This window comes from Pseudomonas putida (assembly GCF_028682455.1).
Taxonomy (GTDB): domain Bacteria; phylum Pseudomonadota; class Gammaproteobacteria; order Pseudomonadales; family Pseudomonadaceae; genus Aquipseudomonas; species Aquipseudomonas putida_AA.
In genome coordinates, this window is the sequence record NZ_JANHLD010000003.1 from 1 (window position 1) to 57,671 (window position 57,671).

48 protein-coding genes, 2 tRNA genes and 1 pseudogene (1 of these 51 running past the window's edge) are annotated in these 57,671 nt (G+C 58.5%); 30 read left to right on the forward strand and 21 right to left on the reverse strand.

Annotation, left to right across the window (positions count from 1 at the left end):
- Both NPS58_RS17105 and NPS58_RS17110 read left to right on the forward strand, forming a co-directional pair.
- A pseudogene (locus NPS58_RS17105) lies at positions 1-722 on the forward strand (thymidine phosphorylase); the annotation flags it as partial.
- A gap of 187 nt (positions 723-909) precedes the next feature.
- On the forward strand, positions 910-1,800 hold the full coding sequence (locus NPS58_RS17110) for a LysR family transcriptional regulator (protein WP_003050005.1): 891 nt from the start codon (positions 910-912) through the stop codon (positions 1,798-1,800).
- 18 nt (positions 1,801-1,818) lie between these two features.
- Here NPS58_RS17110 and NPS58_RS17115 read toward each other — a convergent pair whose 3' ends face one another.
- Positions 1,819-2,112 (reverse strand): helix-turn-helix domain-containing protein, encoded by a 294-nt coding sequence (locus NPS58_RS17115; RefSeq protein WP_003050003.1) that lies wholly within the window; start codon positions 2,110-2,112, stop codon positions 1,819-1,821.
- Positions 2,113-2,218: 106 nt separating this feature from the next.
- Between NPS58_RS17115 and NPS58_RS17120 the strand changes: the two genes are divergently transcribed.
- Positions 2,219-2,866: a substrate-binding domain-containing protein gene (locus tag NPS58_RS17120; RefSeq protein WP_020307796.1), complete on the forward strand. Its 648-nt coding sequence runs from the start codon at positions 2,219-2,221 to the stop codon at positions 2,864-2,866.
- Positions 2,867-2,949: 83 nt separating this feature from the next.
- Here the strand turns inward: NPS58_RS17120 and NPS58_RS17125 are convergent, their stop codons facing one another.
- The 10 genes from NPS58_RS17125 to NPS58_RS17170 form a co-directional block, all read right to left on the reverse strand.
- Positions 2,950-4,230, reverse strand: a complete 1,281-nt coding sequence (locus tag NPS58_RS17125; RefSeq protein ID WP_003060765.1) for a tyrosine-type recombinase/integrase — start codon at positions 4,228-4,230, stop codon at positions 2,950-2,952.
- Positions 4,231-4,487: 257 nt separating this feature from the next.
- Positions 4,488-5,969, reverse strand: coding sequence for an anthranilate synthase component I (gene trpE / locus NPS58_RS17130; protein ID WP_274116557.1), 1,482 nt, complete (start codon positions 5,967-5,969; stop codon positions 4,488-4,490).
- 69 nt (positions 5,970-6,038) lie between these two features.
- Positions 6,039-6,857 (reverse strand): phosphoglycolate phosphatase, encoded by an 819-nt coding sequence (locus NPS58_RS17135; protein WP_274116558.1) that lies wholly within the window; start codon positions 6,855-6,857, stop codon positions 6,039-6,041.
- A complete protein-coding gene (rpe, locus tag NPS58_RS17140; protein WP_274116559.1) occupies positions 6,854-7,528 on the reverse strand; it encodes a ribulose-phosphate 3-epimerase in 675 nt (224 codons plus the stop codon). Before rpe ends, NPS58_RS17135 begins: the two co-directional genes overlap by 4 nt.
- Before the next feature lie 147 nt (positions 7,529-7,675).
- The gene (locus NPS58_RS17145; protein ID WP_274116560.1) at positions 7,676-8,503 is read right to left on the reverse strand and encodes an ABC transporter permease; all 828 of its coding nucleotides are present in this window, start codon (positions 8,501-8,503) and stop codon (positions 7,676-7,678) included.
- An 11-nt stretch (positions 8,504-8,514) separates the two neighbouring features.
- The gene (locus NPS58_RS17150) at positions 8,515-9,762 is read right to left on the reverse strand and encodes an ABC transporter permease (protein WP_274116561.1); all 1,248 of its coding nucleotides are present in this window, start codon (positions 9,760-9,762) and stop codon (positions 8,515-8,517) included.
- Between the two features lie 64 nt (positions 9,763-9,826).
- Positions 9,827-10,858, reverse strand: a complete 1,032-nt coding sequence (locus NPS58_RS17155; protein WP_274116562.1) for an ABC transporter substrate-binding protein — start codon at positions 10,856-10,858, stop codon at positions 9,827-9,829.
- A 40-nt stretch (positions 10,859-10,898) separates the two neighbouring features.
- Positions 10,899-12,023 (reverse strand): ABC transporter ATP-binding protein, encoded by a 1,125-nt coding sequence (locus NPS58_RS17160; RefSeq protein ID WP_274116563.1) that lies wholly within the window; start codon positions 12,021-12,023, stop codon positions 10,899-10,901.
- A gap of 213 nt (positions 12,024-12,236) precedes the next feature.
- The gene (locus NPS58_RS17165; protein ID WP_274116564.1) at positions 12,237-12,866 is read right to left on the reverse strand and encodes a response regulator; all 630 of its coding nucleotides are present in this window, start codon (positions 12,864-12,866) and stop codon (positions 12,237-12,239) included.
- Positions 12,867-12,876: 10 nt separating this feature from the next.
- On the reverse strand, positions 12,877-15,267 hold the full coding sequence (locus NPS58_RS17170) for a PAS domain-containing sensor histidine kinase (protein WP_274116565.1): 2,391 nt from the start codon (positions 15,265-15,267) through the stop codon (positions 12,877-12,879).
- Positions 15,268-15,361: 94 nt separating this feature from the next.
- On the opposite strand from NPS58_RS17170, the gene NPS58_RS17175 reads away from it, so the two are divergent.
- The gene (locus tag NPS58_RS17175) at positions 15,362-16,354 is read left to right on the forward strand and encodes an alpha/beta hydrolase family protein (RefSeq protein WP_274116566.1); all 993 of its coding nucleotides are present in this window, start codon (positions 15,362-15,364) and stop codon (positions 16,352-16,354) included.
- Positions 16,355-16,359: 5 nt separating this feature from the next.
- Here NPS58_RS17175 and NPS58_RS17180 read toward each other — a convergent pair whose 3' ends face one another.
- From NPS58_RS17180 to NPS58_RS17190, 3 genes are read right to left on the reverse strand one after another with little or no spacing between them, the layout of a single operon-like run.
- The gene (locus NPS58_RS17180) at positions 16,360-17,124 is read right to left on the reverse strand and encodes a DnaJ domain-containing protein (RefSeq protein ID WP_274116567.1); all 765 of its coding nucleotides are present in this window, start codon (positions 17,122-17,124) and stop codon (positions 16,360-16,362) included.
- Between the two features lies 1 nt (position 17,125).
- Positions 17,126-17,797: an N-acetylmuramate alpha-1-phosphate uridylyltransferase MurU gene (murU, locus tag NPS58_RS17185; protein ID WP_274116568.1), complete on the reverse strand. Its 672-nt coding sequence runs from the start codon at positions 17,795-17,797 to the stop codon at positions 17,126-17,128.
- Positions 17,794-18,819: an aminoglycoside phosphotransferase family protein gene (locus NPS58_RS17190; protein WP_274116569.1), complete on the reverse strand. Its 1,026-nt coding sequence runs from the start codon at positions 18,817-18,819 to the stop codon at positions 17,794-17,796. The genes murU and NPS58_RS17190 overlap by 4 nt, the downstream gene beginning before the upstream one ends.
- A gap of 130 nt (positions 18,820-18,949) precedes the next feature.
- On the opposite strand from NPS58_RS17190, the gene NPS58_RS17195 reads away from it, so the two are divergent.
- The 11 genes from NPS58_RS17195 (at position 18,950) to NPS58_RS17245 (ending at position 32,930) form a co-directional block, all read left to right on the forward strand.
- Complete coding sequence (locus NPS58_RS17195) at positions 18,950-21,727, forward strand: LPS-assembly protein LptD (RefSeq protein WP_274116570.1); 2,778 nt, start codon at positions 18,950-18,952, stop codon at positions 21,725-21,727.
- Complete coding sequence (locus NPS58_RS17200; RefSeq protein WP_274116571.1) at positions 21,708-23,024, forward strand: peptidylprolyl isomerase; 1,317 nt, start codon at positions 21,708-21,710, stop codon at positions 23,022-23,024. Before NPS58_RS17195 ends, NPS58_RS17200 begins: the two co-directional genes overlap by 20 nt.
- A complete protein-coding gene (gene pdxA, locus NPS58_RS17205) occupies positions 23,021-24,010 on the forward strand; it encodes a 4-hydroxythreonine-4-phosphate dehydrogenase PdxA (RefSeq protein ID WP_274116572.1) in 990 nt (329 codons plus the stop codon). Before NPS58_RS17200 ends, pdxA begins: the two co-directional genes overlap by 4 nt.
- Complete coding sequence (gene rsmA, locus NPS58_RS17210; RefSeq protein ID WP_274116573.1) at positions 24,007-24,813, forward strand: 16S rRNA (adenine(1518)-N(6)/adenine(1519)-N(6))-dimethyltransferase RsmA; 807 nt, start codon at positions 24,007-24,009, stop codon at positions 24,811-24,813. Before pdxA ends, rsmA begins: the two co-directional genes overlap by 4 nt.
- A gap of 102 nt (positions 24,814-24,915) precedes the next feature.
- Positions 24,916-25,296: a Co2+/Mg2+ efflux protein ApaG gene (gene apaG, locus NPS58_RS17215; protein ID WP_274116574.1), complete on the forward strand. Its 381-nt coding sequence runs from the start codon at positions 24,916-24,918 to the stop codon at positions 25,294-25,296.
- Positions 25,296-26,171 (forward strand): symmetrical bis(5'-nucleosyl)-tetraphosphatase, encoded by an 876-nt coding sequence (locus tag NPS58_RS17220; RefSeq protein ID WP_274116575.1) that lies wholly within the window; start codon positions 25,296-25,298, stop codon positions 26,169-26,171. Before apaG ends, NPS58_RS17220 begins: the two co-directional genes overlap by 1 nt.
- A gap of 13 nt (positions 26,172-26,184) precedes the next feature.
- Positions 26,185-26,514, forward strand: a complete 330-nt coding sequence (gene glpE / locus NPS58_RS17225; RefSeq protein WP_274116576.1) for a thiosulfate sulfurtransferase GlpE — start codon at positions 26,185-26,187, stop codon at positions 26,512-26,514.
- Between the two features lie 282 nt (positions 26,515-26,796).
- Complete coding sequence (locus NPS58_RS17230) at positions 26,797-28,719, forward strand: PrkA family serine protein kinase (protein ID WP_010221441.1); 1,923 nt, start codon at positions 26,797-26,799, stop codon at positions 28,717-28,719.
- A gap of 103 nt (positions 28,720-28,822) precedes the next feature.
- Complete coding sequence (locus NPS58_RS17235; protein ID WP_274116577.1) at positions 28,823-30,094, forward strand: YeaH/YhbH family protein; 1,272 nt, start codon at positions 28,823-28,825, stop codon at positions 30,092-30,094.
- The gene (locus NPS58_RS17240; RefSeq protein WP_274116578.1) at positions 30,091-31,653 is read left to right on the forward strand and encodes a SpoVR family protein; all 1,563 of its coding nucleotides are present in this window, start codon (positions 30,091-30,093) and stop codon (positions 31,651-31,653) included. The genes NPS58_RS17235 and NPS58_RS17240 overlap by 4 nt, the downstream gene beginning before the upstream one ends.
- Before the next feature lie 59 nt (positions 31,654-31,712).
- The gene (locus NPS58_RS17245) at positions 31,713-32,930 is read left to right on the forward strand and encodes a multifunctional CCA addition/repair protein (RefSeq protein WP_274116579.1); all 1,218 of its coding nucleotides are present in this window, start codon (positions 31,713-31,715) and stop codon (positions 32,928-32,930) included.
- 53 nt (positions 32,931-32,983) lie between these two features.
- On the opposite strand, the gene folK is transcribed toward NPS58_RS17245, so the two are convergent.
- Both folK and folB read right to left on the reverse strand, forming a co-directional pair.
- Positions 32,984-33,493: a 2-amino-4-hydroxy-6-hydroxymethyldihydropteridine diphosphokinase gene (gene folK, locus NPS58_RS17250; RefSeq protein ID WP_274116580.1), complete on the reverse strand. Its 510-nt coding sequence runs from the start codon at positions 33,491-33,493 to the stop codon at positions 32,984-32,986.
- Positions 33,484-33,837, reverse strand: coding sequence for a dihydroneopterin aldolase (gene folB, locus NPS58_RS17255; RefSeq protein WP_274116581.1), 354 nt, complete (start codon positions 33,835-33,837; stop codon positions 33,484-33,486). Before folB ends, folK begins: the two co-directional genes overlap by 10 nt.
- Positions 33,838-33,911: 74 nt before the next feature.
- On the opposite strand from folB, the gene plsY reads away from it, so the two are divergent.
- Positions 33,912-34,481: a glycerol-3-phosphate 1-O-acyltransferase PlsY gene (gene plsY, locus NPS58_RS17260; RefSeq protein WP_274116582.1), complete on the forward strand. Its 570-nt coding sequence runs from the start codon at positions 33,912-33,914 to the stop codon at positions 34,479-34,481.
- A gap of 23 nt (positions 34,482-34,504) precedes the next feature.
- Here plsY and tsaD read toward each other — a convergent pair whose 3' ends face one another.
- Complete coding sequence (gene tsaD / locus NPS58_RS17265) at positions 34,505-35,530, reverse strand: tRNA (adenosine(37)-N6)-threonylcarbamoyltransferase complex transferase subunit TsaD (RefSeq protein WP_274116583.1); 1,026 nt, start codon at positions 35,528-35,530, stop codon at positions 34,505-34,507.
- Positions 35,531-35,732: 202 nt separating this feature from the next.
- Between tsaD and rpsU the strand changes: the two genes are divergently transcribed.
- The 12 genes from rpsU (at position 35,733) to NPS58_RS17325 (ending at position 52,986) form a co-directional block, all read left to right on the forward strand.
- Positions 35,733-35,948, forward strand: coding sequence for a 30S ribosomal protein S21 (gene rpsU / locus NPS58_RS17270; protein WP_002551877.1), 216 nt, complete (start codon positions 35,733-35,735; stop codon positions 35,946-35,948).
- A gap of 305 nt (positions 35,949-36,253) precedes the next feature.
- Complete coding sequence (gene dnaG / locus NPS58_RS17275; protein ID WP_274116584.1) at positions 36,254-38,224, forward strand: DNA primase; 1,971 nt, start codon at positions 36,254-36,256, stop codon at positions 38,222-38,224.
- A 67-nt stretch (positions 38,225-38,291) separates the two neighbouring features.
- Positions 38,292-40,142, forward strand: coding sequence for an RNA polymerase sigma factor RpoD (rpoD, locus tag NPS58_RS17280; protein WP_274116585.1), 1,851 nt, complete (start codon positions 38,292-38,294; stop codon positions 40,140-40,142).
- 129 nt (positions 40,143-40,271) lie between these two features.
- Positions 40,272-44,015: an EAL domain-containing protein gene (locus tag NPS58_RS17285; protein WP_274116586.1), complete on the forward strand. Its 3,744-nt coding sequence runs from the start codon at positions 40,272-40,274 to the stop codon at positions 44,013-44,015.
- A gap of 14 nt (positions 44,016-44,029) precedes the next feature.
- A tRNA-Ile gene (locus tag NPS58_RS17290) sits at positions 44,030-44,122 on the forward strand.
- A gap of 27 nt (positions 44,123-44,149) precedes the next feature.
- A tRNA-Ile gene (locus tag NPS58_RS17295) sits at positions 44,150-44,226 on the forward strand.
- A gap of 162 nt (positions 44,227-44,388) precedes the next feature.
- Complete coding sequence (locus NPS58_RS17300) at positions 44,389-45,804, forward strand: tyrosine-type recombinase/integrase (RefSeq protein ID WP_274116587.1); 1,416 nt, start codon at positions 44,389-44,391, stop codon at positions 45,802-45,804.
- A complete protein-coding gene (locus NPS58_RS17305) occupies positions 45,797-49,033 on the forward strand; it encodes a hypothetical protein (protein WP_274116588.1) in 3,237 nt (1,078 codons plus the stop codon). Before NPS58_RS17300 ends, NPS58_RS17305 begins: the two co-directional genes overlap by 8 nt.
- Positions 49,030-49,698: a hypothetical protein gene (locus NPS58_RS17310; protein WP_274116589.1), complete on the forward strand. Its 669-nt coding sequence runs from the start codon at positions 49,030-49,032 to the stop codon at positions 49,696-49,698. The genes NPS58_RS17305 and NPS58_RS17310 overlap by 4 nt, the downstream gene beginning before the upstream one ends.
- A complete protein-coding gene (locus NPS58_RS17315) occupies positions 49,685-50,158 on the forward strand; it encodes a hypothetical protein (protein WP_265536847.1) in 474 nt (157 codons plus the stop codon). Before NPS58_RS17310 ends, NPS58_RS17315 begins: the two co-directional genes overlap by 14 nt.
- On the forward strand, positions 50,155-52,320 hold the full coding sequence (locus tag NPS58_RS17320) for an AAA family ATPase (RefSeq protein WP_274116590.1): 2,166 nt from the start codon (positions 50,155-50,157) through the stop codon (positions 52,318-52,320). Before NPS58_RS17315 ends, NPS58_RS17320 begins: the two co-directional genes overlap by 4 nt.
- A gap of 108 nt (positions 52,321-52,428) precedes the next feature.
- Positions 52,429-52,986 carry a hypothetical protein gene (locus NPS58_RS17325; RefSeq protein WP_274116591.1) on the forward strand — a complete coding sequence of 186 codons (558 nt, stop codon included), beginning with the start codon at positions 52,429-52,431 and terminating at the stop codon, positions 52,984-52,986.
- 14 nt (positions 52,987-53,000) lie between these two features.
- On the opposite strand, the gene NPS58_RS17330 is transcribed toward NPS58_RS17325, so the two are convergent.
- The 3 genes from NPS58_RS17330 to NPS58_RS17340 all read right to left on the reverse strand — a co-directional run bounded on the left by NPS58_RS17330 (position 53,001) and on the right by NPS58_RS17340 (position 54,480).
- Entirely contained in the window at positions 53,001-53,207 is a 207-nt protein-coding gene (locus tag NPS58_RS17330) for a hypothetical protein (protein WP_274116592.1), read from the reverse strand.
- Positions 53,208-53,220: 13 nt separating this feature from the next.
- The gene (locus tag NPS58_RS17335; protein WP_274116593.1) at positions 53,221-53,628 is read right to left on the reverse strand and encodes a hypothetical protein; all 408 of its coding nucleotides are present in this window, start codon (positions 53,626-53,628) and stop codon (positions 53,221-53,223) included.
- Positions 53,629-53,871: 243 nt separating this feature from the next.
- On the reverse strand, positions 53,872-54,480 hold the full coding sequence (locus tag NPS58_RS17340; protein WP_274116594.1) for a hypothetical protein: 609 nt from the start codon (positions 54,478-54,480) through the stop codon (positions 53,872-53,874).
- A 330-nt stretch (positions 54,481-54,810) separates the two neighbouring features.
- Here NPS58_RS17340 and NPS58_RS17345 point away from each other — a divergent pair, with 330 nt between their 5' ends.
- Positions 54,811-55,278: a helix-turn-helix domain-containing protein gene (locus NPS58_RS17345; protein ID WP_046815808.1), complete on the forward strand. Its 468-nt coding sequence runs from the start codon at positions 54,811-54,813 to the stop codon at positions 55,276-55,278.
- A 423-nt stretch (positions 55,279-55,701) separates the two neighbouring features.
- Here NPS58_RS17345 and NPS58_RS17350 read toward each other — a convergent pair whose 3' ends face one another.
- The gene (locus tag NPS58_RS17350) at positions 55,702-56,616 is read right to left on the reverse strand and encodes a LysR family transcriptional regulator (RefSeq protein ID WP_046815807.1); all 915 of its coding nucleotides are present in this window, start codon (positions 56,614-56,616) and stop codon (positions 55,702-55,704) included.
- A gap of 188 nt (positions 56,617-56,804) precedes the next feature.
- Here NPS58_RS17350 and NPS58_RS17355 point away from each other — a divergent pair, with 188 nt between their 5' ends.
- Positions 56,805-57,671: the 5' portion of a dicarboxylate/amino acid:cation symporter gene (locus NPS58_RS17355; RefSeq protein WP_046815806.1), read on the forward strand. 462 nt of this gene lie beyond the right edge of the window; 867 of the gene's 1,329 nt are visible here — the first part of the coding sequence; it begins with the start codon at positions 56,805-56,807; its stop codon lies beyond the right edge, outside the window.

Genomic DNA, 57,671 nt, shown 5'->3' on the forward strand with positions numbered 1-57,671 from the left:
AACTGGATATTGACACCCAAGGACAACTGATTGCCTCGGTGTTATCCAAGAAGATTGCGGCAGGGGCGACCCACATCGTGATCGATATTCCGGTTGGGCCAACCGCAAAAGTCCGCAGCCGGGAAACTGCCGAGCACCTTGCGCATCACCTTTCAGAAGTCGCCGCGTCATTTGGCCTTGTATTGCGTTGCCTGTTTACAGACGGGAATCAACCTGTCGGAAGAGGTATCGGCCCGGCGTTGGAGGCGCGCGACGTGTTGGCCGTGTTGCGCAACGAGGCGGATGCGCCGCAAGACCTATGTGACCGCGTGGCGTTGGTGGCGGGTGCGGTGCTTGAGCTTGGCGGCGTCGCCAAAGAAGGGGAGGGATTTCGGTTGGCTCATGAGACGATCAGCAGTGGCCGCGCGTGGGAAAAATTTCAGAGAATCTGCGCGGCACAGGGGGGATTTCGTGAGCCGCCCCAAGCTCTCTATGTCGAACCGCTTCTGGCAACCACTTCAGGCCGAGCAGTACACATCGACAACCGTAAGCTTTCTCGTTTAGCCAAATTGGCCGGTGCGCCTGAGAGTCCAGCCGCAGGGATTCAATTGCAGGTGCACTTAGGTGACGAGATAACACGAGGACAGCCATTGATGTTTTTGCATACGCAAACCTCTGGAGAGATGGCCTATGCACTTGCATACGTACAAGACATTGGGGACATTGTAAAGATTGACCCTTAGCGCCGTAGATAAACAGGGCTCTTGAATGCTCGGTCAAACACAGCCCGATCTCTCGTTTGGAAAAGTTGAACGCCTACATCTCATGCTCAAGAACACATGAAAAAACATCGCTTAAAAGAGGTTTTCAACGCGCATAGCGTGGAGCAAACAGAAGGAGGTCGTCAGCGCCTGTATAGGAACATTGCTCATGGAACTGCGGCATCTGCGTTGCTTTATCGTTTTGGCCGAAGAGCTTCATTTCACACGGGCGGCTGAGCGTCTTCACATTGAGCAACCTCCTCTGTCCCGCGCCATCAAGGAGCTTGAGGACGAGTTAGGCGCTGTGCTCTTCGACCGGGACCGCCGGGGCACCCGACTGACCGCTGCGGGTGCCGTGTTCCTGCAGGACACTCGCCGGCTATTCACCGTCCTGGAGCAGGCCCGCGAGAACGTCAAGGCTGTCGCGGCGGGCTTGCGAGGCAGCCTGCGCATCGCCGTATCCGACGGCGCGCTCGATCCCCGGCTGTCGGCGTTTCTAGCCCGTTGCCGTGCCGAAGAACCCGAGATCGAGATACGGATGTCCGAAGTGCCTTTGGCCGAGCAGTTGCGCGGCCTGCGCTCGGGCGACTTCTGCATCGGATTCGCTCATACCGCCGACGTCGGTGATGGCATCGTCGCCGAACCTATCTGGCAGGACCCGCTGGTGGTCGCCTTGCCAGCCCGGCACGCACTGCTCGTCCACAAGGAGGTTCCACTCCATGAACTCCGGGGGCATCCTCTTGTCCTGTGCGATCCCCAGGTGTGCGAAGGCTACTGCCGCGAGTTGGCGCGCCTCCTGCAGACCCAGGAACACAAACTGAATGTCGTTGAGGAGGTTTCCTCGCTGGACATGATGCTCACCTTGGTCGGTGCCGGCTACGGCGTGGGCTTCATGACGGCGACCAAGATTCCGGTCAGCCAGCGACCGGACGTGGTGATCCGTCCATTGGCGCTGGATACAGCCGTGATCACCACCTACCTGCTTCGACTCGAAAGCAGCAACTCATCGGCTTCGCTGGTGCGATTTATCGACCGCCTCCGGGACCCTTCGAGCGACTGACGCAACGGACCGCACCACTTAAGATTGGGCATCGGCACGAAGATTGCGTTCCGTTGCACTCATCAGCTCTGCCGCACTTATGCTGAGGGCAGCGGAGATTTTCAGTATCAATGCGAGCGTGGGCATGTGCTCCCCACGCTCGATCTTGCCCATATGCGAGCGAGCTATACCAGCCATGGACGCGAATTCATCCTGAGCGACTCCCTGCGCCAAGCGGGCAGCACGCACCGCTTGGCCGAAGGCCAGTGCCGGCTCGGCTTCATAGGTGGTTGTGCCAGGGGGGCGGCCCGGTTGAACGCTGCGCTTCTGCATCACCAGAAGCGTCGATCAATCGACCGAATTTAACCACGTTAAAGATATCTCTTTTGGCTATCATGGTGGCTCGCCTTTTTGATCCGATCGCTTTGTGGGGGCTCTCATGCACGACGCCACCAGCCAGTTTTCCTTTTCCAATTTCAGGCTTGCCATAGCGCCTGGCGTACCGTCATCGCATCTTTCGGCATTGCTTGCGTTGCAGCGTGCGGAAGAGCCGGAAGTCACCATTTCGTTTCATGAGGTCACAGCCGATGATTTGATTGCGGGACTTCGGGAAGGCCGCTACGACGCGGGCATGACGCTTGAAGGATCGAGCGATCCGTCGCTGAAAAGCCAACCTCTATGGACCGAGAACATGGCCGTCGCCATGCCGTTGCGCTTTCCCTTACTTGACCAGGCGAAGCTCACGATCGCCGAACTGTTGGACTACTCCGTCTTTCGCTGGCCTGCAGAGAATTGCCCTTTGCTGGATCAGCGGCTGCCTTCTCTTCCCGCGGTGAGTCAACAGAACATTCAGCGTGTCTCTTCCTTCGAGATGATCGCGCTATGGGTCGCTGCCGGCTACGGCGTCGGGGTATCCGCGCAATCGCGCATTGAGCATGCGCAGGGATGGGGCATTCACACACGGCCGCTGTCTGACGGACCCTACGAGATCGTGACCCACCTGCAGCGGCCCTGCGGACAAGCCGACGTTGTTTCAGAGCGGTTCGAGCGCAGAGCACTGCAGGTCGCCAAGAATGCTCCAACCTAGTCGAGTGCCAATGTCCTCGTTCTGCGTCTTCAGTTCAAGGTGCTACACGTGCATTAGGCATTCCACTCGCCAAGCAGCAGACATCACTCGCGCTCTATGACACGGAGCAGCGCCGTTCTACGCTTCGACATGGGGCCAAACGCCTTCGTGACCCCTTCAACGGGTTTCCCTGCCTGCAATGAGTCAAGGATGTCAGCCCAGTCCTGCATGATTACCTTGCGGGACTCCACAAACTTCGTGTGATCGTAGGGCGCGCGCGATGAGTCCTTGCTCTTTTTGGAATGAGCGAGTTGAAGATCGACCCGCTTCTCCGGATATCCCAACAGTCCAAGGATCGTCGTTGCGGTCGAGCGGAAGCCATGGGACGAAAACCGTCCGCCATAACCCATGCGCTTGAGTGCTTGATTGAGCGTCGTTGCCGACATCACTTGTCCCGGCTTTCTGTAGCTCGGGAACAATACTTTGCCGCCGCCAGTTAGAGCATGTAGTTCCCTAAGAGCGGCCACCGCCTGCCGTGACAGGGGAACCAGATGGGGGCGTCGCATCTTCATGCGCTCGGACGGAATCGACCACATGGCGTTGTCCAGGTCGAACTCTTCCCAGGAGGCCTTGCGCAGTTCTACGGTGCGCACGTAGGTCAAAGCCATCAGCTTGAGGGCGAGGACTGTCGTCTGGTAACCCCCTTCGTTGTCCACACGATTGAGAAAGTCCGGGATCTCTGCCCATGTCAACGGAGGGTTGTGGCGGACCTGAGGGCGCTTGACCAGTCCCTTGAGCAAGGCGGCAGGATCGTATTCGCAGAGACCTTGGGCAGCCGCATAACTGAAGATTTGCCCACACCACTGGCGGATGAGGATCGCCACAGTCTTCGCGCCACGAGCCGCCACATCCTTGATGATGGGGCGCAGATGTGGAGCCCTGATGCTGCTGATCGGCAACTTGCCAATCCGGGGGAAAACATCCTTCTCAAGGTAGCTGGTGACCTGGTTGGTGTAGTACTCGCTCCAGTGAGCATTGCTGACGATCCACTCCCGAGCAACGGTCTCGAACGTGCGTTCGTATGTGTCGGCCTGGAGGGCGATCGCCGCCTTTTTCTCCACGATGGGGTCGAGGCCCTTCTTGACCAACGCCTTTGCCCGGTCCCGTTCCGCACGGGCTGCCTCCAGCGTGACCTTTGGGTACACCCCGATTGAGTACACCTGTTCAGCGCCGCCCAGCCGGTAGCGGTACCACCAGAGCTTGGAGCCGTTGGGCTGAACGCGCAAAAAGAGGCTGCCTCCGTCCCGGAGTTGGTACACCTTGGGCCTGGGCTGCGCCGTTTCCACTTTGCGCGCCGAGAGAAGATTGAGTGCTGTGAGTGCCATGTGTATAACGCCTCCAGTTTGGCCCGTTACACACTCCATTACACACATGAGCACTGGATTTGTCCAGCTTTCAGAATCGCTCGATGGACGATCAACCCTTTAAAAACATAGACTTAGAGTTGTTCCATGGAGGTTGATAGACGCCAGTAGACCTCAATCGTAGTTATCGATCATCAGTAGCATCTGGGTTCAACCTCTAGAATCAATTTCGCCGGGTGGACAGGCGCAAGCGGCGCGCTCTGGCGCCGCGGTTTCGATCAGCTGCGTGGCGTCTGTTCAGCCAGCGCTACCGCCCGGAACATCGCCCGGCGTTTGTTGATGGTTTCTTCCCATTCCAGTGCAGGTACCGAGTCGGCGACGATGCCGCCACCTGCCTGTACGTGCAGCTCGCCATCCTTGATGACCGCCGTGCGAATCGCGATGGCGGTGTCCATGTTGCCGTTCCAGGCAAAATAGCCGACGGCACCACCGTAGACACCGCGCTTGACGGGCTCCAGCTCGTCGATGATTTCCATCGCGCGGATCTTCGGCGCCCCGGACAAGGTCCCGGCCGGGAGGATTGCGCGCAGCGCATCCATGGCGCTGAGGCCTTCCTTCAATTCACCGGTAACGTTGGAAACGATGTGCATGACGTTGGAATAGCGCTCGATCACCATCTTCTCGGTGACCTTGACGCTACCGGTCGCCGACACACGACCGGCATCGTTGCGCCCCAGGTCGATCAGCATCAGGTGCTCGGCGATTTCCTTGTCGTCCGACAGCAGGTCTTCTTCCAGCGCCCGATCGGCCTCTTCAGTGGCCCCCCGTGGCCGGGTGCCGGCGATTGGCCGAACGGTGACCAGGTTGTCTTCGACCCGTACCAGCACCTCTGGCGAGCTGCCGACCACATGGAAGTCGCCGAAGTTGAAAAAGTACATGTAGGGCGTCGGGTTGAAGCACCGCAGCGCCCGGTACAGGTCGATGGGCGCGGCCTTGAAGTCGATGGACATACGCTGGGACGGCACCACCTGCATGCAGTCACCGGCCAGGATGTACTCCTTGATGGTATCGACCGCACGCTCGTAGTCGCTCTGGGTAAAGCTCGAGCGGAAGGCCGGCTCGGCGGCCGGCGGGCCACCCAGTTCCAGGCCGCGACGCGGCGTGATTGGTTGGCGCAGCTGCTCCAGCAAGCCCTCAAGGCGCGCCAGGCCGTTCTCGTAGGCCTGCTCCTGTGCCGGGTCGACCAGCACGATGGCGTGCATCTTGCCCGCCAGGTTGTCGAACACCACCACCGCATCGGACACCATCAGCAGGATATCCGGAACGCCCAGCGGATCCGGGTTCGGGCACTTGCCCAGACGCCGCTCGACATAACGTACGCAGTCATAGCCAAAGTAGCCGACCAGGCCACCGTTGAAGCGTGGCAGACCGGAAATGGTCGGCACCTTGTAGCGTTCCTTGAAGCTTTCGACGAACGCCAGCGGGTCTTCCACTTCGTGCTGTTCGATCAACTCACCGTCGTGGGTGATCCGTACCTGGTGATCATGCACGCGCATTACCGTGCGGCACGGCAGGCCGATGATCGAGTAACGTCCCCACTTCTCGCCGCCCTGCACCGATTCGAGCAGGTAGGAGTTGGGTTGGTCAGCCAGTTTCAGGTAGATCGACAGCGGCGTGTCGAAGTCGGCCAGGGTCTCGCAGGCCAGGGGAATGCGGTTGTAGCCTTCAGCGGCCAGGCGCAGGAATTCTTCGCGGGTCATGATAGCCTCGTGGCAAGCAGCAATTGGGTCGAACAGGCAAACGGGCCGGCAACGGCCGGCAGATAACAGTCAGGCGCGCCAACGCCAACGGGCCAGGGCCTTGATGACTTTCATCCAGAGTTTGCCGGTAACCGCCACGATGGAATCTCGATCTGAGGGGGATTGAACGTCAGCCAACGTTATCCCAGTGGCCGGATCTAAGCAACCAGGCAACAGCGCGCGCAAGTCGTCGATGACCAGGCACGGTGCTTCTTCACTGATGGGACGACCGTGGTTGTAACCATAGGTCAGGCCTACGCACTTGACGCCAGCCGCCTTGGCCGCCAGCACGTCACTGCGTGAGTCGCCAACGAACAGCGCCTGTTGGGCCGGCACACCGGCCATTTTCATCACGAACAACAGCGCGGCCGGATCGGGCTTTTTCTGTGGCAGGGTATCGCCACCGATGATCCAGCGAAAATATCGACCGATCTTCATCTGGTCGAGCAAGGGGCCCACAAATCGCTCCGGCTTGTTGGTGATCAGGGCCATTTCCACACCCTGCTTGTGCAGCCACTTGAGGGTATCGCGTACCCCGGGGTAGACCACGGTCAGCTCATGGTTGCTGGCATATGCCTGCATGAACAGCTCGAGGGCTTTTTCAGCTTCGTCGTCGTCGACATCGGCATGGTCCAGGCCACCCGCCAGCGCCCGGCGCACCAGCACAGGAGCACCGTTGCCGACCCAGTGGCGCACCGCCTCAAGGCCAGCGGGCTGGCGACCCAACTCGAGCAGCATGTGGTCCACCGCTGCGGCCAGGTCTGGTACCGAATCGATCAGGGTACCGTCCAGATCGAACATCACCAGCCTGGGCAGAGCACCGGGGAACAGCTGCTCGAAGCCACTCATGCGCGGGCCAGGGCCAGTTCGGCACGCATCTTGGCAATCACTTCCTCGTAGTCCGGCGTATTGAAGATCGCCGAGCCTGCAACGAAGGTATCGGCGCCAGCCGCAGCGATCTCACGAATGTTGTTCACGTTCACACCGCCGTCGATTTCCAGGCGGATATCGCGGCCGCTGGCATCGATCAGCGCGCGCGCTTCACGCAGCTTGTCGAGGGTGCCAGGGATGAACTTCTGGCCACCAAAGCCCGGGTTGACGCTCATCAACAGGATCATGTCGACCTTGTCCATCACGTACTTGAGGGTGTCGAGCGGGGTTGCCGGGTTGAACACCAGGCCGGCTTTGCAACCACCGTCGCGAATCAACTGTAGCGAACGATCGATGTGCAGGCTGGCTTCCGGATGGAAGGTAATGTAGCTGGCACCTGCTTCGATGAAGTCGCCAATGATGCGATCGACCGGGCTGACCATCAGGTGTACGTCGATGGGAGCGGTGATGCCGTATTTACGCAGCGCGGTACAGACCATCGGACCGATGGTCAGGTTGGGTACGTAGTGGTTGTCCATCACGTCGAAGTGAACGATGTCGGCACCAGCGGCCAGCACGTTGTCGACTTCCTCGCCCAGGCGAGCGAAATCGGCAGAGAGGATGGAGGGGGCAATAGCGTAGGGCTGCATGGCGCACCTGTAGGGCAGAATCACGGTGGCGCGCATTGTACCTCAGTGAATCGGTCATCGGCTGACCGGTATCAAACAGGCCGACTATCGCGGGGCAAGTCGCACGGCCGCTCCTACCAGTAGGAGCGGGCTTGCCCCGCGATACATTCAGGCTGGCTGCTGGGTGCGCAACTTCTCGCTGCGCCCACGCAACCATTCCAGCGTCAGCAACAGCACCACCGAGAACGCGATCAGCAAAGTCGCCGCCGCCGCAATGGTCGGGCTGAGGTTCTCGCGGATACCGCTGAACATCTGCCGTGGCAGGGTGGCCTGCTCAGGCCCTGCCAGGAACAGGGTCACTACCACTTCGTCGAACGAGGTGGCAAAGGCAAACAAAGCCCCGGAGATCACCCCGGGAGCAATCAGCGGCAGCGTCACCCGACGGAAGGTCGTCAGCGGAGAGGCTCCCAGGCTTGCCGCTGCACGCACCAGGTTGTGGTTGAAGCCTTGCAGGGTCGCCGACACGGTGATGATGACGAACGGCACGCCCAGCACCGCATGGACCAGAATCAGCGAAATGAAGCTGTTACCCATGCCCAACGGGGCGAAGAACAGGTAACTGGCCACACCGATGATCACCACCGGTACGACCATCGGCGAAATCACCAGCGCCATGATCAGTGACTTGCCGGGGAAGTCGCCGCGGGTCAGGCCGATCGAGGCCAGGGTACCGAAGATCATCGCCAGCACCGTTGCCGCCGGGGCGACGATGATGCTGTTCTTCAAGGCCCGCATCCATTCGGCCGAGGCGAAGAAGTCCTGGTACCACTGCAGCGAGAAGCCCTGCAGCGGGTAGACCAGGAAACTGCCCGAGTTGAACGACAACGGAATGATCACCAGCACCGGCAATACCAGGAACAACAGGATCAGCCCGCAAAGGATGCGCAAGCTGTAGAACCAGACCCGCTCAACGGGCGACATGTAGGGGCTCAGCATGACAACACTCCTCAGCTCAGACGCAGGCGGCTGGCGCCGACCAGCCAGCTATAGATCAGGTACAACAGCACGGTCGCCAGCAGCAGCAAGCCGCCCAGCGCGGTGGCCATGCCCCAGTTGATGCTGGTGTTGGTGTAGAACGCCACGAAGTAGCTGACCATCTGATCGTTCGGGCTGCCCAGCAACGCCGGGGTGATGTAGTAGCCGATGGCCAGGATGAACACCAGCAGGCAACCTGCGCCCACACCGGCATAGGTCTGCGGGAAGTACACCCGCCAGAAACTGGCGAACGGATGGCAGCCCAGGGAAATGGCCGCACGCATGTAGGTCGGCGATATGCCCTTCATCACGCTGTAGATCGGCAGGATCATGAACGGCAGCAGGATGTGGACCATAGAGATGTACACGCCGGTGCGGTTGAACACCAGCTCCAGCGGCTTGTCGATGATACCCACCGCCATCAGTGCACTGTTGATCAGGCCACCCGACTGCAGCAGCACGATCCAGGCGGCGACCCGCACCAGGATCGACGTCCAGAAGGGCAGCAGCACCAGGATCATCAGCAGGTTGCTCTGCCGGGTCGGCAGATTGGCCAGCAGGTACGCCAGTGGATAGGCCAGCACCAGGCAGATGGCGGTGATGACAAAGCCCATCCATAGGGTGCGGGTGAAGATATCCAGGTAGATCGCCTGGTCCGGGGTAGCCTTGGCCAGTTCGCCCAGGTCATCGATACGGTGATCCAGGGCGGCCAGCAGGTAGAACGGGGTGACGCTACTGGTGTTACGGCGAATGGCCTGCCAGTACGCCGGATCGCCCCAGCGCTCGTCCAGTTCCTGCAGCGCTTCTTTATAGGAAGCCGGCTCGGTCTTGAACGGCAGGGCACGGGCGGTCTTGGCCAACAGGCTACGGTAGCCTGCCAGCTCCATGTTCAAACGCTTGGAGGTGTCGCCCAGGGTCTGGTTCTTGCGCGCCTGGCCCAGGTCTTCACTCAGTGCCTTGTACACCGATTCGCCTGGCAGGCCCTTGCCATCCCAGGCGGCCACGGCCGTCACGGTCTGCGGCAGGCCGGTCACGACCTCCGGGTTGCCGACGCTCTTGTACAGCAGCGCAGCAATGGGCACGAGAAAGACCAGCAGCAGGAACAGCGCCAGCGGCGCGATCAGGGCCTGCGCTTTCCAGCGGTTGACCCGCTCGGCACGCGCAAGACGCTGCTTGAGGTTGGAACCGGCGCCTTCTTTGAGGGGCACTGCGATGGCCATAGCGAACTCCGAAATCTTGAGAACAGGAAGCGTCGGCCAGGCGCCGACGCTCCATCAGCCGACCTTACTTGGCAGCCCAGGCGTTGAAGCGTTGCTCCAGCTGTTCGCTGTTGTCAGCCCAGAAGGCGACGTCGATCTGCACCTGGTTGGCAATGTTTTCCGGGGTGGTCGGCATGTCTTTCTTGACCTCGGGCGAGAGCAAGTTCACCGCAGTCGCGTTGGCCGGCCCGTAGGCGATGTTTTCCGAGTAGATCTTCTGCTGCTCGGGCTTGACCGAGTAGGCGATGAACTTCTTGGCCTCTTCGGCATTCTTGGCGCCCTTCGGAATGGCCCAGGCGTCGAAGTCGTAGATGCCGCCGTTCCACACCACCTTCAGGTTGCTTTCTTTCTGCACCGCGGCGATCCGGCCGTTGTAGGCCGAGCTCATGACCACGTCACCCGAGGCCAGGTACTGCGGAGGCTGGGCGCCGGCTTCCCACCACTGGATGCTCGGCTTGAGTTCGTCGAGTTTCTTGAAGGCACGATCCTGGCCTTCCTTGGTGCCCAGCACCTTGTATACATCCTTGGGTGCAACACCGTCGGCCATCAGTGCGAATTCGAGGGTGTACTTGGCACCCTTGCGCAGGCCACGTTTGCCAGGGAACTGCTTGGTGTCCCAGAAATCAGCCCAGCTGGTCGGGGCGGTCTTCAATTTGTCAGCGTTGTAGGCCATGACCGTGGACCAGACGAAGAAGCCAACGCCACAAGGCTGGATAGCACCCGGAACGTAATCGGCCTCGTTACCGAACAGCGCAGGATCGAGTTCCTCGAACATGCCTTCGTCGCAACCACGTGCCAGCTCCGGCGACTCGACTTCAACCAGGTTCCACGACACGCTCTTGGTGTCGACCATGGCCTTGACCTTGGCCATTTCACCGTTGTACTCGCCGGCGACGATCTTGCCGTTGCCTGCCTTTTCCCATGGCTCGTAGAACGCTTTGACCTGTGCAGCCTTGTTGGCACCGCCGAAGGAAATCACGGTGAGGTCGGCGGCCATGGCCTGGGCCGCTGCAAACATACCCACTGTCAGGGCGGTCAACTTCAAGTGTTTGAGCATTATTATTCTCTCCACAATGCAGGGTTGGTGAAGCAAACCTTCAATTGGCTTCCAGGATCGGGTCGAGCGCGCGAGCGTGCTCGACCTCCCAGCCAAGCGGTACCACATCGCCCACGGCCAGGGCCGAGTCGAGTTCGGCAATCGGCTGCTTCACGAAGAAATCGGCCTTGCCGCACACTTCCAGGCGGACCCGAACGTGGTCGCCCAGATAGATGAATTCGGCCACCCGGCCAGAGAAGCGGTTGACGCAGCTTTCGCTATGGCCGTTGAGACGCACGCGTTCAGGGCGGATCGACAACGTCACGGGGTCACCGGTCTGGCCAACATTCACCGCCAGCGCCTCGACCTTCTCGCCCCGCGCCAGCTGGACCTGGCAGCGCTCGCCGTCCTGACTGATCAGGCGACCATTGATACGGTTGTTTTCACCAATGAAGTTGGCGACGAAGGTGTTTTTCGGCTCTTCATAAAGGGTGCGAGGGTCGGCGATCTGCTGGATCTCGCCCTGGTGGAACACCGCCACCCGGTCGGACATGGTCAGTGCTTCGCCCTGGTCGTGGGTCACATACACCACGGTGACGCCCAGGCGCTGGTGCAGGTGCTTGATCTCCATCTGCATGTGTTCGCGCAGCTGCTTGTCGAGGGCACCGAGCGGTTCGTCCATCAGCACCAACTGCGGCTCGAACACCAACGCCCGGGCCAGCGCAACCCGCTGCTGCTGGCCGCCGGAGAGTTGGCCGGGATAGCGCTGGGCGAAGGCATCGAGTTGGACCATGTTCAGCACGCGCTTTACCCGCTCGCTGATATCGGTCTTGCTCAGGTTGCGCACGCTGAGGGGGAAGGCCAGGTTCTCGGCCACGGTCATGTGCGGGAACAGTGCGTAGTTCTGAAACACCATGCCGATGTCGCGCTTGTGCGGCGGCACGTTGTTGATGGAGCGGCCTGCGAGCTGGATCTCGCCGGCGGTTGGCGTCTCGAACCCGGCCAGCATCATGAGGCTGGTGGTCTTGCCGGATCCGGACGGGCCGAGCAAGGTCAGGAACTCGCCTTTGCGAATATCCAGGTTGAGGTCTTTGACGATCAGCGATTCGCCGTCGTAGCTCTTCTGCACACCACGGAAGCTGACCAGCACGTCGCTGGCGGCAGCGCTCGAATTCACCTCACTCATACCCATACCTTCTTGTTGGATGACTGCGTGTTTACAGCCTAGTGAAGGTGCAAGCCGGCGCAAATCGGGGGTAGAGAGAGATTGGTATCAGCCACATGGAAGGGTTGGGGTAGGGATTGCCCTACAAAGATGTCGGTTCTGGACATGCAGGGATCAGTCGCGGGGTCAGTCTCGGGGCAAGCCCGCGCCCACTGCATGTCGCAAACAGAACACTCAGAGCAACTTGTGCTCCATGGCGTACTTCACCAGCTCTGCCAGTGAGTTCACATTGAGCTTTTGCATCAGCCGCGCCTTGTGGGTACTGATGGTCTTGTTGCTCAACGCCAACTGCTGGGCGATGTCATTGACATTGGCCCCCTGGGCCAGGCGCTCGAACACCGAGAACTCGCGCTCCGAGAGCAGCGAATGCAAGGGTCTCGCGTCGGTCAGGCCAACCTCGAAAACCATCCGGTCGGCAAGGTCCGGGTCAATATAGCGCCCGCCACCCGCCACCCGCCGGATGGCCGTCAGCAACAGGGCCGGGTCGCTGTCCTTGGTCGCATAGCCCGCCGCACCGACCTTCAGCGCCCGCGCGGCCATCTGCGCCTCGTCATGCATCGACAGCACCAGGATCGCCGGTGGATGGCTCAACGCGCGAATCCGTGGAATGGCCTCCAGGCCATTGACGCCAGGCATGGAGATGTCCAGCAACACCACCTCGCACTCGGTGTGACGCAAGGTGTCCAGCAATTGCTCGCCATTGCCCGCCTCCCCCGCTACCTGCATGTCCTTGGCCAGGCCGATCAACTGCTTGATCCCTTCCCGGACGATGGTGTGGTCTTCGGCCACCAGAACTCGAATCACGCTGCCGCTCCTATTTCAGGGGAATTCCGACGCTCAGGCTGGTGCCCTCGCCCGGTTCGCTCTCCAGGGTCATTTGCCCACCAAGCATTAGCACCCGCTCGCGCATGCCGACCAGGCCAAACGAAGCCGGTCGGTTCTCTTCCAGCGCAAAGCCGATGCCATCGTCGATTACCGTCAGGCGCAATGTCCGGCCATCCAGGCTCAGGCTGATCTGCACAGTATGCGCCTTGGCGTGTCGCATGACGTTGGTCAGCGCCTCTTGCAGGATGCGGAACAGGCCAATGGCCTTGGCATCGCTCAAGGGCGGTAGATTTTCCGGTACCTGCACCAGGCAGGGAATCTGCGTGCGAGCCTCGAATCGACGTGCCTGCCACTCGATCGCCGAGGCAATGCCGGCATCCAGAATCGGCGGACGCAAGGCCGTGGCCACATCGCGCACCAGCTGGAACAGTTGGGCAATCAAGCGCTTCATGCTGGCCAGGCGCTCGTTCAGGCCGGGGTCGAGGTCGGCGTAGGCCAGCTCGCACATGGAAGTTTCCAGCTTGAGCACAGTGAGCATCTGCCCAAGCTCGTCATGCACCTCTCGGGCAATGCGGGCTTTTTCTTCTTCCCGCACGCTTTCCAGGTGCGCCGACAACTCCCGCAACTGCTCCTGGGAACGCTCCAGGGCAAGCTCTGCCCGCTTGCTCTGGGTGATGTCCCAGACCACCCCGTCCCAGACCACGCGGCCATTGCCCAGCATACGGGTACTGGCCTTGATGTCGGCCCAGCGCTGCTCGCCCTCGCGGGTCAGGATCCGTCCCTGCCACGACCAGTCCTGATCAGTGGCCAGGGCCAGGTCCTGGACCTTGTGATAGTCGGCGCGGTCATCTGGGTGGACCAGGTTGCGCAGGCCCATGTCCGGGCGCTGCAATGCCGCGGGCGAATAGCCGACCAGGGCTTCGCTGCCCTCGCTGATGTACGGAAACTCCAACTCGCCTTCAGCCGGGTCGCGCTCAAGCCTGAACACCAACCCCGGTACGTTGCCGGCGATCCCCTTGAGCCTGGCCTCGCTCTCGCGCAAGGCTGCCAGGGCACGGCGGCGTTCCGTGACGTCGGTGAGGAACACCACCAGGTATTCGGCATCGCGAAAGCGCAGGAAGCTCAGCGACACATCCACCGGTAGCAGGCTGCCGTCGGCGCGCAGGCACTGGGTTTCGAAATGCTGGGCGCCCTCGTTGCTGGCCCGGGCGCGCTTCCACAGTTCCAGCCAACGGTCCATGTGCAGGGTGGGCTCGAAATCGATCAACGGCCGGTCGACCACAGCCCCTTCGACATAGCCCAGCATGCTCTCGGCCGCCCGGTTGGCATAACGCACGTGACTGTCCCAGTTGACCCAGAGAATGCCCACCGTGCTCTGGTCGATGGAGAACTGACTCAGGCGCAGCGCTTCCTCCCGTGCCTGGCGCTGGTTGATAGCTTCCCGGGCCACCAGCAGGTTGTGCTCGAGCTGATGCAGGTGCCTGCGCTGCCAGACCACAATGACCATGCTGCTCAACAGCAAGGCGGCGAGTAGCAGCCCCAGGTTTTGCCAGAAGCCCGGCGACTCGCTCAGGCGTGGGTACTTGGGCTCCAGCCAGCGTTGGTGAAGTTGCTCCAGGTCCTTGGCCGGGATGGCCTGCAGGCCCCGCTCGATAATGTCCGCCAACTGCGGCCAGTCACGCCGCGAAGCAACACGCAACAACTGGGGCAAGCCGATATCGCCAACCACCGCCAGGTCGCTGAATTCATTCTCCCGGGACAGCCGGCTCAGTTGCGCTTCGTCCACCACCGCGTAACGCGCCTGCTCGCTGAGCACCAGCTGCAGCGCCTGGCGCTCCTGGGGAACGCCCTGCAGATTGAGGTTCGAGTAAGTCGCGCGCAGATAGTCGGCCACCGCGCTGGGCATGCGCACCGCAACCCGCTCTTTGCTGGTGAGCTTCTCCAGGTCTACCGCCACCGCGCCGGTACGTGGCCCGACGATCAACTGGGGCACACGCATGTACGGGTCACTGAACAACCACAGGCGCAGCCCCGCAGGTGTCTGGGTCAACCCTGGGGCCAGGTCGACCTCACCCGCCACCAGTGCCCGCTCCAGCGAGGCCTGGTCAGGAAAATTACGCCAAGTGAGGTCCAGCCCCAGTGAACGGGCCAGCCAATTCATCAGCTCGACATTGACACCGTAAAGCTGCTGCAGGCGTCGGTCGAATTGCGCAAAGGGCGCCTGCAGCACCAATCCGACCCGCAGGCTGCGGTGCTGTTCAAGCCATCGCTGCTGCGCGGGCTCCAGGGAGACGGTGGCCGGCGACGCCGCAGGCGCCGCCAGCGCGATCAAGGGCAAGCACATACAGCCGATAACCAACAGGCAGCGCAATGACTTCATCTACACGCTCTTCATAGGAAGGATGGCCACCGAGCATGGCCGTCCCGAAAAAATACTATTAGGCTGCCGGAAATACTCTGGCCTGGATCACTCCATGTTCGCACTTTATCGCACGACGCTTCCTGCGTTATGCCTTGGATTCATTCTTCCTTGTACCGTATACGCGGCTACTGGCGAAACGCCAGAAGCCTCGATCGACACCCCGCCCGCCTTGCAGCGCCAGCCCCTTGCCGAACGCAGCCAGGAGGACGCCCAGGCCCTGGAGCGCCAAGTACCCAAGGCCGAACAGCAGATGCTGCAGGCGGGCAGCGACACCTTTCTGGCCCTGTGGAAACCGGCCAACAGCAGCGAGCCCGAAGGTGCCGTGATCATTCTCGCCGGTGCGGGGGAAACCGCAGACTGGCCGAAGACCGTAGGCCCTTTGCGTCGCAAGTTTCCCGATGCCGGCTGGCATACCCTGAGCCTGGGCCTTCCCGACCTGTTGATCGACAGCCCGCAAGCGCGAGTCGAAACCGCTCCTGCAGCCAGCGAGCCTGTAGCTCAAGGTCAGACGGCTCCCGCCAAGGACACCCCTGGCGACGCCAACGCCAGTGTCGAGAAAGCCACGTCGCTCGAGAACGAAACCAGCGAAAGTGCACCGCCTACACAAGGGCCGGGGGCCGATGACAAGGCCGACGCCGAGCGCATTTTCGCCCGCCTGGACGCAGCCGTTGCCTATGCCCAACAACACAATGCCCGCAGCATCGTCCTGCTCGGCAACGGCAGTGGCGCGTACTGGGCCGCCCGGTACCTCAGCGAACGGCACCCCGCCCAGGTCCAGAAGCTGGTCATGGTCGCCGCGCAGACGCCGGGGCAAGTCGATCACAGCCTGGACAGCCTGGCACCTGCATTGAATGTACCTACCGCCGACTTCTTCTACACCAGCCTGCCCCAGGCCCGAAGGGCAGCCGATCTACGCCTGCAGGCCAGCAAACGGCTGAAGGACAACAACTATCGTCAGGTAGGATTGACGGCCATGCCCGGTAACGGGGCGGCGGAACAAGAGCAACTGTTCCGCCGGATCCGCGGTTGGCTAAGCCCGGAATAGCTTGATTAGAAGCCGCGACGCTTGCGAATGATGGCGTAGGCCTGGTGCAGCTCGCGCGTACGTTCGGTGGCCTCGCGGATCTGGGACGGGCTGGCGCCGCTGCCGACCAGTTTGTCCGGATGGTGACGACTGAGCAGTCGCCGATAAGCCTGCTTGATCTGGCCCGGCTCCGCTTCGGCGGCTACGCCAAGCATACGCAGCGCCTGTTGATAACCCAGGCCGGCACTGGTCAGGGCCGCCCTGGGTGGTTCGTATTCCAGCGCCAAAGCCTGGACCCGGGGTGCCGACCACCCTAGCCGCTGGCCCCAGTCCAGCAGCAGTTCGCGCTCCTGGCGACCTGCCCGGCCATCGGCCCACACCATGCGCCAGCACGCGCGCAACGTACCCTCGGCAGCATGGGGCTGCAGGCTCAGGCGACGCAGGTAGCCACCCAGGCGCTCCTTGCCGCTCTTGCCGCGGTTGAAGGCGGCAATCGCCCGACGTCGCGCGGTATCGTTCATTTCCAGTCGCTGCATCTCGAGACGCGCCTGCTGGATGTGCCCATCGACCACTAGTCCATCACACTTGGCAAGACGCCCGAGCAGCACAAATAGCACCTCGTCATCGCGCAGCGCAGAACGCCCGCCCAGCCGCTCGCACAGGTGTGCCCAACTGTGCAACTGCAACCGACGGTCCATGGCCTGTCCCAGCAATGCGCCCAGCAAGGCACCGGGAATACTGGCAATGGCAAAGCCCGCCCCGGCACCGATCACCGTGCTTGGCCACAGCATGTCAGCGACGCCCGGTGATCAGCTGTTCGACTTGCGCCAGGCGCTCCTGCGTGCCGACGTCCACCCAGAGCCCGCTGTAATGCTCACCCGTCACCTGACCGGCTGCCATGGCCTGGCGTAACAGTGGCGCCAGTTTGAAGGCGCCGGCGGTACAACCGTCGAACAAACGGGGATCGATGATCGCGATGCCACTGTAGGTCAGGGTGGCCTCCCCCTCCACGGCGTCGCTTACCCGGCCCTTCTGCAGGCAAAAATCACCTTTGCCGTGGTGCCCCGGGTTGTCGACCAGCACCAGGTGGGCAAGCCCCTCGGGCTTGTGTGGCAAGCGGGTGAAGTCGTAGTCGGTCCAGACGTCACCATTGACCAACACAAAGGGCTCGCTGCCGAGCAACGGCAAGGCCTTGAAAATGCCGCCACCGGTTTCCAGTGGCTCACCTTCGCCGGAATAGCTGATGTTCAGCCCCCATCCAGCACCATTACCCAAGTGTGCTTCGATCTGCTCGCCCAGCCAGGCGTGGTTGATGACCACTTCCTTGAAACCTGCCGCCACCAGGGCCCGCAGGTGGTACTCGATCAACGGTACGCCGGCCACCGGTAACAGCGGCTTGGGCGTGTGGAGGGTGAGCGGACGCATCCGCTCGCCTTTACCCGCCGCCAGGATCATCGCCTTCATGGACGCGCTCCAGCACTGGCCTGCAGGCTTTCGATCAGTTCATCCAGCTCGGCCAGCTCCGGACGACGGGCGATCACTTCATCTATATAGGCAAAGAAACGCGGCACGTCGGTCAGGTAGCGAGGCTTGCCATCGCGGTGGCAGATGCGGGCGAAGATGCCGATGACCTTGAGGTGACGCTGTACGCCCATCAGGTCGCTGGCGCGCCAGAAATCCTCGAAGTCGGGCTGGACCGGAACCCCCTTGGCCTGCGCACGCTGCCAATAGTCCTTCAACCAACCTTCTACCCGGGCTTGCGGCCAGCTCAGGAAGGCATCCTTGAACAAACAGGTGATGTCGTAGGTGACCGGCCCATAGACCGCATCCTGAAAGTCCAGCACGCCAGGGTTGGGCTGGCTCTGCATCAGGTTGCGAGGCATATAGTCGCGGTGCACCAGCACCTTGGGCTGGGCCAGGGCGCTGTCGATCAGCAGGGTGCTGATGCGCTGCCAGGCAGCCAGTTGCGTGTCGGTGAAGCCCAGCCCCAGTTCGCGGCCCACATACCACTCGGGGAACAGCTCGAGTTCGCGGCGCAGCAATGCCACGTCGTAGCTGGGCAGGGGTGCCTCCATGGGCAGTTGCTGGAAGGCCAGCAACGCCTCGATGGCATCATCGAACAGACCATCGGCATTTTCACCGTCGATCACGTCCAGGTAAGTCTGTGTTCCCAGATCGCTGAGCAACAGAAAGCCACGCTCCAGGTCCTGGGCATGAATCACCGGTACATTGACTTGCGCGCTGGCCAGCAGATGGGCGATATCGACGAAAGGCCGGCAGTTTTCCTGCGGCGGCGGTGCATCCATGACCACAAAGCTGCGGCCTTCGGCCTGCCAGCGAAAATAACGGCGGAAGCTTGCGTCACTGCTGGCGGCCGTAAGGCTACCTGTCGGAACAGCGCCCCAGCCCTGTTGTTGGAACAGATTTGCCAGTTGTTCGGCAAGCCAGGCTTCAAGTTGTTGCAGGCGTACATCGTGATCGGGCATTACAAGGGTCTCCGACGGCCCTAGCCGTCAAGCGGGTCATGCTTTATTATCCAGCATCTTTTTCAGACCATCGAGAGGCGTGCGGCCCCACACGCGGGCAGATGGCACGCAGGAAGCCCGGACTAATAAGATGGCATTGAAATCCCCCGCGTTTCGTAAAAAATTCCCGTTGCTGGTCACCGGCGGTCTGCTGGCACTGCAACCTCTGACCACCTCATTCGTGGTCGCCGCAGAGCAATTCGACTGCCAAGTGTCCGCTGCCGGAGGCTGGGACTGCAAGCCCAAGACCAACGCTGCCGCCCTGCCTCCTCGCCCGGTACATGCTGGTGCGGCTGTCAGCTCGACTGGCGAAACGTCCGAAACATCTGGCGAAGCCGTCGAAGACGCCGGCAAAGGCCCCATGCTCGTCACCGAGAGCAAAGGCCGTGGCCTGAAAACCCGCAGCACCGACTACAGCCACCTGGACTGGGTCCCTCGCGATCAGCTCACCCCCGCCCAGCTCGCCGAAACCGGGCCATACTGCGCGGGCGCCTACATCGAGCCAACCCGTCCCGGCATGACTGACACCACGCCGAAGGACGAAGCACCGACCTTCATCGGCGCCAAGGTTTCGCGCTACCAGCAAGAGCAGCAGATCGCCACCCTTGCCGGTGACGTGGTCATGCGTCAGGGCAGCATGCAGGTAGAGGCTGACGAGGCCAACCTGTACCAGGCCGAGAACCGCGGTGAGCTCAGCGGCAACGTCAAGATCCGCGACAACGGTTCGCTGGTCGTGGGCGATCACGCCGACATCCAGCTCGACACTGGCGAGGCCAAGGTCGACAACGCCGAATACGTGATGCACAAGTCGCGCATCCGCGGCAACGCGCTGTACGCCAAGCGGGCCGAGAACGCCATCATCCGCCTCAAGGATGGCACCTACACCACCTGTGAGCCGAACAGCAACGCCTGGCAGCTCAAGGGCAACAACATCACCCTGAACCCGGCCACCGGCTTCGGTACCGCGACCAACGTCACCCTGCGGGTCAAGGATTTCCCGGTGTTCTACACACCGTACATCTACTTCCCGATCGACGACCGTCGCCAGTCCGGCTTCCTGCCGCCGTCGTTCAGCACCAGCAGCGATACCGGCTTCACGCTGGTAACCCCGTACTACTTCAACCTGGCGCCCAACTACGACGCCACCTTGTATCCACGCTACATGGCCAAGCGCGGCCTGTTGATGGAAGGCGAGTTCCGCTACCTGACCGAGTCCAGCGAAGGGCAGTTCGGCGGTGCGTACCTGAATGACAAGGAAGACGAGCGCAAGCTGCAGTCCGACTACGAAGAAAAACGCTGGATGGTCAACTGGCAGCACAAGGGCGGTCTGGATTCGCGCCTGATGACTGAGGTCGACTACACCGATATCAGCGATCCATACTATTTCCAGGACTTGGAATCGGATCAGATCGGCGTTGAAAGCCGTGACTACATCAATCAACAAGGCGCGCTGACCTATCGTGGTGACAGCTATACTGCCCGGCTGAACGTGCACGCTTACAAGCTCGCAACGATTTCCCAAATCACCCCGTATGACCAATTGCCACAGGTCACTTTCAATGGGAAATTGCCATACAGCCCAGGTGGTCTGGATTTCTCCTACAACACCGAATTTGTCCGATTTGACCGGGACCTGCGTACCGGTGATTTCGTCGACCAGGACGGCGTAAGCTCGCCCTGGCTTGACCAAAACGTTAGCGGCTTAGCTCGCTCCACTGGCGACCGTACCAATCTGGCGCCTGAAGTGAGCCTGCCACTAGAGTGGACATATGGTTTCCTCAAACCATCGATCAAATACGTTTATACCAACTACAACCTGGACTTGGACCAGAAGGGCAAAGACACACTCCTTGCGGACGAAACCTTCAATAGCTCGCAAAACCGCAACGTTCCAATATTCAGTGTGGACAGCGGCTTGTATTTTGACCGGAACACCCAGTGGTTCGGTAAAAACTATCGGCAGACGCTGGAGCCTCGTCTTTACTACTTGAACGTGCCTTATGAAGACCAGACGGACATCCCGGTCTTTGACACCGGAGAAAGCACCTTCAGCTATTCGTCGCTGTTTCGCGACAATCGCTTCTCCGGCTCAGACCGCATCGGCGACGAAAACAAGCTGTCGCTGGGCATAACCAACCGCTGGATCGAAGAAAACGGCTTCCAGCGACAACGCTTGAGCGTAGGTCAAGCCCTGTACTTCCGGGATCGAAAGGTCCAGTTGCCAAGCATCGACTATCGCACCCGAGACGACGCCAAGTCTGACGTCTCCCCTTATGCGCTGGAATACGAGTATCGCTTCAACCGCGACTGGCGCCTCAATTCCGACTTCAACTGGGATCCGGACAGCCGCAGCACTCGCTCGGGCAGCGCGATGTTCCACTATCAGCCTGAAGACAACGTGAACAAAGTGGTCAACCTCGGCTATCGCTATCGCAACGACATGGTTCGCTACGACAACACCACCGGTAAATGGTCCGTTGGCGGTGGTGACTATGGCAGCCCTGGTGATCCGAATTACGTCAAGGACTACTACAAAATCCAGCAGCATGACTTCTCAGTCATGTGGCCGATCGTTCCGCAGTGGACCGCGATTGCCCGCTGGCAGCACGACTACAACCGCAATCGCACCCTGGAAGCCTTCGGTGGCTTCGAGTACGACAACTGCTGCTGGAAGCTGCGCCTGATCAACCGCTACTGGGTTGATTACGACGAATTCAGCCAGGATGCACCGCAAAACGAAAAAGGCGACCACGGCGTCTTCCTGCAGATTGTGCTGAAAGGCCTCGGCGGCGTAGTGGGCAACAAGGTCGAGTCTTTCCTCGACCAGGGCATTCAAGGTTATCGTACACGTGAAGACCAAGCTTACTGATTGTCTGCGCCCGCTGTTGCTGGGCGCTGTATTGCTGAGCGGCGCGGCGCATGCCGCCGTTCAGCCCCTGGATAGCGTCGTGGCCATTGTCGATAACGACGTGGTCATGAAAAGCCAGCTCGACCAGCGCGTACACGAGGTCGAGCAAACCATCGCCAAGCGCGGTGGCGCTGCGCCACCTCCCGGCGTGCTGGACCAGCAGGTGCTCGAGCGCCTGATCGTCGAAAACCTGCAACTGCAGATCGGCGAACGCTCCGGCATCCGCATCACCGACGAAGAGCTCAACCAGGCGATCGGTACCATTGCCCAGCGCAACGGCATGAGCCTGGAGCAGTTCCGTGCGGCCCTGGCCCGCGACGGCCTGTCCTTTGATGATGCACGCGAGCAGGTTCGTCGCGAGATGATCATCAGCCGCGTGCGTCAGCGCCGGGTGGCCGAGCGCATCCAGGTATCGGAGCAGGAAGTGAAGAACTTCCTCGCCTCGGACCTGGGCAAAATGCAGCTGTCCGAAGAGTTCCGCCTGGCCAACATCCTCATCCCGACCCCGGAACGCGCCGACTCGGCCGCGATCCAGGCCGCCGCCAAACAGGCGGGCGAGGTGTACCAGCAACTCAAGCAAGGCGCCGATTTCGCTCAACTGGCCATTGCCCGTTCAGCCAGCGAGACGGCCCTGGAAGGTGGCGAAATGGGCTGGCGTAAAGCAGCACAGCTGCCACCACCGTTCGATCGCCTGCTCAGCACCATGTCGGTGGGTGACGTCACCGAGCCAATCCGCACCCCGGGTGGCTTCATCATTCTCAAGTTGCAAGAGAAGCGCGGCGGCCAGACCATGGTGCGTGACGAAGTCCACGTGCGCCACATCCTGATCAAGCCAAGCGAAATCCGCAGTGAAGCAGCGACCAAGCAACTGGCCGAGAGACTCTATGACCGGATCAAGTCCGGTGAAGATTTCGGCGAGCTGGCCAAGAGCTTCTCGGAAGATCCGGGCTCTGCCCTCAATGGCGGCGACCTCAACTGGGTCGACCCGAACGCACTGGTGCCCGAGTTCCGCGAGCAAATGGCCAATGCACCGCAAGGTGAAGTGACCAAGCCATTCCAGACCCAATACGGCTGGCACGTCCTGGAAGTCCTCGGCCGTCGCGCTACCGACAGCACCGAACAGGCTCGTGAGCAGCAAGCAATGAACGTACTGCGCAACCGTAAGTACGACGAAGAGCTGCAGACCTGGCTGCGCCAGATCCGCGATGAAGCCTACGTCGAAATCAAGCTTCCTGGCGCCAATCAGGCCTCCCAGTGAAACCTCAACGCTTCGCCATCACACCCGGCGAACCAGCCGGCATAGGTCCCGACCTGTGCCTGCTGCTCGCCGCGCAAGCCCAGCCTCACCCCCTGATTGCCATCACCAGCCGTGACCTGCTTGCCGAGCGGGCCACGCAACTGGGTGTGGCCGTCACGTTGCTGCCGGTGAGCCCTGATGCCTTTCCAGACTTGCCAGCCCCCGCAGGGAGCTTGTATGTCTGGGACACACCGCTGCAGAACCCGGTGGTCGCCGGCCAGCTCGACAAGGCCAACGCCGCATTCGTGCTGCAGACCCTGACCCGCGCCGGCCAAGGATGCCTGGATGGGCACTTTGCCGGAATGATTACTGCCCCCGTGCACAAAGGGGTGATCAACGAGAGCGGTATCGCCTTTTCCGGTCATACCGAATTCCTGGCCGATCTGACCAGCACTGCGCAAGTCGTCATGATGCTGGCCACCCGAGGCCTGCGCGTAGCCCTGGTGACCACTCACCTGCCCCTGCGCGATGTGGCCGATGCCATTACCCCGGAGCGCCTGGAGCGCGTCACGCGCATCCTGCATGCCGACCTGCAACAGAAATTCGGCATCGCCAGCCCGCGCATCCTGGTCTGCGGCCTCAACCCGCACGCAGGTGAAGGTGGCCACCTGGGCCATGAAGAAATCGACACCATCGAACCCACATTGGCACGCCTGCGTAGCGAAGGCATGGACCTTCGCGGCCCGTTGCCTGCCGATACCCTGTTTACCCCCAAATATCTGGAGCACTGCGATGCAGTGCTGGCGATGTACCACGACCAGGGCCTGCCCGTACTCAAGTACAAGGGCTTTGGCGCTGCAGTGAACGTGACCCTGGGCCTGCCGATCATCCGCACCTCGGTCGATCATGGAACCGCCCTGGACCTGGCCGGCAGCGGCCGGATCGACACCGGCAGCCTGCAGGTCGCGCTGGAAACCGCCTACCAGATGGCCGAGACCCGACTATGAGTGAGCAATACCAACACCGGGCGCGCAAGCGCTTCGGCCAGAACTTCCTGCACGACGCCGGCGTCATCGACCGTATCCTGCGCTCGATCCACGCCAAGCCTACCGACCGCATGCTGGAAATCGGCCCAGGCCAGGGCGCCCTGACCGAAGGGCTGCTGGGCAGCGGCGCACAGCTTGACGTAGTCGAGCTGGACAAGGACCTGGTACCGATCCTGAACCAGCAGTTCGCCGGTCGTGACAACTTCCGCCTGCATCAGGGCGATGCCCTGAAATTCGATTTCACCAGCCTCGGTGCTGCACCCAACAGCCTGCGCGTGGTCGGCAACCTGCCCTACAACATCTCCACCCCGCTGATCTTCCACCTGCTCAGCAATGCCGAGCTGATCCGCGACATGCATTTCATGCTGCAAAAGGAAGTGGTCGAGCGTCTGGCTGCAGGTCCCGGCGGTGGTGACTGGGGCCGCCTATCGATCATGGTCCAGTACCACTGCCGGGTAGAGCACCTGTTCAATGTCGGCCCAGGCGCGTTCAACCCGCCACCGAAGGTTGATTCGGCCATCGTACGCTTGACGCCCCACGAAACCCTGCCCCACCCAGCCAAGGATCATCGCCTGCTGGAGCGCATTGTCCGCGAAGCCTTCAACCAGCGCCGCAAGACCTTGCGCAATACACTCAAGGCGCTGCTCGGCAGCGACGCTATCGAGGCCGCTGGCGTCGATGGCAGCCTGCGCCCTGAACAGCTGGACCTGGCGGCCTTTGTTCGCCTGGCCGACAAGCTGGCCGAACAACAAGCCAGCCACTAAAGCCGTACTCGGCCAGTCATGCTGCATGACTGGCCGGCAACCCCGCCAATGGCCTAGACTGGTGCAATTGCCGTATCCGCGTCTGCTTTCAAGGCCCCTTGCATGTCTGATCCTCGCTACCAGATCGACGTCAGCGTCGTGACCCGCTTTCTCAAAGAACAATCCGACCCCGAAAACGACCGTTTTGCCTTTGCCTACACCATTACCGTAGAGAACAACGGCACAGTGCCCGCCAAGCTGATGTCCCGCCACTGGCTGATCACCAACGGCGACGGCCAGGTCGAAGAAGTCCGCGGTGCCGGTGTGATCGGCCAGCAACCGCTGATCGAGCCTGGCAAGAGCCATACCTACAGCAGCGGCGCTGTCATCAGCACCAAGGTCGGCACCATGCAGGGCACCTATCAGATGCTCACCGAAGACGGTAAGCACTTCGATGCCATCATTGCCCCCTTTCGCCTGGCGGTTCCAGGAGCCCTGCACTGATGGCTGTGTACGCAGTCGGCGACCTGCAAGGTTGCCTGCAACCTCTCAAGTGCCTGCTCGAACGCGTCAACTTCAACCCGGCCGTAGATCGCCTGTGGCTGGTGGGCGACCTGGTCAACCGCGGCCCGGAATCGCTGGAAACCCTGCGCTTCCTTTATTCCATCCGCGAATCGCTGACTTGCGTGCTGGGCAACCATGACCTGCACCTGCTGGCGGCATGGCACAACATCGAGCGCCTGAAAAAGCACGACACCCTGCGCGAGATTCTCGAGGCACCCGACGCGGGCGACCTGCTCGACTGGCTCCGTCGACAAAAGCTTTTGCATTACGACGAGCAACGGAGTGTCGCGCTGGTGCATGCCGGCATTCCTCCCCAGTGGACATTGGGCAAAGCCCTCGAGCTTGCCGGCGAAGTCGAAGAAGTATTGCGCGACGACAATCGCCTCAAGCTCTACCTAGATGGCATGTACGGCAATGAGCCGAACAAATGGAGCAAAGACCTCAGCGGCGTGACCCGCCTACGAGTGATCACCAATTACTTCACACGCATGCGCTTTTGCACCAGCGAAGGCAAGCTCGACCTCAAGGGCAAGGAAGGCGCCGATACCGCACCGCCAGGCTACAAGCCCTGGTTCGCCCACAAGGGACGCCGCTCACGCCACGTGAAGATCATCTTCGGCCACTGGGCAGCACTCGAAGGTCGCTGCAAGGAACCCGGGGTCATCGCCCTGGATACCGGTTGCGTCTGGGGCGGGGCCATGACCCTGTACAACGTCGACAGCGGCGAATTCCACCGCTGCGACTGCACCGACGAAGGCAAGCCTCGCCCACAGCCAGCGCCGGCACAACAGGCTAGAATGAACGACCAGTCCTGAAGGAACCCCACCCATGAGCGAATTCAAACGCATCCCTCCCGAGCAGGCCCAGGCCCTGCGCGAGCAAGGTGCGGTCGTGGTCGATATTCGCGACCCGCAAACCTACGCCGCCTTGCACATCGCTGGCTCCAGACACCTGGACAACCACTCGGTCGCCGACTTCATTCGTGGCGCAGACCTCGACGCCCCGACCGTCGTAGTCTGCTACCACGGCAACTCCAGCCAGAGTGCCGCTGCCTACCTGGTGAGCCAAGGCTTTTCCGACGTCTACAGTCTGGATGGTGGCTTCGAGCTGTGGCGTGGCACCTACCCCTCGGAAACCGCTCAAGGCGCTGCCGAATAATTTTTTTCATTTCCTGCAGCCCGCGTCCTGCGCGGGCTCGCGCCTGACCTGACGAACGGTCGCCACCAACAATTCATCCAACCGCCCTTGACCTCCCCGAGAACGAACTATCCTTAAGCCCAGGCCATCCAAAAAGGGGAGAGCCGGTACACCGGCGTGCGGGTCATCGGTAGCGAATTTACAGGTGTTCTGGGGGGTATACAGCAATCGGTAATCCCGATTGCATGCCAGCATCAGCTGACTGATCCGGCGTCGGCTCCACGTATCGAGCGAGGTGACGTCATGAGTATTTTTAGCCACTTCCAACAACGTTTCGAGTCCACCCGTCAGGAAGAACTTTCGCTGCAGGAGTACCTTGAGCTCTGCAAGAGTGATCGCAGCGCTTATGCCTCGGCGGCCGAACGCCTGTTGATGGCTATCGGCGAGCCAGAGCTGGTCGACACCTCAAACAACTCCAGGCTGTCGCGGATCTTCTCCAACAAGGTGATCCGCCGCTACCCGGCATTCGAAGACTTCCACGGCATGGAGGAATGCATCGACCAGATCGTTTCTTACTTCCGCCATGCCGCACAAGGGCTGGAGGAGAAGAAACAGATTCTCTATCTCCTGGGTCCGGTGGGTGGCGGCAAGTCCTCCCTGGCCGAAAAACTCAAGCAACTCATGGAGAAAGTGCCCTTCTATGCCATCAAGGGCTCGCCGGTCTTCGAATCGCCATTGGGGCTGTTCAATGCCGCCGAGGACGGCGCCATTCTCGAAGAAGACTTCGGCATCCCGCGTCGCTACCTCAACACCATCATGTCGCCTTGGGCGACCAAACGCCTGGCCGAGTTCGGGGGCGATATCAGCCAGTTCAAGGTGGTCAAGCTTTACCCGTCGATCCTCAACCAGATCGCCGTGGCCAAGACCGAACCAGGTGACGAGAACAACCAGGATATCTCGGCCTTGGTCGGTAAAGTCGATATCCGCAAGCTCGAGGAATACCCACAGAACGACGCCGACGCCTACAGTTACTCGGGCGCGCTGTGCCGGGCCAACCAGGGCCTGATGGAATTCGTCGAGATGTTCAAGGCTCCCATCAAGGTCCTGCACCCCCTGCTGACCGCCACCCAGGAAGGCAACTACAACAGTACCGAAGGCCTCGGTGCCATCCCCTATTCCGGGATCTTGCTGGCTCACTCCAACGAGTCGGAATGGCACAGCTTCCGCAACAACAAGAACAACGAGGCGTTCATCGACCGTATCTACATCGTCAAGGTGCCTTACTGCCTGCGAGTCAGCGACGAGATCAAGATTTACGACAAACTGTTGTTCAACAGCTCGCTGGCCAAGGCCCATTGCGCACCTGACACCCTGAAGATGCTCGCCCAGTTCACCGTGCTGTCACGGTTGAAAGAACCTGAAAACTCGAACATCTACTCGAAGATGCGCGTCTATGACGGTGAGAACCTCAAGGACACCGATCCAAAGGCCAAGTCGATCCAGGAGTACCGCGACGCGGCCGGTGTCGATGAAGGGATGAACGGCCTTTCGACCCGCTTCGCGTTCAAGATCCTGTCCAAGGTGTTCAACTTCGACCCACACGAAATTGCTGCCAACCCGGTACACCTGCTTTATGTGCTGGAGCAACAGATCGAACAGGAACAGTTCCCGGCAGAGGTGCGTGAGCGCTACCTGCGTTACCTCAAGGAGTATCTGGCACCGCGCTACATCGAGTTCATCGGCAAGGAAATCCAGACGGCCTACCTGGAGTCCTACAGCGAATACGGCCAGAACATCTTCGACCGTTACGTGCTGTACGCCGACTTCTGGATCCAGGACCAGGAATACCGCGATCCGGAAACCGGGGAAATCCTCAACCGTATCGCCCTCAACGAGGAACTGGAGAAAATCGAGAAACCGGCAGGCATCAGCAATCCGAAGGATTTCCGCAACGAGATCGTCAACTTCGTCTTGCGCGCCCGGGCCAACAACAATGGCAAGAACCCGACCTGGCTGAGCTACGAAAAGCTGCGGGTGGTGATCGAGAAGAAAATGTTCTCCAACACCGAAGACCTGCTGCCAGTCATCAGCTTCAACGCCAAGGCCAGCAAAGAAGATCAACAGAAACACAACGACTTCGTCACTCGGATGGTGGAACGCGGTTACACAGACAAACAAGTTCGGCTGCTCTCGGAATGGTACCTGCGCGTCAGAAAATCGCAGTGACCGAGCTGTAAGTGGCAAGCCGCAAGCGCTATCCCAGGTACCCGCTGTCTACCTGGCAGGGCTTGCGGCTTGAAGCTTGAGTCTTCAGCTCCCGGAGGGGCCTATGAGCTATGTGATCGACCGACGCCTGAACGGCAAGAACAAGAGCACGGTCAACCGCCAGCGCTTTTTGCGGCGTTACCGTGACCACATCAAGAAAGCCGTCGAGGAGGCCGTAAGTCGCCGTTCCATTACCGATATGGAACATGGCGAGCAGATCAGCATACCCGGTCGCGATATCGACGAGCCGGTGCTGCACCACGGCCGAGGCGGCAAGCAGACAGTCGTGCACCCGGGCAACAAGGAATTTACCGCCGGCGAACATATCGCCCGGCCACAAGGCGGTGGCGGAGGGGGTGGCCGCGGCAAGGCGGGGAACTCTGGCGAAGGCATGGACGAGTTCGTCTTCCAGATCACCCAGGAAGAGTTTCTCGAGTTCATGTTCGAAGACCTCGAACTGCCCAACCTGGTCAAGCGTCACCTGGCCGGTACCGATACCTTCAAGACCGTGCGCGCGGGTATCAGCAACGAAGGCAACCCGTCACGCATCAATATCATCCGCACCTTGCGTTCGGCCCATGCCCGACGAATCGCCCTGTCCGGCAGCAGTCGCGCCAAGTTGCGCGAAGCCCAGGAAGAACTGGCGCGCCTGAAGCGCGAAGAACCAGACAACTTCGGCGATATTCAGGAAATAGAAGCAGAAATCGAACGTTTGAGCGCACGGATCCACCGGGTGCCATTCCTCGATACCTTCGATCTCAAGTACAACCTGCTGATCAAGCAACCCAACCCCAGCTCCAAAGCGGTGATGTTCTGCCTGATGGACGTGTCTGGCTCCATGACGCAGGCAACCAAGGACATCGCCAAGCGCTTCTTCATCCTGTTGTACCTGTTCCTCAAGCGTAACTACGACAAGATCGAAGTGGTGTTCATCCGTCACCACACCAGCGCCCGCGAAGTCGACGAAGAGGAGTTTTTCTACTCCCGGGAAACCGGCGGCACCATCGTTTCCAGTGCCCTGAAGCTGATGCAGGAAATCATGGCAGAACGCTATCCCGCCAATGAATGGAACATCTACGCCGCGCAAGCCTCGGACGGCGACAACTGGAACGACGACTCGCCGATTTGCCGCGAGATCCTTACCAAGCAAATCATGCCGTTCGTCCAGTACTACACTTACGTGGAGATCACTCCCCGCGAACATCAGGCATTGTGGTTCGAATACGAACGCATCGGCGAAGCCTTTGCCGATACGTTCGCCCAGCAGCAGCTGGTGTCGGCCGGCGATATCTATCCGGTCTTCCGTGAACTCTTCCAGCGCAGGTTAGTGACATGACCGCTAGAGAGCAGAAGCGCCAACCCATTTCCACCGGGTCCGAATGGACATTCGAACTGATCCAGGCCTATGACCGGGAAATCAGCCGCCTGGCCGAGCGCTATGCCCTGGACACCTACCCCAACCAGATCGAGGTGATCACGGCCGAACAGATGATGGACGCCTATGCATCCGTCGGCATGCCGTTGGGCTACCACCACTGGTCCTACGGCAAGCACTTCCTCAGTACCGAGAAGTCCTACAGCCGCGGCCAGATGGGCCTCGCCTATGAAATCGTGATCAACTCCGATCCCTGCATCGCCTACCTGATGGAAGAAAACACCATCTGCATGCAGGCCCTGGTAGTCGCCCACGCCTGCTATGGGCACAACAGCTTCTTCAAGGGCAATTACCTGTTCCGCACCTGGACCGATGCCAGCTCGATCATCGACTACCTGGTATTCGCCAAGCAGTACATCACCCAGTGCGAGGAGCGCCATGGCATCGACGCGGTCGAAGACCTGCTCGACTCCTGCCATGCCCTGATGAACTACGGCGTGGACCGCTACAAGCGGCCCTATCCGATTTCCGCCGAAGAGGAACGACGCCGGCAGAAGGAGCGTGAAGAACACCTGCAAAAGCAGATCAACGACCTCTGGCGCACCATCCCCAAGGGTGCCGACAAGAACAGCGAGCGCGACAATGCCCGCTTCCCGGCCGAACCCCAGGAAAACATCCTCTACTTCATCGAAAAACACGCACCGTTGCTCGAACCCTGGCAGCGGGAAATCGTGCGGATCGTGCGTAAGATCGCCCAGTACTTCTATCCGCAACGCCAGACCCAGGTGATGAACGAAGGCTGGGCCACGTTCTGGCACTACACCTTGATGAATGACCTGTACGACGAAGGCCTGGTGACCGACGGCTTCATGATGGAGTTTTTGCAGTCGCACACCAGCGTGGTGTTCCAACCCGGCTTCGACAGCCCCTACTACAGCGGTATAAACCCCTATGCCCTGGGCTTTGCCATGTACCGCGACATCCGCCGCATGTGCGAGCACCCCACCGAGGAGGACCGCCGCTGGTTCCCCGATATCGCCGGCAGCGACTGGCTGTCGACCATCAAGTTCGCCATGAGCAGCTTCAAGGACGAAAGCTTCATCCTGCAGTACCTGTCACCCACCGTGATCCGCGACCTGAAGCTGTTCAGCATTCTCGATGACGACCAGCGCGAAGATCTGCTGGTACCAGCCATCCATGACGAAAGCGGTTATCGGATCATCCGTGAAACCCTGGCTGCCCAATACAACCTGGGGAACCGCGAGCCCAACGTGCAGATCTGGAGTATCGACCGACGCGGCGACCGCTCCCTGACCCTGCGCCACCAGCAACACGACCGCAAACCGCTGGGCGACTCCACCGAGGAAGTGCTCAAGCACCTGCACCGTCTCTGGGGCTTCGATATCCATCTGGAAACCCTCCAGGGCGACCAGGTGATGAAAACCCACCACGTTCCGCCCAAGGGCGAGCACAGCGAAGCTGAATACGGCCGCCTGGACCTGGCGGTCGTGCACCTCTAGTCCCCCTGCCCTCCGTTGCTGCCAGACAGGTTATCCTGTGGCATCAACGGAGGTTTTTCATGCAGATCTATAAAGTCGGGGGCGCCGTACGCGATCGCCTGCTCGGCCGCCCGGTCAGTGATATCGACTGGGTCGTGGTCGGTGCCACGGCCGAACAAATGCAGGCGCTGGGCTACAGGCCCGTAGGGTCCGATTTTCCGGTGTTCCTTCACCCCAGAAGCGGTGAGGAATATGCTCTGGCGCGTACCGAGCGCAAGAGCGGGCGCGGCTATGGTGGTTTCACGTTCCATGCAAGCCCCGAGGTCACCCTGGAAGAAGACCTGATCCGCCGCGACCTGACCATCAACGCCATGGCCGAAGATGAGCACGGCAACGTAAGCGACCCGTACAACGGCCTCAAAGATCTTGAATCCCGCATTTTGCGCCACGTATCCCCGGCGTTCGCAGAAGATCCGCTACGCGTGCTACGCGTTGCCCGCTTTGCCGCGCGCTATGCCGGCCTGGGCTTCAGCGTCGCCCCGGAAACCATCGAACTGATGCGCGAGCTCAGCGAGTCAGGCGAGCTCCAGGCTCTCACCGCTGAACGCAGCTGGAAAGAAATTGCCCGCGCACTGATGGAAGATCACCCCCAGGTGTTCATCCAGGTACTGCGCGAGTGTGGCGCCCTCAAGGAACTGCTACCGGAAGTCGATGCGCTGTTCGGTGTACCGCAACCTGCAGCCCACCATCCGGAAATCGACAGCGGCCTGCATACCCTCTCAGCCCTTCAACAAGCCGCCCAGCATCAACAGCCACTGACTGTGCGCTGGGCGTGCCTGCTGCATGATCTGGGCAAAGGCACCACGCCCGAAGCCGAATGGCCACGGCATATTGCCCATGAGCATCGCGGCTTGAAGCTGATCGAAGCCGTGAACCTGCGCTTCAAGGCGCCGCGTGATTGCCAGGAACTGGCGATGCTGGTGGGCGAGTTCCACACTCACTGCCACCGAGCACTGGAACTCAAGGCCTCGACACTGCTTGAACTGCTACAGCGCTTCGATGTGTACCGTCGACCTCAACGCTTCGAAGAATTTATTTGCGCTTGCGAGATGGACGCACGCGGTCGCAAGGGGCTGGAGCAACGAGAATATCCACAGGCCGAATACCTGCGCGGCGCAGCGGCAGCAGCGCGGGCCGTACAGGTGCAACCGCTGGTTCAACAAGGACTGACCGGGCAAGCACTGGGAGAGGCGCTCAAGGGCGAGCGGCTGAAGGCGCTGAAAACCTACAAAGGGTAAAAACATCGCGGGGCAAGCCCGCCCCTACAGGAGCGGGCTTGCCCCGCGGCCGCTCAAACATTGGTCAACTGCTGTCCACGCCACTCGAACGAAACCGGTGCCAGCACCTGATCAATCCGGGCCTCGGCCCACAGCTGGGACATGGTCTTCCCCACTCCCGAGTGCACCAATTGCGGCGCAATCAGCGACAACGGCCATAGCACAAAGGCATTCTTGAGGATCTCGGCCCGGGGCAAGACCAACCCGTCAAAGCTGCCACACAGATCGTTGTACATCAGTACATCGATATCCAGCGGCAGGCCTTTGCGTTCTGGCGCATAACGACCATTGTCCGCCTCGATGAACTTGAGCCTCCGGTCCAGCTCCATCAGCGGCAGGTCGGTCAGCCCGGTGACCACCAGATTGAAGAAAGGACCACTTTTGATGCCTACCGCCTGGCTCTCGAACACCGCCGAACAACGCATGTCGTGGAGAAACCCGACCAGTGCATCAAGGCCCGCACACAAATGCCGCTCCCGCTCGACATTACTGCCAAGGCCAAGGCAAACCCTGTTCAGAGACATCCGCGCTCGATCTCCACGCCCACGCCAGTGGCCGCCGACACGGCGCCGGGCTTGGTCAGCTTCAGCTGAAGCCAGGGAATCTGGAATTCGCTCATCAGTACCGCGGCCAAACGCTCGGCAAAGGTTTCCACCAACTGGAACTGAGCCTCTTCGGCAAACGCCTGGATACGCGCAGACACACTGGCGTAATCCAGCGCCAGAGTCAGGTCGTCACCCGCCGCAGCCGGGCGGTTGTCCCAGGCAAAACGCAGGTCCAGACGCAGGCACTGGCGAATACCGCGCTCCCAGTCATAGGCACCGATAACGGTATCGACTTCCAGGCCTTCGATGAACACTCTGTCCAAGCACTTCTCTCCACTGCACGACAAGGGCGACTGGCGCCGTTAGAATCAGGGCGTCCTCGCCCGGAATAGTTAGCATGTTTTGGTTACTGGCACTGCTCGCCTACCTGCTCGGCTCGCTGTCCTTTGCCATCGTCCTGAGCCGCCTCAATGGCAGCCCGGACCCACGCATGAGCGGTTCAGGCAATGCCGGTGCAACCAACATGCTGCGCTTGGCCGGCCGCAAGCTCGCGGTCCTGACCTTGCTTGGCGACCTGCTCAAGGGCCTTCTGCCCGTGTTGGTCGCCAGTGTTGCCGGGCTCGACCTGCAACAACAAGCCTGGATCGGCTTGTGCGCAGTGGTCGGCCACCTGTTCCCGATCTACTTCTGCTTTCGCGGCGGCAAAGGTGTCGCCACCGCCGCCGGCATGCTGCTGGGGCTTTACCCGCCAGCGGCACTGCTGGCCATCAGCGCCTGGCTGCTGACCTTCTACCTGACCCGCACCAGCTCTTTGGCGGCGCTGATCGCCACACCGCTGACCCTACCATTGCTGGCCTGGCGCGAGCCCGAGGCACTGCTGCCGATCAGCGTACTGACCGTGCTGATCGTCTGGCGTCATCGCGGCAATCTACGCGACCTCTTTGCCGGTCGCGAACGACATTTCTGAACCCACTGCATGAGCCACGCTCATCACAGCGGCGACAACTGCTCCATCGGCCAGCGCGCCTGCACGCTGATAGCCAGGCTCTCCTGCTGCCCCGCCGCCAGGCGCTGACACCCGGCATAGGCAATCATTGCGCCATTGTCGGTGCAAAACTGCGGCCGCGCGTAGTAGACATTGCCCTTGAGGCCCGCGAGCATTTCTTCCAGCGAAGCCCGCAGTGCCTTGTTGGCACTGACGCCACCGGCGATCACCAAGCGCTTGAGGCCGGTTTGCTTCAGGGCGCGCTTGCACTTGATGGTCAAAGTTTCTACCACCGCCTGCTGGAAGGCCAGCGACACGTCGCAACGGGTTTGCTCGCCGTCGTCTCCAGCTTTCTGGCACTGCTGCCAGGTGTTCAGGGCGAAGGTTTTCAGACCGCTGAAGCTGAAATCCAGGCCAGGACGGTCGGTCATCGGCCGAGGGAAAATAAAACGCCCCGGCACGCCCTGAGTCGCCAGGCGGGAGATTTCAGGCCCCCCCGGGTAGTTGAGCCCCATCAGCTTGGCGGTCTTGTCGAACGCTTCGCCCGCCGCATCATCAAGGGATTCGCCCAGCAGCTCGTAGCGACCAATACCGTCGACCCGTACCAACTGGGTATGACCGCCGGAGACCAGCAAGGCGACGAACGGGAACTCCGGAGGCTGCTCTTCGAGCATCGGCGCCAGCAGGTGGCCCTCCATGTGGTGCACCCCCAACGCCGGAATGCCCCAGGCGAAGGCCAACGCCTGGGCGCAGGAAGCGCCCACCAGCAGCGCCCCGACCAGCCCTGGGCCTGCGGTATAGGCAATGGCGTCGATCTCGGTAGCCACGCAGTCCGCCTCGGCCAGGACCTGGCGGATCAACGGCAGCATGCGCTTGACGTGATCGCGGGAGGCGAGCTCTGGCACCACGCCGCCATAGACGCGGTGCAGGTCGATTTGACTGAACAATGCATCGGCCAGAAGACCGCGCTCACTGTCGTATAATGCGACGCCGGTTTCGTCGCAGGATGTTTCCAATCCCAGTACTAGCATGGGTCTGCGCCTTGTGGAGGCTGAATTCGAAGCCGCGCATGATAGTCCCCACTCAGGGTGCCGACCAGCGGTTTTCGATCAGAGGCTTTGCATTCCGGCTGGCTAAGGGTTAACATCCGCAACCCTTAAAAACCGACGTTCTCCAGTGCACAGTTTTGCCACGAGTTCGTTGACCCCCGGTAATGAATGAAGGTAGCTCTGGATGCCAGCCGTCAAAGTTAAAGAGAATGAACCCTTCGACGTAGCTCTGCGTCGTTTCAAGCGCTCCTGCGAAAAAGCCGGTGTTCTGGCTGAAGTTCGTAGCCGCGAATTTTACGAGAAGCCGACTTCTGAGCGTAAGCGCAAAGCAGCAGCCGCTGTTAAACGTCACGCCAAGAAAGTTCAGCGCGAACAGCGCCGCGCCGTTCGCCTGTACTAATACAGACGTCCGACGCAAGCTTCTGCCTCGCCCGGCCCAAAGCCGGGCTGCCGGCAGTCGATGCTTGATCCTCAGACCCTTGGGTCCGAGGCGTCCCGTTGTTCTACAGCGCGGACAACCTGCCTGAATCGTCAGAACTGGCCTCAAACGCCAGCTGTGCGCGTCATTACTGACGAGCCTTCACCGGCTACCGACGAGCACGTCTTTCCGAATTTTGTGTTACGCCATTCGACATCGCTCGAACGCGCAGCCGTTCCTGCAGCATTAGCGATTACACTTGTTTATCGCCTGATGATGAGAGTGCCATGGCCGGGCTGATTCCCCAAAGTTTCATCGACGACCTGCTCAACCGTACCGACATCGTCGATGTGGTGAGTTCGCGCGTGCAACTGAAAAAGGCCGGCAAGAACCTCACCGCCTGCTGCCCGTTCCATAAAGAAAAAACCCCGTCCTTCAGTGTCAGCCCCGACAAGCAGTTCTATTACTGCTTCGGATGCGGCGCGGGCGGCAACGCCCTTGGCTTCATCATGGACCACGACAACCTGGACTTCCCCCAGGCGGTCGAGGAACTGGCCAAGGCCGCCGGGATGGAGATCCCGCGCGAAGAAGGCGGGCGCGGGCAAAAGCCACGCCAGCCCACGGACTCTCCGCTCTATCCGTTGCTGGAAGCCGCTGCCGAGTATTATCGCCAGGCACTGAAAAGCCATCCGACACGCCGTTCTGCCGTGGAATATCTCAAGGGCCGCGGGTTATCTGGCGAAATCGCTCGTGATTTTGGCCTGGGCTACGCACCTCCGGGCTGGGATAACCTGTTCAAACACTTGAGCAGCGACACCTTGCAACAAAAGGCCATGATCGATGCCGGCCTGCTGATCGAGAACGCCGAAAGCGGCAAACGCTACGATCGCTTTCGCGACCGGGTGATGTTCCCGATCCGCGACAGCCGCGGTCGTGTCATTGCCTTTGGCGGCCGGGTGCTGGGTGACGACAAGCCCAAGTACCTGAACTCCCCGGAAACCCCGGTTTTCCACAAGGGCCAGGAGCTGTACGGGCTGTATGAAGCCCGCAAGTTCAACCGCAACCTCGATGAAATCATCGTGGTCGAAGGCTACATGGATGTCATTGCGCTGGCCCAGCAAGGCCTGCGCAATGCAGTAGCAACCCTGGGTACGGCCACCAGCGAAGAGCACCTCAAACGCCTGTTTCGCGTGGTGCCCAGCGTACTGTTCTGCTTCGATGGCGACCAGGCAGGCCGCAATGCCGCCTGGCGCGCGCTGGAGTCCACGCTCTCGAGCCTGCAGGACGGTCGCAAGGCTCGCTTCCTGTTCCTGCCCGAAGGCGAGGACCCGGACACCCTGATCCGAACGGAAGGTACCGACGCCTTCCGCGCCCGGATCAACCAGCATGCCCAGCCCCTGGCCGACTACTTTTTTCAGCAGCTGACCGAAGAAGCCGACCCGCGATCGCTCGAAGGCAAGGCACACATGGCCACCCTCGCAGCACCGTTGATCGAAAAAGTACCCGGCGCCAACTTGCGCGCCCTGATGCGCAATCGCCTCAAGGAAATAACCGGCCTCGACAATCAGCAGGTCGAGCAACTGAGCCATAGCGCCCCCGTCGAAGCACCGCCAAGCTACGACCCAGGCATTGATTACGACGCCATTCCCGACTACACGCCGGACTATGGTGATTTTCACCAGCCCGACCACGCTCCACCGCAACAACAGTGGACGCCGAACAAGGGCGGGAAGAAGAAATGGGAAGGCAAGCCCTGGGACAAGAAGGGCAAGCCGTGGGATCGCAACGGCCAGCGCCAGGACGCGCCACCCCGGATACCCACTTCGGTGGAGCCCCCGACCTTGAGCGCTTTGCGCACCCTGCTGCACCATCCGCAACTGGCTAAAAAGGTCGAGGATGCCGGTCACTTTGCAGCCGAGGAACACGTCTACGCCCAGCTGCTGGTCGCTCTGCTCGAGGCCTTGCAAAAGAATCCTGAGCTACGCTCACTACAGCTGATCGCCCGCTGGCATGGCACCGAACAGGGTCGCTTGTTACGAGCCTTGGCAGAAAAGGAATGGCTCATCGACGCCGACAACCTTGAACAACAGTTTTTCGACACCATTACTAGCTTGTCCGCTCGTCAACGCGAGCGAAGCCTGGAACATCTGCTCAGGAAAGCACGTCAAAGTGAATTGAGCGCAGAGGAAAAAAATCAGCTGCGCGACCTGCTAAGCCGGAATGTTCCCGCACAAACCCCGACCTCAACTGGCGCGTGAGGTCCTAGCTCGGGTATAATCCTCGGCTTGTTTTTTGCCCGCCAAGACCTTCAGTGGATAGGGTGTTATGTCCGGAAAAGCGCAACAGCAGTCTCGCATCAAAGAGTTGATCACCCGCGGTCGTGAGCAGGGTTACCTGACTTACGCGGAGGTCAACGACCACCTGCCAGAGGATATTTCAGATCCGGAGCAGGTGGAAGACATCATCCGCATGATCAACGACATGGGGATCAACGTATTCGAGAGTGCTCCGGATGCGGATGCCCTTTTGTTGGCCGAAGCCGACACCGACGAAGCCGCAGCTGAAGAAGCCGCTGCTGCGTTGGCGGCTGTGGAAACCGATATCGGTCGCACGACAGACCCGGTGCGCATGTACATGCGTGAAATGGGTACCGTCGAGCTGTTGACCCGCGAAGGCGAAATCGAAATCGCCAAGCGTATCGAAGAAGGTATCCGTGAAGTCATGGGCGCTATCGCTCATTTCCCCGGTACCGTCGAACACATTCTCTCCGAGTACGATCGCGTCACCACCGAAGGTGGCCGCCTGTCCGACGTCCTGAGCGGTTATATCGACCCGGACGATGGCATTGCGCCACCAGCCGAAGTGCCACCGCCGATCGATCCGAAAGCCCCGGCCAAGGCCGATGCCGACGACGATGAAGACGAAGAGAAAGAAGGCGCCGAAGAAGAGGAAGAGGCCGAGAGCGGTCCCGATCCTGAAGTCGCTCGCCAGCGTTTCGGTGCTGTTCAGGAACAACTGAACGCCACCCTCAAGGTCTTGAAGAAGAATGGCCGCAGCCACAAGGACAGCATCAAGGCGATGCTCGAACTGGCTGAGCTGTTCATGCCGATCAAGCTGGTGCCCAAGCAGTTCGAAGGCCTGGTCGAGCGCGTGCGTAGTGCCCTTGATCGCCTGCGTCAGCAAGAGCGCGCAATCATGCAGTTGTGCGTACGTGATGCACGTATGCCACGCGCCGACTTCCTGCGCCTGTTCCCAAGCAACGAAACCGACCAGACCTGGAGCGGTGACCTTGCCAAGCGCAGCACCAAGTGGGCTGCCGCCCTGGGCGAGAAAGACGCCGCAATCGTCGCTTGCCAGCAGAAGCTGATCGACCTTGAGAACGAGACTGGCCTGACCATCGCCGAGATCAAGGACATCAACCGTCGCATGTCGATCGGTGAAGCCAAGGCTCGTCGCGCCAAGAAAGAGATGGTCGAGGCCAACCTGCGTCTGGTTATCTCGATCGCCAAGAAGTACACCAACCGCGGCCTGCAGTTCCTCGACCTGATCCAGGAAGGCAACATCGGCCTGATGAAGGCGGTGGACAAGTTCGAATACCGTCGCGGCTACAAGTTCTCGACCTATGCCACCTGGTGGATTCGCCAGGCAATCACCCGTTCGATTGCCGACCAGGCCCGCACCATCCGTATTCCGGTGCACATGATCGAGACGATCAACAAACTCAACCGTATTTCCCGGCAGATGCTGCAGGAAATGGGTCGCGAACCGACCCCGGAAGAGCTGGGCGAACGCATGGAAATGCCTGAGGACAAGATCCGCAAGGTACTGAAGATCGCCAAAGAGCCGATCTCCATGGAAACCCCGATCGGCGACGACGAAGATTCGCACCTGGGTGACTTCATCGAAGACTCGACCATGCAGTCGCCAATCGATGTCGCCACGGTCGAAAGCCTCAAGGAAGCGACCCGTGATGTGCTCTCCGGTCTGACCGCACGCGAAGCCAAGGTGCTGCGCATGCGATTCGGTATCGACATGAACACCGATCACACCCTCGAAGAGGTCGGCAAGCAGTTTGACGTGACCCGTGAACGGATCCGCCAGATTGAAGCCAAGGCGCTGCGCAAGCTGCGCCACCCGACGCGAAGCGAGCATCTGCGCTCCTTCCTCGACGAGTGATGACGAACCCCGGCCCAGGCCGGGGTTTTTCTTTTTGTGCCATAGAAAACTTTAAGACTTTCGCCACTACCCCGCTGGCGAAATGCCCGTCTACACTCGAAAACAACCTACCTGTGTGACGAGGCCGCTATGCCCAGAATGCCGGCCCTTCTGTTGTTGCTCTCATTACTCTGGAGCGCAGCGGCCGGCGCCTTGACCCTGACAGACGAAGAACAAGCCTGGCTCAGCGCCCACCCGCAGCTGCGCGTGGGTGTCGACGCATCCTGGCCACCCTTCGAGTACCGTGACCAGGAAGGCCGCTACCAGGGATTGGCTGCCGATTACATTGCCCTGATGCAGGATCGACTGGGCGTCACGTTCAAACTGGTCGAACCAACCAGTTGGACCGCCGTCCTGGAACAGGCACGCCAGAACAAACTGGACGTGCTCCCCGGGATCATGTCGACACCCGAGCGCCAGGGCTTTCTCGCCTTCACCCGCCCCTACCTGGACTTTCCGATCGTCATCCTCGCCCACAAGGGCGGTGCGCAGCCACGCAACATCAAGGACCTCTACGGATTGAAGATTGCCGTGGTGGAAAACTACGCGCCCCATGAACTACTGCGCACCCACCACCCCGACCTGAACCTGGTCGCCATGCGCAATGTCAGCTCAACCTTGCAGGCATTGGCCACCGACGAAGTCGATGCCGTGGTCGGCGATCTCGCCTCGAGCATCTGGAGTCTGCGCCAGCTCAAGCTTGAAGGCATGTATGTCAGCGGTGAAACCCCCTATCGTTATCAACTGGCCATGGCGGTGCCCCAAGACCAGAAAATCCTGGTCGGTATCCTCGACAAGGTCATGGCCGACATGAGCGCCTCCGAAATCAGCGATATTCAGGAGCGCTGGATCGGCAAGGTATTGGACCATCGCACGGTCTGGTTCGACCTTCTCCTCTATGGGCTGCCCGCCGTACTGCTGCTGGTTGCGATACTGGCGGCAGTGATGCGGGTCAATCGACGCCTGAGTTCGGAAATTTCCCGACGCGTGGCCCTGGAACAAGAGCTGCGCAGCAGTGAATACCACTACCGCGGCCTGGTCGAGAGCCTCTCGGCGATTGCCTGGGAAGCCGACGCCAACGACTTCACCTACAACTATGTCTCGCCCCATGCAGAAGACCTGCTCGGCTATCCCTTGAGCCACTGGCTGCGCCCGGGCTTCTGGCGCAGCATCATCCACCCCGACGACGCCCTCTGGGCCCAGGCCTACTGCGACAGCGAGACCGCCGCCGGGCGCGACCACAGCCTGGATTACCGCGTCATCTGCGCCAATGGGCACACCCTCTGGGTTCGTGACATCGTCAGCCTGATCGAACATGGGCACAAGCCCGTGATGCGCGGGCTGATGATCGACATCAGCGAAACCAAGAATGCCGAAGAGGCCCTGCGCCTGTCGGAGCAGAAGTTTGCCTCGGTGTTCCAGCAATGCCCGGACATCCTGCTGATCGCCCGCCTCAGCGACGGCTGCTTGCTGGAAGTCAACGAGGCATTCGAAGAGCAGATCGGCCTGGACGCCGACAGGGTCGTTGGCCGTACCGCCACCGAGCTGAACATCTGGGACATCGACGCGATCGGCCCAAAACTGCTTGAGCGCCTGCAGTCCGGCAGCATCCGCAATCTGGAGACATTGTTCCGGCGCAGCAACGGCCACCTGTTCACCGGCCTCCTCTCGGCCGAAACCATTGAACTCGACAGCACCCCGGCGCTGGTGGTGGCAGTGCGCGACATCAGCCAACTCAAGGAAACCCAGGAGCAGTTGCGCACCTCGGAAGAGAAATTTGCCAAGGCCTTCCATGCCTCCCCGGATGGCTTGCTGCTTTCCCGGCAAAGCGATGGCCTGCTGATCGAAGTCAACGAGGGTTTCTGCCGCCTGACCGGGTTCGACAGCCACGCATCGCTGGACCAGACCTCGCTGGACCTGGGCATGTGGGTTGATCTCAACGAGCGGCGACGCCTGCTGCAAATGCTCCAAAAAGACGGCTTCGTGCGGGACTTCAGTTGCCATATCCGCCGCAGTGACGGGCAGATCCGCTTGTGTGAACTGTCGGCCCGCCCCCTGCCGATCGCCGGTGTCGACTGCATGCTGACCATTGCCCGCGACATCACCGAGCGCCACCTGATGCAGGAAAAACTGCAACTGGCCGCGACGGTGTTCGAAAATACCGCCGAAGGCGTACTGATTACCGATACCGACCAACGCATCAGCGCAGTCAACCGCGCTTTCAGCGAAATCACCGGCTACAACGAATTCGAAGCCCTGGGCCAGACACCGCGCCTGCTTGCCTCCGGACAGCACGACAGCGCGTTCTACGCGGCCATGTGGCACCAGTTGACCGCAGAAGGCCACTGGCAGGGCGAAATCTACAATCGGCGCAAAAGCGGCGAGCTCTATCCCAGCTGGTTGACCATCAGTGCCGTGCGCAACAGCGAGCGGATCATCACCCACTTCGTCGCCGTCTTCGCCGACATTTCCAGCCTCAAGCACGCCCAGGCCAAGCTGGACTACCAGGCCCACCACGACCCCCTCACCGGCCTGCCCAACCGCACCCTGTTCGAGAATCGCCTGCAGGCGGCGCTCACCTGCGCGCAAGCCTCCCAGCGCCAAGGCGCGGTGCTGTTCCTGGACCTGGACCGCTTCAAACATATCAACGACAGCCTGGGTCATCCGGTGGGCGACCTGCTGCTCAAGGGCATCGCCCAGCGCCTCAAGGAACAAGTGCGCGACATTGACACCGTGGCGCGCCTGGGCGGCGACGAATTCATCATTCTGCTACCCGGCCTGCACCAGCCCGGGGATGCCAGCCTCATCGCCAACAAGCTGCTGGCCTGCTTCAGCGCCCCGTTCCAGGCCGGTGAACACGAATTCTTCACCAGTGCCAGTATCGGCACCAGCCTGTACCCACAGGACGGCACCGACGTCGCCTCGCTGATCCGTAATGCCGATGCCGCCATGTACCGCTCCAAGGCCAAGGGCCGCAACCGGGTCGAGTCCTATACCCGCGACCTGACCGCCCAGGCCAGCGAACGCATTGCCCTGGAACACGAGCTGCGACGCGCCATAGAGCGTAATGAACTGAGCCTGAGCTACCAACCCAAGTTCAGCCTGAAAACCCAGAGCCTGGTAGGCGCCGAAGCCCTGATCCGCTGGACGCATCCGCTGCTCGGTGAAGTGCCGCCAGAACACTTCATAGGCCTCGCCGAAGAAAACGGCATGATCCTGCAACTGGGCGACTGGGTACTGGAACAGGCCTGCCGCCAAATGCAAACCTGGAAGCAGCACTACCTGGCCTTCGGCCCCCTCTCCGTCAACCTGGCCGGCGCCCAACTGCGCCAACCGAGCCTGGTCAAACGCATCGAGCAACTGCTCAAGACCCATCATCTGAAGGCCGGCGACCTGCAACTGGAAATCACCGAGAACTTCATCATGAGCCAGGCCGAAGAGGCCCTGGCCATCCTTCACCAGCTCAAGCAACTCGGCGTACAGCTGGCGATTGATGACTTTGGCACCGGCTATTCGTCGTTGAGCTACCTCAAGCGGCTGCCCCTGGACATCCTCAAGATCGACCAGTCTTTCATCCGCGGCCTGCCTGATGACCCCCATGATGTCGCCATTGCCCGGGCGATCATTGCCCTGGGGCGCAGCATGCAACTGACCATCATTGCCGAAGGTGTCGAGACCCAGGCCCAGCAACGCTTCCTGGCGGCCGAGGGGTGCGAACAGATCCAGGGCTACATCGTCAGCTTGCCATTGTCGGCCGATGAGTTCGCCGCAACATTTCTTCGCATAGCACTTTCGGATCTTTCGGATGGCACAGCCTGGAAACCCTCGTTATAATCCGCGACCACTGGGGCCTATAGCTCAGTTGGTTAGAGCAGAGGACTCATAATCCTTTGGTCCACGGTTCTTATGTGGTACGAATGCCAGTGTGGTATTTGGAGCCAATTTTTGTTAGTTTGTAGTTACTCAATGCCACTGTAGCTCAATCGGTTAGAGCGTCCGACTCATAATCGGCAGGTCGAGGGTTCGATTCCCTCCAGTGGCCCCATACCCCCCTAAAATCAAGCACCTACCCAACTCCGCAGAAGGTCGATGACCACGCTGACGGAGCTTTCTTCGTTCCAAGAATCCGGCGATTTTCGATTTTTCCTTGACACTGCAAGGGCAACACCCAAAGCTAATAGGGTGTGGTATTTGGAATCGAGAGCTCATGAAAAACTTTATCTTGGTCGAAGCGCCTGTTACGAGCGAGGCTAACTACATCCTGCTTCATCTCGACCCTGACATGCCCGACGAGGCACGCGAGTTCAAACCGTTCACCGACTACACGACTTGGCTGGCACGTAAGGGCTATGCAGCAAACACCGATAAGCTCTACTCGGAGCACGTGGGCCGCTTCATCGACTACGTGTATGAGGCGACGAAGACCCAATTTCCTGCAGATGTCGAGGTCACTATCGAGACCGTCATCTACAGCTACCAGGTTTATCTCCTCTTCGGTACGGACGCCACGAACCCGATAGCGAAGACGCTGGCCCATAGCCTGGGGAAGACACGGCTGACCGGTCAAAACTCAATCGCAGAATCCATAGAGTCGTCTATTCGATGGTTTCTTGACGTAGCCGAGTCAAAAAACATGACAGCACCTGACCATCTGTTCAGTCGGTTCTACTTGAGCAAGGCCGAATATCGAAGTCAATGTGAGGTTTCGGCCCAAAAAGCCAATTCTTGGATGGCAGCAGTCATTCGTGGCTCGCTGAACTCAGTTCTGCCAAAACGTAAGAAAGATAAGCTGTTTCCTAAAGCAGGGCGTAGGAGCGGGAAAAACGAGAAGCAGCCGTTCAAGATTCTCCCATTCCCTATAGAACGATCCGTCGAATTTCTCAGACAGGCCAAGCCTGCAAAGTCCACGACATTTTACAGGGACATGACGCTATATGCCCTACTCGCCGCGACAGGTTCGCGTACAAGCGAGGCGCTACAAGTTCGAATGCCTGACATCGATGATGACGATTTTGCAGTGTTCCTACGCGACCCCTTTGCAAGGAAAACGCCTGGCATTACTGAAGAAGAGCATAAGCTTCTCTCCTGGAAAGGTCGGGAGACCGAGGTGACCTTCATGATTGAGCCATTCGCTAAAATATTCTGGGAGAACCTTGAGAAGTACCTGACCCTAGAATACAACTCTAGCGTTGGACATGATTTCTTATTTCAAAACTCTGACGGTAGGCCCTTCTTCGCAAGCGACAGGAGTAGCCGTGACAAAACCCTCAAGAAATACGCCTTGAAGGCAGGCTTGCCGGACGTCACAGGCATCAGCACTCATTCGCTTAGGCATATGTACGGAACTTACACGCTTAATTACATGCCAGTTCCTGGACAGCCCCTTCCTGGCCTGCCCATTACATACGTGAAGATCCTGATGGGCCATGCCAGCGTCACATCCACGATGAAGTACGCAAAGCACGATACCGACATCATCGAAGCATATATCCAGCATGCTAACCAATACGTCATGCAGAGAGGCGATGCCTCCTTTAGCACTATTCGTGAGGAATTTTATCTACGCCAGCTCGAAGTATTGAAGGAAGAGGCGAATCGCATTCAAGGGACGCAACATGATTAACCTGACCAAAGATATTCAGATTATCAAGACCGGAACATCCTTGGAGAGCTCAATCAAAGAGGCGATCACCAAAGCAAAGGCTTGCGTCTGCAAAGAGTTGTTTGGCACGAACTATATCTCTCCAAGCAAGGTTACAAGCAGCGCTCGTAACGAATATTACAACGCGTCCATCGTGCGCCTGTTTGATGACCACCTGAATGTGGCGAATGCACCTATTTACGATGAAGTGTGGGTGCGAAATGCTTTAGCTTGCACGAAAAAGACTGCGCCGATAGAAATTGCGAAGCAGGTCGTTCCGAAGTCCTCTATTGACTGGCTCAACAAGTCTTCCTTGGAGAGGCTGAGTAGGGACTGCGTCTTAATTCTCCACTTTCTCTGGCAGACGCGAGCTGTTCTGCTCCCAGCTGACCTAAGGAAGCCCACGGTTCACAATCAGGAAGCAGGAACCAATTTCTATGAGTTTGCTGCAGCATCCTACACCGAGGTGCTAGCATTTGTGAGCAAACCATTTGTCTCGCATGTTCCCTACGAAGACATTCCGGATATCACCTCCGTAATGAAACCTAGTGCAGTCAGAAACTTTGGATGGTGCGCATGGCGCATGATTCGTTGCACAGACTGGCATAGAATCGAAGACATCAACCCAAAAGACATCGCTGACCTCGCCGACCACTTAGTCTTAGCGCGAAGAAATGACGTTGACTGGTTCCAGTACCCCATCGCCCCAGCCGCGTTTTGGAACTATGTTCAGAGGCTGTATTTTGACAGATGTAGCCAGGCAGTCGTCCGCCCTAAAAATTACTTGCAAGCCAGCAGAAAAGCCTTGGCGTCTGGAGAATATGACTATCCTGATGAGCATAAGGAAAGTGTCGAATTATGGTTGAAATATCAAGACAAATACATCACCCTACAAAAGTCTCGGGGAATTAAATCTTTCGATGCTTACACCAAAAGCTTTTCAGTCCTGAATACTTGGTTATTTGGCGAATACCCTACTGCCACAGGATTGCTTCCTCCTCAACCGACTGAGCTTAATCGGACGCACATGGAAGGTGATGGATACATAGGCTTCCTCACTTTCCTGCACAGAGGCTGGTCAAACTCAACGATCCAACAGATCATGTACCACATCACAAGCTTTTTTAACTACTTGGCGGCTCGCTCAAACACCGACGAGAAGCTTTGTGGTTTTGTTTGCCCCATACTTGAGCTCGACTTCCCCATCGTCCGAAGAAGTAATAGCTCTAACAAACCTGCGTTTCATTCCGAGCATTTCCCATACCTTATCCAATACTGTTACGCGATAGAATCTTTCACAACACACCTGGCTGAAAGGGTATATCACGAACAAATAAATCTGTTCGACAAAATATACAGGGCCGATATTGACACAAAGGACTGGAATAAAACCCAAAAAGTCGTCCAAACTGAAAAACTTGGGTACGTTCCAATTGTGTTCTACAAGAACCCATCATTTGACGCTTCGCAGCCCAAATCCGAAAACAATCGTCCGATGAAATACGAGGCACTGAAACTTCTCCCAAGGTTCGTCGTGCCAATTATTGATCACTCGGTGGAGCGAGAGGGGAAATGGGTATTCTATCCACAGCTCAATTACATCAGACATAATATCATCGCGCTGGAGACAGGTGTCCGTAGCATTCACATACGTTGGCTGGAGAAGCGAACCTATGACATGCTAATTGATAGATCAAGACCCCTACCTCCGCTCTGCAAGTTACGTATCAACACTGATAAAGTAAACGGCGCATGGGACGCCACAGTTTCGAAGTCAGTAATTGAACTACTGGATCGTCAAAAAGCCATGATCCCTTGGTTTAACGACCCAGCAATGGATATCGAGACTTGGTATGACTACCATGAGGAAAATGAGCACGGAAAAATCATCACGCTATTTCCAAAGGGAAATACTCCTGGCGTGCTGAATCCAGAGGCGTACGCAAAATATTTTAAAAGACTCATTTACTCTTTCGACCTCTTCTGCAGGTTTCAGCTGGGCATTCAGACGACGAACGCAATGCCAGAGGCTGTGGGAGAGCTGGAATCTATTGATGACCCTCACGACTACCTCACTGCGATCAAACTTGAACGGCAGGCCTGCAAACTAATTGAACATACTCCGCATTCCTGCCGAGTATCAGTTGTGTCTGAATACATCCCAATTTTGCCGCCCCACATCATCGGTGCATTCATTACCGGCCAGGCCAGTGATGAACATGTAATGTATTACGCAAAAGTTGACCCTGTGTACCTCAAATCTGTCGCCCAGTATCAAAAAATGAGTATTGAACATGGCTGGTTAGCCGACCGCCCATCAATGTCCAACATTAAAGCCGAGGACGTTGCATCGAAGCTTCAGCAAGCGTTCCGGCGAGACAAAGAGAAGTCTCTGATTGACTTCGGTGCAATCTCATTTGACCGTGAGACCAAGGATGATGTGGTTTCGGGCGTCAGGGAGACAAGGCAGCGTCCCATAGATTCGCTGGCCTTCATGCCCACTCATATCTGCCCATTTGGTAATCGCTGCCCAGCGGACGTCATTAAAGACCTGGGTGCCATTCCTGGGGTTAGCATGCCGTGCGGAGGCTGCTATTACTCGGTCAAAACCGTCGACCATCTCCCGAGGATTTATGGTCACATCCGTGTGCTGACTGATGAGTGTAGCGAGCTGGAGGCATACATTGCCGAGGCTAAAAGAAATGGGGCATCGCCTGAAAGCCTTGTACCGAAAGCCAATCGTCGCAAATTTCTCGCCGCAGAGATCATTTCATGGAGCGTTACTGCTCACTGCCTTGAGCAAATGCATAACGAAATCAAAACGCGCGAGAGCTTTCTGGTAGAGAAACCTGAAATCGTTTCGGAGCACCTAGAGCGCTTAGAGCTTAAAAAAGACTCCCTTTCCAACCTGATTGCTCGCACTGCAGAAGCCAAGTCGCATGCGGAGTATTTCACTCCACAGTTAGACAAGCAGGTTAAAGTGGCAAGAAACAAGCTCCTTGCATTCACTGGGGACTTTAACCGCATGCTGCAAGAAGCTCCTACAGGATTCACGTTGATCGATGAATTTAGGGGCCTGATTCGGTCTACGTGTGAAGTTCTGGGTCTTTCACTGCATGATTTGAATGATGCAATGAGTAAGCCCATGGCCTTGGAACGACCTACTGCAATCCTGAAGCTAATTTCGAGCCCAGGAGGTGTTCCTGCATGAGCAAAGGTGCGAAAAAGGGCCAAAACCGCTTTGCAGGCTCTCAAAAGCTGAACCGCGACTATAGAATTTCCCGAATTAAAGACGAAGTAATACCTAAGCTGAAGTCTTTCGTAGGAAAAGCATCATTCGATGGGGTTACGCCTTACTCAAGATTCTGCGCCGAACTTTACAACGATGGGCTTCCTGTAAACGAAAAGAAGATTGGCTACAGAACCTTGGTACAGAGCACTGACTATTGGACTCTGCTCGGGCCAATATTCTTCAAGCACTGGGATGCTGCTGAAAACATGGAGTCCAAGAAGGACAAGCTTGTCGGAAAGCTGGCCGTTCAGCGAGCAGACCAACTTCAAGCTGAGACAGAGAAACTGAGGAAGGAGGTCGAAGCTCTGCGCTCAGCCCTCCGTAGCCATGGTGCTCAGCCAGTAACCCTGCCGGACACAACGCATGTGGATCAAGGATTCATGGCGAAGTTTGACAAAACCTGCCGGGCCCTCAAGTTGGTGCTCGATGCAAGTGATGGGATGTTTACGGTTGACATGCAGGCTAAAAAGATTTGCTGCAGTTTTGACGACCTTGAACCTAGGGAGGGACTCGTGCCAACAGAGGTAGTTGAGCCGTTCATACTGTGGTTGAAAGCGAAAGAGAAAAGCCATGGACACAAGTGATCAGAAGCGCTCTCCGTACGACCGCTACAGGGACTACGTGCTGCAGCTTGAACAGGCCGGAAAAAAATTCCCTGTGAATCAGTTTGGCGCCGTCAACTTCAGCAAAATCGCTGATGAATGTGGTAATCGTAGGCAGTGGTTTTCTGAAAGCGCAAAGAAGGTCTTTTGCTCCCAGGGCCAGACCCTGGAACAGGTCATCGCGAAGGACATTCACCGCATAGGCAGTGAGTTTTTTGCGGCCAAAGACCCTGAGTCTCTGGCGGTTGATATGGCGGATTCGAAAAGTCGCGAAGCGAACCGGTTGCGAGTAATGCTTGAGCAAAAGTCGAAGGAAAACGAACTGCTTCGCGAGCAAGTTGAGCGACTCTCTGCCGAGCTGCGGTTGCTTCGGACATCTGCACAAGAAATCAGTAGCCAGCAGGACTTGATGATCGACTCCGGGCGGTCATTCATCCTATGAGCAATCTGTCGAGCATAATCCAGGTGAGCTCGGTGAAGCCAGGCAGTTTTGGCGGGGCAGTCTTCTCCGGACGCATCATTGGCCAAAACAAAATTTACACATGCAGAGCCAGCTATAAAATCATCACCCGCATACCTCAACCCGGTGAATGCTGGCAGTTCAAAGGCTCGATCACAGGGCATGATCAGTACAGGGATTTCGTTCTGATCGAAAGCTGCCACATCGTAAACCTGCCCATAGCGGCATATGTGGAACGATTGCTGGTAAAGCATCCTGCATTTCGTGGGCTGTCATTCGGCAAAACGAAAGTCTCGAAACTTGTCAGGGCATTTGGCGCAGAAAACCTTGCTCAGGCATTGACTGCAGGCAGAGTCAGCCAACTGGCGGAATTGATTAATCCTGATCTCGCCCAAAAGGTCGTGGATGCCTGGAGGACACTGCAGGATGAGATTTCAACGATTGAGTTTCTCATGGAGCACGACTTCGATCCTGGGCTCGCCAAAAGCATTCTCAAGGTTTGCCAGACGGATACGGTAGAGCGCCTGAAGCTTAATCCGTACAGCCTCGTTGCGTTTCAAGGCATCCACCCGAACATGTGGAAAATCGTAGACGCCGCAGCAGCCAAGCTAGGCATACCTCGTGATGACCCACGCAGGCTGGCCGGCCTTGTGGAGAACTTGCTCTATGTGCGCTTGGATCAGGGTCATACCGCATACGAAATCGAAGAGCTAAAAGCTGCCCTTATGCAGAAGCTTCCATCCGCCAGACTGGTAGACCAAGCTATCGACTGCGCCCTACAAAGGCGTGCTGTATGCGTTAAGAAGCATCAAGGGACGACGCTTATCCAGCCACTGGGAGCGGCCCTTGTCGAAAGTAAACTTGAGCAGCGAGTCGCGATTCTACTGTCCGCTCAGGCCTCATTGCTCCACGGTTCTCCGCAGGAACTGAAGGAAGCGATTGAAGATTACTGCGCACACAGTGAGAGCGAGCTTGGACACTCACTCACCCGAGACCAGAAAAATGCAGTGCTGATGGCGCTTACTAATCGCATCAGCACGCTGACTGGATTTGGCGGTACGGGCAAGACAACCGTGCTGAAAGCCATCGTTGATATAGCCTCTCAGCACCGTCCTGTGCATGTCTTAGCACTGAGTGGAAAAGCCAAGGAGCGCGCAAAGGAGTCTGTAGGCCGAGACACCTACACGATCCACAGCTTCTTGATCAAAATCAGCACCGCAAGCTCAGGGATCAGCACTGTAGGCGACCCTCTGGTAATCATTGATGAATCCAGCATGGTAGACATCGCCTTGATGCTGAAACTGCTGAATGCCTTCGCGAAGAAAGAACTGTCTCTCTTGCTCGTAGGCGATACTGGTCAGTTATCACCGGTAGGTTATGGAATCTTCTTCCATGCACTGGCCAAATCGAAGGCGATACCGTCGACCCACCTGAGCAAGGTTCACAGGTCTATCGGCAACAGTCACCTTCAGAATATCGCCATGAAGATTAGATCTGGTCACCTGGATACCTTGCCATTCTGGAATGGCGAGCGCGATGGGGTTTATCTGATCCCCTGTACAAACACACAGGACATGCTGACACACCTCGCGAAGATCAAGCAGATCATCCCTGACGCTCAGATCCTGACGCCCCACATGTCTGATCGCATGCCGGATTCCGGGCACAAGATAAACAACCATCTGCAAAGCGTGCTTCAGCACACAGACGAGACCCTGGGCATTTGGATGGGCAAATACTGGCTGCGAGTTAATGACCCCGTCATCGTCACCCAGAATAGCTACGAGCATAATTTGTTCAATGGCAACACCGGGATCATGTCCAACGTTACGTCAATCGATGGCCAGATTTATGGTGTATTTCTCTTCAATGGGATCGAAGTGACCCTATCCAGGATGGACTTGTTCGTGCTCGGGATGAAGCTCGCCTACGCCATATCAATCCACAAGGCGCAAGGCAGCGAGTACGAGACGTCCATCATTTGCTCTCTGAGTCAAAGCGATTTTGTGGAACGGAGCATGCTCTACACCGGCGTCTCGCGATCAAAGCGGCTGGCCTTGATCCTAGGCACTCAGGACATCGTGCAACAGGGGGTAGCTCGCCCAAATCGAAGCGACACGCTCTGTGTTGGCTTCTCGGTTTGAATTCCAAATCGGTAGTTAGCAACAACGTTTTGGACAGGGCTACCTCTTTAGGCGCCTTGCCTTCCTAGTATGATCGCAGGATCCGCGCCCAATACCTGAGGTAGGAGTATGTCATTGAAGCTGCTTACAAGCCTTTGGAACGTCATTAGTCCCGACCGCCGCCCCGAGCGGGAGAAGGCGCGTGAACGCGAGTTCATCCTGGCGGCGAACTCTTTGAAGACCCTCTCGGTGACTGACCGGGGTGGCATGTCTATCGACCCCGAAGAGTTCCGCGAACACATCATCGCCTCACGTGAGCAGCTCAAGCATCTCGTCCACAAACCTAGTGCGCCTGGCAGGTCATTCAAAGCAGCGGTACACGTCCAGGTGGAACAGGATGAGAGTCCCGCCGTAGAGGCTCCAGTGCGCGCCTTGGACTGTATGGAGGTGGTGACTTGGCGGCGGCTCTCTAGTGGCGCTGCTGTGCGCTACGTGTGCCTCCAGTGCACGAGTACGGGCCGATTCGCTATCGCTACAGCCAGTCTGTTCACAGAAGCCATAGAGAGTCTCCCGACTTGGATCGACGGCAATACGATCAGGCAAGTTGCAAATGCCTTACAAGGTGGTGGGCTTCAGTGGTACGCGACTGTGAGTGAGGCCATGGATGCATGGGATGCAGAGCTCTGATGGTAGTCAGGGTGTTACTGGCACCACGGCCCCCAGGAGGGCGGGTTCTCGATGATATTGATTGAGGTGCTGAGTTCGTCTTGCATGTGCTCGAAGACTTTATCGAGACGAGGATGTGCTTTCGATTCTCGCAACGCAATTACCAACTCCAGCAATTCTCTCCCTTGATCCACCGGCATCTGAATGTCGCAATACACAGTGTCATCGTCGTCTTCTGCCATGCCTGCAGCCCCCTCAACCTGTTCTAGGTTTGCGTCTCGCGGCTCTATGCTGCTCTAGGTGCCACATCTCTGCTTCCCACCTAGCCAGGAATTTTTCCCAGTCCGTTGCGTAAGGCCCTTCGACCACCCGTGTCGAACCGATGCTCGCCTGCTGGAAACGCTCCCTCCATGGCTGTGGAATGGTCATTTCCAAGACGATATCGATGCCGCAGTTGTGATGCTGCACCGGGACAGAGGCACGAACTTCATTGAGCTCGAGTGACTCACCCATTGAGGGCGTGCCGCCTCGCTCCTGGTCGTCGAGGTCATCAAGGATGGCTAAGGCGTCAGCTGCCTCGGGGTCACCTGGAAGGAATCTGGCAATCTCCCATAGCGCTCTCCGCCTAGTGCGCTCAAGCTTTCGGAGTTCATCGTGGGTCATTTCAGTCTCTTTCAGGTCGGTTGAAGCTGGGCGGTTGTTGTGGCGTACCGCCGTTGGCGGAGGGCTGTGAACCGAGCCGTAACAAGTCACGTCTCGGCCCTCGGGGCTTTCATCCTCACGCCTTCAGCCGTGCCGGCTTGCGCGCTCCGCTCGCACCCACTACTGGCGCTGCAGATGGGGTGGAGGGAAAACCAACGCGTCCTTGAAGCACATACAAGTGGCACCTATGCGCCACCTGCTGCGTTATTTATGGAGTTTGCTGAATCGCTCAATGACGACACTTGGCGCAGTAGCAGGCCAAGCCTCGAGATTCCCAGTTTTACGTATGAAATTCACGGCGCAAATCAAGAAGAACAGGACAGGAAGCATCGCAACGAGTAATGCCAAGTCGTGTATATGTCCGAATGCTTCGGGAATATTATCGGCTTTAGCGGCCATCGGCATGATGGCTACAGCCCAGGTGAGAATATAAGTCAGTGCATAAGCGAGGATTGCACCGAAGGCCATCATTCCCGGCACAGTGAAGCGGAGTTTTGTTACGGACTTGATGCTGCCGCCAGCTGGCTTAATCGCGTAAATTATCCCTTTGTTCTTCACTTTATCCTTTGATTTTTTGAAGATGCCATAAAACTCCCAGTGCCGTCCTTTCTCAATCTCCTCGAAAAGGGAAATAGGGACGATTATGTTAGGAATTACGACGCCGTCAATCTTCATAATAACTTCAATATCGTCACTGTTTTGCTTGAAGACACGAATATCTTCAAGGTTCCCAGACATTTTTAGACAATCTACAAACATATTTTCTAAATCTCCTATTAGAAAAATTACTCCGTGCATTACTGCAGGCAACATGAATGCGCAGGGCACTCAGAGTCGCCTAAATCACATCGGGCTTTTGCTGTCGGTGCTGAAACACTCAGGAAACACAACTCCGAGTCTTAGTTCATCCAACTCGCCTATCGCTTCCGCTCCTTAGTCTTCGATGTGAACAGAGGCGTCGTTCTGTCTCCGCGCCCACAAACACTAAAGCCCTCCTGTGCTCCACCCCCATCAGGCAAACCCGACCTAGCAGTGCCCGAGCAGAGACATGCAATTTGGCTGTGCGCCACGATAATATCAGTATGCTCTGTTTATCGGAATGCACATCGCATGGCTCTATCCTCGCTTTTGAGGATCCGACTCATGCATCTGAAAGAAGCGCTGGCAGGGGCATTGCGCGGAGCTCGAGCCCACCAGGGGCTGAACTACGACGAACTGGCAGGGGCAACCCATAGGACGTATGTCGGTATGCTAGAGCAGGCACGAGCGAATCCGACGCTGGAGAAGCTCGATGAAATCGCTGACCACCTCGGTCTCGATCTGCTGACCATGGTCACCCTAGCCATAGCGGCCCAAGGTGAGGAACTCCCTTCGGAGGTTTTGCAACGTACTGCCTTGCAAATCAGGGAATTCGAGATGTCCGGAGGGTGGCAGTTGGTAGAGGAGCAATTCAGTGATGGAAAGCTCATCAAGCGCTCCCAGGGAAAGCCTAAGCAGCCGCTTAATGCGGAATACATTCGAGCCTTGAAAGCGCAAGGTTTCGACAGGAAAACAATCGCTGAAAAGCTAGGCATTGCCAGAAGCACAGTCCAAAAATATTGGAATACATAAGTCTGCAGAACATCAGCAATCCTGCAATCTAAGCAAATCGCGGTTTATGGCGCGCCCTATCGGGTCGGCTGTCGTAAACCATGCCATGACTAACACCAAGTCATGGCCCTTTGGGCTTCCATCCTCGCGCCTCCGGCCTTTCTGGCCTGCGCGCTCCGCTTGCTCTGGTTATTTCCATCGACGAATGAAACTCGGTATAGGCCTGCGCGCCCCGGTCGCGGGTAATAATGTCTACTAAAGTTGAAGGCGCAATAGATCTCTTGAGAATTAACACCAATCTGAAGGCATCTTTTATTGGGTTATGGCACAACGAATCTTTCTGATTTCTTCAGCACAATCGTTAAATGTCTATGGTGCTGACAGCAGGCTAGGATTGAGACCCCGCCCATAATCCACCGCCTGACCATTACAAAAAAGATGGCTCTATGGCCATGCCTCTGAACTGTCAGACTTGCTCCGAAAAAACTCGCGCAGGTGCTCGATAAAGAACGACACTTTAGCAGATAGATTGAGCCGCTCCAGGTACACCGCATAGATATCCGCAGACGGAGTTTCGTAATCACTCAGCACCTCCACCAAACGCCCAGAGCGCAAGTGTCCCGCGAGGTTCCACTCAGCGCGCATCAGAATGCCATGACTGTCAAGAGCCCACTTGAGTGCCACCTCACCATCATTGGTGCTAAGGCTTCCCCCGACCTTGACTGTTTCGGTCAACTTGCCACGGTTGAACCGCCAACTACCAAACGCCGCGTCATTCTGGCGCAACACAATGCATGAGTGCTGCGCCAAGTCTTTAGGCTTTTCCGGATAACCAAACGCCTCCAAATAAGCCGGGGTAGCGCACAGTCGCCGCCGATTCGTTGCAATCTTGCGGGCAATCAATCGCGAGTCGGGAAGTTCACCAAAGCGAATGGCGACGTCAATAGCGTCATCCGGCAGGTTGATCGGGCGGTCGGTTAGGTGCAGCTGCACTTCGATATCGCGATAGCGCTTAGCGAATGACGAGATTGCAGGCCCAACATGGGTACGGCCAAAGCCCAAAGGCGCATTCACGCGCAGCAGGCCTTTCGGTTCGGCACGGCTGCTGGAAACCTGGCGTTCCATTTCGTTAATTTCGTCGAGGATCCGTTGAGCGCTCATCAAATAGAGTTCGCCCTCTGCTGTAAGGCTAATGCTACGAGTGGTGCGATTGAGCAATCGAACCCCGAGCCGGCTTTCCAGAAGGTTGAGCCGTTTGGAGACAGCTGGTGGTGTCAGGTTCATCTCGCGGGCAGCAGCTGCAAGGCTTCCGACCCTCATAAGCAGAGTGAAAAAAGCCAGCTCCGATATAGGACTCATAATTAACTCAAAGTAAACAATGTAGTTAATTCCAGTGTATTACACCTTTTTGAAAAAACCATTAATTTATAGGGGTGATTACCTATGACACACCTGCGCTCTCTACTGCCATATAGCCGTTCCTAGCTATGGATAGAGCCCGCAGATGCCAATAAAAAATCCGACTCACAAAAATAAAGCGGAGATAAATGGCTATGCGATACCTTGGGAAGCTCTACGTCCAGGTTTTGATCGGCGTTACCGTCGGCATCCTGCTCGGTGTTTTTTGGCCCCAGATCGGCATCGACCTCAAACCCTTGGGCGACGCCTTCATCAAACTCATCAAGATGGTGTTCGCACCGATCATTTTTGCCACGGTGGTGCTCGGCATCGCCAAAATGGAGAACATGAAAGAGCTCGGTAGAGTCGGGGTACGGGCCCTTATCTACTTTGAAATTCTGTCCACCTTCGCGCTGGTGCTGGGCCTAATTGTGGTGAATCTCGTGAAGCCTGGCGAGGGGATGAACGTCGATCCTTCCACACTCGACATTGCGAGCATTTCTACCTACACCTCCGCTGCAAGCAACTCTGGCGGATTCACCGACTTCCTGATGAGTGTGATCCCGGCCAGCATTACTGACGCCTTCGCGAAGAACCAGATTCTGCCGATCCTGCTTTTCTCAACCCTCTTCGGCATCGCGCTGTCCCACCTTGGCCCACGCGGTAAACCCGTAGTCGATGTGCTTGAAGCCTTTTCCCACGGCATGTTCCACATCGTCGGCATGATCATGCGAGTCGCTCCGTTGGCTGCATGTGGCGCGATGGCCTTCACTGTCGGCAAGTACGGTCTAGGCTCCATCGTTTCGCTCGGTAAACTGATGGCGACCATGTACATCACCTGCTTCCTGTTCGTGGTGATCATTCTCGGTTTCATCTCGCGCTTGTCGGGCTTTAGTCTTTGGAAGTTTCTCAAGTACATAAAGGAAGAACTGTTCACCGTACTGGGCACCAGTTCCTCGGAGTCGGTGGTACCGCAGTTGATGACCAAGCTTGAGAGAGTTGGTGTATCCAAGCCG

Coding starts and splice junctions, on each gene's coding strand:
- NPS58_RS17110 (WP_003050005.1), top strand. CDS start 910: ATGGAACTGCGGCATCTGCGTTGCTTTATCGTTTTGGCCGAAGAGCTT.
- NPS58_RS17115 (WP_003050003.1), bottom strand. CDS start 2,112: ATGCAGAAGCGCAGCGTTCAACCGGGCCGCCCCCCTGGCACAACCACC.
- NPS58_RS17120 (WP_020307796.1), top strand. CDS start 2,219: ATGCACGACGCCACCAGCCAGTTTTCCTTTTCCAATTTCAGGCTTGCC.
- NPS58_RS17125 (WP_003060765.1), bottom strand. CDS start 4,230: ATGGCACTCACAGCACTCAATCTTCTCTCGGCGCGCAAAGTGGAAACG.
- trpE (WP_274116557.1), bottom strand. CDS start 5,969: ATGACCCGCGAAGAATTCCTGCGCCTGGCCGCTGAAGGCTACAACCGC.
- NPS58_RS17135 (WP_274116558.1), bottom strand. CDS start 6,857: ATGAGTGGCTTCGAGCAGCTGTTCCCCGGTGCTCTGCCCAGGCTGGTG.
- rpe (WP_274116559.1), bottom strand. CDS start 7,528: ATGCAGCCCTACGCTATTGCCCCCTCCATCCTCTCTGCCGATTTCGCT.
- NPS58_RS17145 (WP_274116560.1), bottom strand. CDS start 8,503: ATGCTGAGCCCCTACATGTCGCCCGTTGAGCGGGTCTGGTTCTACAGC.
- NPS58_RS17150 (WP_274116561.1), bottom strand. CDS start 9,762: ATGGCCATCGCAGTGCCCCTCAAAGAAGGCGCCGGTTCCAACCTCAAG.
- NPS58_RS17155 (WP_274116562.1), bottom strand. CDS start 10,858: ATGCTCAAACACTTGAAGTTGACCGCCCTGACAGTGGGTATGTTTGCA.
- NPS58_RS17160 (WP_274116563.1), bottom strand. CDS start 12,023: ATGAGTGAGGTGAATTCGAGCGCTGCCGCCAGCGACGTGCTGGTCAGC.
- NPS58_RS17170 (WP_274116565.1), bottom strand. CDS start 15,267: ATGAAGTCATTGCGCTGCCTGTTGGTTATCGGCTGTATGTGCTTGCCC.
- NPS58_RS17175 (WP_274116566.1), top strand. CDS start 15,362: ATGTTCGCACTTTATCGCACGACGCTTCCTGCGTTATGCCTTGGATTC.
- NPS58_RS17180 (WP_274116567.1), bottom strand. CDS start 17,124: ATGCTGTGGCCAAGCACGGTGATCGGTGCCGGGGCGGGCTTTGCCATT.
- murU (WP_274116568.1), bottom strand. CDS start 17,797: ATGAAGGCGATGATCCTGGCGGCGGGTAAAGGCGAGCGGATGCGTCCG.
- NPS58_RS17190 (WP_274116569.1), bottom strand. CDS start 18,819: ATGCCCGATCACGATGTACGCCTGCAACAACTTGAAGCCTGGCTTGCC.
- NPS58_RS17195 (WP_274116570.1), top strand. CDS start 18,950: ATGGCATTGAAATCCCCCGCGTTTCGTAAAAAATTCCCGTTGCTGGTC.
- rsmA (WP_274116573.1), top strand. CDS start 24,007: ATGAGTGAGCAATACCAACACCGGGCGCGCAAGCGCTTCGGCCAGAAC.
- apaG (WP_274116574.1), top strand. CDS start 24,916: ATGTCTGATCCTCGCTACCAGATCGACGTCAGCGTCGTGACCCGCTTT.
- NPS58_RS17220 (WP_274116575.1), top strand. CDS start 25,296: ATGGCTGTGTACGCAGTCGGCGACCTGCAAGGTTGCCTGCAACCTCTC.
- glpE (WP_274116576.1), top strand. CDS start 26,185: ATGAGCGAATTCAAACGCATCCCTCCCGAGCAGGCCCAGGCCCTGCGC.
- NPS58_RS17230 (WP_010221441.1), top strand. CDS start 26,797: ATGAGTATTTTTAGCCACTTCCAACAACGTTTCGAGTCCACCCGTCAG.
- NPS58_RS17235 (WP_274116577.1), top strand. CDS start 28,823: ATGAGCTATGTGATCGACCGACGCCTGAACGGCAAGAACAAGAGCACG.
- NPS58_RS17240 (WP_274116578.1), top strand. CDS start 30,091: ATGACCGCTAGAGAGCAGAAGCGCCAACCCATTTCCACCGGGTCCGAA.
- NPS58_RS17245 (WP_274116579.1), top strand. CDS start 31,713: ATGCAGATCTATAAAGTCGGGGGCGCCGTACGCGATCGCCTGCTCGGC.
- folK (WP_274116580.1), bottom strand. CDS start 33,493: ATGTCTCTGAACAGGGTTTGCCTTGGCCTTGGCAGTAATGTCGAGCGG.
- plsY (WP_274116582.1), top strand. CDS start 33,912: ATGTTTTGGTTACTGGCACTGCTCGCCTACCTGCTCGGCTCGCTGTCC.
- tsaD (WP_274116583.1), bottom strand. CDS start 35,530: ATGCTAGTACTGGGATTGGAAACATCCTGCGACGAAACCGGCGTCGCA.
- rpsU (WP_002551877.1), top strand. CDS start 35,733: ATGCCAGCCGTCAAAGTTAAAGAGAATGAACCCTTCGACGTAGCTCTG.
- dnaG (WP_274116584.1), top strand. CDS start 36,254: ATGGCCGGGCTGATTCCCCAAAGTTTCATCGACGACCTGCTCAACCGT.
- rpoD (WP_274116585.1), top strand. CDS start 38,292: ATGTCCGGAAAAGCGCAACAGCAGTCTCGCATCAAAGAGTTGATCACC.
- NPS58_RS17285 (WP_274116586.1), top strand. CDS start 40,272: ATGCCCAGAATGCCGGCCCTTCTGTTGTTGCTCTCATTACTCTGGAGC.
- NPS58_RS17300 (WP_274116587.1), top strand. CDS start 44,389: ATGAAAAACTTTATCTTGGTCGAAGCGCCTGTTACGAGCGAGGCTAAC.
- NPS58_RS17305 (WP_274116588.1), top strand. CDS start 45,797: ATGATTAACCTGACCAAAGATATTCAGATTATCAAGACCGGAACATCC.
- NPS58_RS17310 (WP_274116589.1), top strand. CDS start 49,030: ATGAGCAAAGGTGCGAAAAAGGGCCAAAACCGCTTTGCAGGCTCTCAA.
- NPS58_RS17315 (WP_265536847.1), top strand. CDS start 49,685: ATGGACACAAGTGATCAGAAGCGCTCTCCGTACGACCGCTACAGGGAC.
- NPS58_RS17320 (WP_274116590.1), top strand. CDS start 50,155: ATGAGCAATCTGTCGAGCATAATCCAGGTGAGCTCGGTGAAGCCAGGC.
- NPS58_RS17325 (WP_274116591.1), top strand. CDS start 52,429: ATGTCATTGAAGCTGCTTACAAGCCTTTGGAACGTCATTAGTCCCGAC.
- NPS58_RS17330 (WP_274116592.1), bottom strand. CDS start 53,207: ATGGCAGAAGACGACGATGACACTGTGTATTGCGACATTCAGATGCCG.
- NPS58_RS17335 (WP_274116593.1), bottom strand. CDS start 53,628: ATGACCCACGATGAACTCCGAAAGCTTGAGCGCACTAGGCGGAGAGCG.
- NPS58_RS17340 (WP_274116594.1), bottom strand. CDS start 54,480: ATGTTGCCTGCAGTAATGCACGGAGTAATTTTTCTAATAGGAGATTTA.
- NPS58_RS17345 (WP_046815808.1), top strand. CDS start 54,811: ATGCATCTGAAAGAAGCGCTGGCAGGGGCATTGCGCGGAGCTCGAGCC.
- NPS58_RS17350 (WP_046815807.1), bottom strand. CDS start 56,616: ATGAGTCCTATATCGGAGCTGGCTTTTTTCACTCTGCTTATGAGGGTC.